Raw genomic sequence first — 57,671 nt, forward strand, 5'->3', positions numbered from 1 at the left:
GGTTTGGTACCTTTTAATGATTTTACATAACTGGCCATTTGTGCGATCTGCACTGGTGAATAATCATCCTGCCAGCTCTTCATCCCTTTTTCGGGCCAGCCATATTTAATGGTTTTGAAGATGTCTTTGATACTGCCTCCATGGATCCAGAACTCATCAGTCAGGTTGGGACCTACTGAACCACCGCCGTCTGCCTGGTGACAGGCTGCACATACCGTGGTAAACACTTTTTTACCTGCTTCCAGCGAAGCTGCATCTGACAGGTAAGTTACGGTATTCTCATCTACTTTATTGGCAGATTTTTTCAGGTATTCTTCTTTTTCTGCAGCGGCAGCTGTCATAGCTATCTGCAATTCTTCCTGTGGTAAGGGAGCACTATGTGCTACGTGATAACGGTAGATATAGATACCCGCAAAAATGATACAGAGATAAAATCCATATAACCACCATGGCGGTAAACGGTTATCCAGTTCGCGGATACCATCGTAGTCGTGACCGAGGTCAATATTGGCTTCTTCGTGAATGGGGCGGAGGCTATTGAATTTATCCCACCAGGCACTCCAGCTGAATGATGGTTTGGGAGTTTCTCCTGCGAGAACAGCTGCTGCTTTTTCTTTTGCCAGCAATAACTTTAAATTATACAGCAGTGTGAACAGGATGATCAATTCAATAAGGATTACAGAAATCAAAGCATAAAAAGCGGTAGCAGACAAACCGCCGAAATTATCTGCTACAGGTGCAGCAACGGCCGCGGTAGCAGCCGCATCCTGTGCAAACATAGGTGTACTGATCAGGCAGAGGGCCAGCAGGCTGAGTAATTTACCCGGACCGCCCGCTGCATTTTTGGCGTCTTTGTAGCGCTGCAGGTATAACTGTGCAGCACCCATCACCACATTGGCCAGTAAGGCAATGATCAGTAAAAGACCAATGATGATGAATATCAGTACCTGCGCCATGGGTTTAGACATTTCGGAAGGTACCGGTGGACCGGCGGCAAATGCGCCGGATGGGAAAGCGAAAAGCAATACCATCATCGTGGCCAGCAGATACCCGCTATATCTTTTTACAGAAGATCGTTTCATATCAGATGTTTTAAACATAATTCAGGTTAGTTAATTTTCTAAAGGGATACGGCTGATCTCATCGATCATTTTTTTATCTGCCTTCCATACCCACAATAACATCAGCATAAAAAAAACAAAGAAGATCGAAAAAGAACTGAGCGCATAAATATCAACGCCGGTGATCTTTTCTAAGTAGTTGATGAATTTCATAATAGTTTTTTTGTGAATGGTGAATGGGCAATTGTGAATGATTCTTTTATTGACAATTCACAATTGCCTATTCATGATTTCTATTTTACTTCTGCCAATGGTTTTGCCTGTGCTTTAATATCCGTTCCTACCCGCTGCAGGTAAGCGATCAGTGCAATGATCTCTTTGTTGGCGGTGGTATTGATCTTATCCAGTTTCAGGTTAATACGGATCAGGTTGGCCTGCGACATCAGGTCGGCATTAGCCACTTTATCATATCCTTCGGGATAAGGCACCCCCAGTGTTTGCATGGCCCTGATCTTGGCAGGTGTAATTGCTGTGTCTATCGGATCATCCAGCAACCAGCTGTAAGAAGGCATGATAGAACCGGGACTCATACTCTGCGGTTCCAGCATGTGGTTATAATGCCAGCTATCGGGGTATTTACCGCCGATACGCGCCAGGTCCGGACCCGTACGTTTACTTCCCCACTGGAATGGGTGATCGTAGACAAACTCACCGGCTTTGCTGTACTCGCCATAACGGGCCACTTCATCGCGGAAGGGGCGTACCATTTGTGAGTGACATAAATAACAGCCCTCTCTCACATAAATATCTCTTCCCTGCAACTCAAGCGGAGTATACGGTTTTACGGCCGCAATGGTGGGAATATTACTTTTAATGAGGAAAGTAGGTACTATCTCCAGAATACCGCCAAGGGCTACCAGCACCAGACTGAATACGAGCATTTGTATAGGTCTTGCTTCAATCCATCTGTGCCAGTATTCTTTACCATGTGTTTTTACTTCTTTAGACAGTGCAGGTGCTTCTGCTGCTTCGTTGGCCACAAGACTACCCGCTTTCACGGTTTTTACAATATTGTATACCATGATAAATACACCAACCAGGTACAACAGTCCACCAATACTACGGGTAACATACAGCGGAATAATATGGGTAACAGTTTCGAGGAACTGGAATTTCAGGGTTCCGTCGTCGGTAAACTGTTTCCACATCATAGCCTGTGTAAAACCGGCCCAGTACATCGGGATGGCATAGAGTACAATACCGATGGTGCCGATCCAGAAATGCGTGGTGGCTAATTTTTTAGAATAGAGCGGAGTATTGAATATTTTAGGAATGATCCAGTACAGGACCCCGAAAGTTAAAAAACCATTCCAGCCAAGGGCACCCACGTGTACGTGTGCGATGGTCCAGTCGGTAAAATGTGAGATGGCATTCACATTTTTCAGACTCAATAAAGGCCCTTCGAAGGTAGACATACCATAACAGGTAATGGCTACTACCATGAACTTAAGAATAGGATCTTCTCTTACTTTATCCCAGGCACCACGAAGGGTGAACAGACCATTCAGCATACCACCCCATGACGGGGCAATCAGCATGATACTGAAAACAGTACCCAGGCTCTGTGCCCAATCGGGCAGGGCTGTGTACAGCAGGTGGTGCGGTCCGGCCCAGATATAAATAAAGATCAATGCCCAGAAGTGGATAATAGATAAACGGTAACTGTATACCGGGCGGTTAGCCGCTTTTGGCAGGAAGTAATACATCACACCGAGGTAAGGCGTAGTAAGGAAGAAGGCAACGGCATTGTGTCCGTACCACCACTGTACCAGTGCATCCTGTACACCTGCATACCAGCTGTAACTTTTCATCATAGAGAAGGGGATCTCGAAAGAGTTTACGATATGCAGCATGGCAACTGTAACCCAGGTAGCGATAAAGAACCAGATAGCCACATAGAGATGGCTCTCTCTCCTTTTCAGAATCGTACCAAACATATTGATACCGAATACTACCCAGATCAGGGTAATGGCAATATCCACGGGCCATTCCAGTTCTGCGTACTCTTTACCTGTGGTAAAACCGGCTAACAGGGTAACCGCTGCAGCCACAATGATGAGCTGCCAGCCCCAGAAATGGATCTTACTAAGGGCATCGCTGAACATACGCGCTTTACACAAACGCTGCAGCGAATAATACACACCCATGAAGATGCCGTTTCCTACAAAGGCAAAAATGACCGCATTGGTGTGCACAGGACGAACCCGGCCAAAAGTAGTAATGGGCAGGCCAAAATTGGCCGCTGGCAGATAAATCTGCACAGCAATCAATAAACCGGCCAGCATACCTACTACCCCCCATAAAATGGTGGCATACGCAAACATTTTAACGGTCTTGTTGTCGTAATAGAATTTTTCTACTTGCATTATATCAATTTGAGGTTTGGAGTTTATAGTTAGGGTAAGGATCAGTTGTTCAGCGTTTCTTCAGCTAGCATGTCACGCTCTCTTTTTCCTCCGGGCTTGTCTTCGAACAGGATCCGAACAGCCGGGGCAATCTCATCATCATACTGGCCATCCTTCACGCTCCAGATAAAGGCAAAAAGGAACAGGGAGGCTACCGAAATACTGGCAATTAATAGTAGGATGATGACACTCATGAGCAGAGAATTAACTGTTGTAAAAATAAAAGGGACCCACCTACCGGATCATGATATACATCAATACGGAATATGACTTTTATCATATCCGATCCGGTTTGTTTAACTACTTCAGTTTCTCCCTGAAACCGAAATAATTACTCAGTCCATAAGTTACCAATAATATACTGATACTGCTGCTGGGCATGAGAATAGCGGCGATCATGGGCGATAAAACCCCCGTAACCGCAAAAAACAGTCCCACCAGGTTGTACAATACCGAGATCACAAATGCAGCCATTACCACCTTCTTGTTGGCTTTACCCAGTCTGATAAAGCGATCCAGTTTGGGTAATTGGTCTGCCGCCAGGATGGCATCGCTGGCAGGCGTGAAATTATTGTTGCTTTCAGATACAGCTATGCCGATATCTGCCTGTTGCAGGGCTCCGGCATCATTTAAGCCGTCTCCCACCATCATTACTTTTTTACCCTGTGCCTGTAGGGTACGGATAGCTTCCAGTTTATCCATGGGCTGCTGGTTAAACAACAAAATAGCTTCATAGCCCAGCAACTGCCGCAGGTAAGCCTGTTCACCGGCATTATCGCCGCTGAGTACTGCCAGCTGGTATTTTTTTCCCAGCCGTTGCAGCATACCCGGCACTTCTTCCCGGTAATGGTTCCTGAATTTGAACCGGCCCCAGACTTCTTCTTCAATAGCAATGTATACCTGTGATGCATCGTTGGTCATCTGTTCTTTTTGGGTCACAAACGAAGCGGAACCAAGGGTTATCAGATCGCCATCTACAATACCTTCAATACCCTTTCCGGCTATTTCGCGGAAACCACTCACTTTATGCCGGGTCAGGTTACCGGCCCAGGCGGCAATGGCTTTACTGAAAGGGTGGGTAGACTGTGCCGCCAATGCCCCGATGGCTTTTACCTGTTTTTCCTGCAGAGGTTCGCCCTCATAGAGAATATCCTGGTAAAGACCTGTGGTGAGGGTTCCTGTTTTATCAAAAACGATGCAATCGGCACTGGCAATGTCTTCGATCACCTGCGCATTGCGCAGGTAAAGATGGTTACGCCCTAAACGGCGGAGTATATTGGCGTTGGTGAAAGTATTGCTGAGTAATAAGGCGCAGGGACAGGCAACGATCAGTACGGCGGTAACCGCTGTCCATATTTTAGCCGGATCATGAAAGTACCACCAGGTTGCAGCAGCAGCGGCAATAGTGAACAGGATGATGGTAAAATAACGGCTGAGCAGGTGTACAAATGAGCGCTCTTCATCGGGTTTACCGGATTCTTCGTTACGGTTCCAGAGTTTGGTGAGATAACTCTGCGCCACTTCCTTGATCACCAGGATCTCAATATTACCACCGGTCTGTTTACCGCCGGCATACACGATTTCGCCCATCTCTTTGGCTACCGGCAAACTTTCGCCGGTTACAAAACTGTAATCGATCAGCGCCTTACCTCTCGTAATAATACCATCTGCAGGAATCAGTTCTTCATTATGTATCAGCAGGGTATCATTCAACCGGATATCGGGCAGCGCGGCCGTTTCCTGTTTTTCGTCGGTGATCCGTGTAACGGCAATAGGGAAATAAGAAGTATAATCTCTTTCAAAACTCAGTTGCTGGTAAGTCTTATCCTGTAATACCCTGCCGGCCAGCATAAAAAATACAATGCCGCTCATCGAATCAAAATAGCCTCCACCTGTGGCTGTCAGCACTTCATATACACTACGGCCAAATGTTACCCAAACGGCCAGTACAATAGGGGCATCGATATTGAGGAACCGGTGTTTCAGGCTTTTCCAGGCACTGGTATAAAATTCAGAGGCACTGTAAAAAAATACGGGCAGGGACAGAAACAGGTTAGCAAAACGGAATACAGTGAGCAGGTTTCTTTCCCTGGCATCGATACCAAGATATTCCGGAAAACTCATGAGCATGATATTGGCAAAACAGAATCCTGCTACACCCAGCTTGTATAATTTGGAAGAATCGATCGTTGTTTTCTTAGATCCCATATCGTTAAAACTGATATAGGGTTCGTAACCAATACTGGTCAGCAATTCCGCTACTTTGCGCAGTGGAAATGAATGGTGATCGAAAACGATATCCACTTCTTTTTTAATGAAATTAACTTTGCTGCTCAGTACCCCCGTTTCGAGACGGTGCAGGTTTTCGAGCAGCCAGAGGCAGCTGCTGCAATGCATCTGGGGAACATAAAAAGTAATATGGCTCTGGGTTTCATCCCTGAAATGAATGAGCGAAGCGGCAATCTTAGCGTCGTCGAGAAAGGCGAATTTATCTTCTCTTACTTTAATTTTCCGCGTAGTACCAGGGTTGTTGCTGATAGTATAATAATCGCACATACCATTCTGGTTCAGGATCTCGTACACCATCTGGCAGCCGCTGCAGCAAAAGTCTTTGTCGTGTGCGTGAAAAGTCTCCTCATTGCAGTCTTCGCCGCAATGGTAGCACCTGGGTTTGGCAGGAGAGGCTGTGAGTTTACTCATATCTATTCTGCCGATTGTGGTTTGCTACTGATAGAAGGATATAACAGACTCTGTTCGATATAGATCCATTGATGAATTTCTCTTTCCAGGAGGAACAGTTCATTCACACAGGCCTTCCACTCTTTACACCAGCCGGGCTGAACCACATAGTTATTCAGTTGCTGGCGGAGTTTGAGTAACAAGTTAATAATAACCTGCTGTGTCTGGTGTATATTCTCGGGAATTTTTGGTGGGATCACATAACCCGGTCCCGCATTTTTAATGGCTGGAAAAATGATACCGGTTTCTTTGAGGAAAAGGTGCTCTACCTCGTCCTGCAGTTTGGCAAACAGCAACTGAACCAGCTCATATACCGGTTCCGGTGTTACTTTATTCGATTCCTGTGAAAAATAATCGGCGATTTTGCGGCAAGATAACCTGATCTCGCGCTGGCATTCCTTTTCTACGAGGTTGCATAGACCTGGTGGATCTAATGTTTCCTGCAACTTCGTATCCCATTGTTTCATCAACATGTCCCTTCCATTTGACTGCAAGATACCCAGCTGCATTAGGGGGATATATGATGATACTCAATCAAAAACATGATTTTTATCATGTTTTTGATACATGAAATTAAAATTAATGTATACGATCAGTCCTGCAGATTGGCGGCCCTGATTAATTCCTTCGGTTTCATGATCTTGATCTTCTTGCCATCCAGCTCTACCATGCCATCTTTTTTGAATTCAGAGAGCAGGCGGATGGCCGATTCTGTGGCCGTACCAACCAGGTTGGCTATTTCTTCGCGTGAGAGGCGAACATTGAGGGTAATACCATCTTCCTCAAAACCATAGGTTTCTTTAATGAACAGCAGGGTTTCGGCCAGTCGTTCGCGGATGGGTTTCTGGGCCAGGTGGGTCAGTTTGATTTCGGCTCTGTGCAGCTCATCACTCAGAAGTTTCATCATTTCAAAAGCCAATCCCGGATCCAGTTTCAGTACACTTACAAACAGGTCTTTGGGTATGAAACAGATCTGGGTATCTTCCAGTGCCACTGCGCTCGCACTGTACCTGTCGCCACTTAAAAGGGCGCGGTATCCCAGTACATCACCGGCTTTGAGCAGGCGGATGATCTGTTCCTTACCATCATCGCCCTGGTGAGAGAGTTTTACCTTACCATCGTTGATACAATACACCCCAAACGGATAGGATCCTTCATTGAAAAGGATCTGCCCTCTTTTGTACACATTACAAATCTTCTGCTCATTGATCTGATTTACATACTCCTCTTTTGCCTTGCAAAAAACAGAGTTGAACCTTTGTGAACAGGATTGACAGGTGCTATGATCGTTCATTGGTTAATAGTACAATTCGCACAAATTTAGAATTTATCTGTTATAAAAGGTTTTTTCCTTGAATTTGTGGATTGATTTTCAGCTTTCTGCCCAAATAACAGGGGCTGCAATAGTGTTAGTTTTATCGCAACTGCTTATTTATCACCCTTCACAGCCTATTTTTACAAGTATTATGCCTTATTTTAACTGGAACGATAGTATTAATTTTTTTAACAAACTGAGTATCCGCAGACTGTGGAATGCCGCAAAAGTGTACAGCAGTTACCAGCTAACCAAACTTACCGGCAAACCCATCCAGTGGGGGTATCCTATTTCCATCTCTTTTGAACCTACTACTTCCTGTAATCTGCGCTGCCCCGAATGCCCAAGCGGCTTACGGGCATTTACCCGTCCTACGGGCATGCTGGAGAACAGTTTTTTCAAACAAACCATCGACGATATTTACAAAGATCTGCTTTACCTGATCTTTTATTTCCAGGGCGAGCCATACCTGAATCCGGATTTCCTTAGCATGGTGAAGTATGCGCATGACAAGGGGATCTATACAGCCACTTCTACCAATGCTCATTACCTGACAGATGAAAAAGCAAAACAAACCGTTGAAAGCGGGCTTGACCGGCTGATCATTTCCATAGATGGAACCACCCAGGATGTATACCAGCAGTACCGCGTTGGCGGCAAGCTGGATAAAGTGCTGGAAGGAGCCCGCAATATTGTAAAGTGGAAAAAAGAGCTGAACAGTAAAACACCTTTCGTCTTCTTCCAGTTCCTGGTAGTAAAACCCAATGAACACCAGATAGAAGAGATCAAACGCCTGGGCAAAGAGATCGGGGTAGACCAGGTGCGGTTTAAAACCGCACAGGTATACGATTACGAGAACGATCCCCACCAGCTGATCCCCACTATCCAGAAATACAGCCGTTATAAAAAAGATGCCAGCGGAAAAATGAACGTGAAAAGCGGTCTCAGTAACCATTGCTGGAAGCTCTGGCATGCCAATGTGATTACCTGGGATGGACTGGTGGTACCCTGCTGTTTTGATAAAGATGCCACCCACCAGCTGGGTAATCTGCAGACACAAAGCTTTAAAGAAACCTGGCATAACGATAATTACCGCCAGTTCCGCCGCGAACTGCTTACCAGCCGCAAGAACATAGATATCTGTGCCAATTGCAGCGAGGGACTGACGGTATGGGAGTCGTGAGTCGTCAGTCGTGAGGCGTGAGTAAGGAAAGTTTATCCATTTCTTCCTACTCACTGCTGATCACTCACGGTTCACGTCTGACGACTCACGATTCATGCGATACCCTTATTTTTACAAAACGATGGGCATAGAAAAAGATATACAGCAGCAGCAGTTCCGGAATGATTACCAGAAGGCTACGGTAAATATTATCTTTTCTGCAGGATGGTTACAGGAGAAGATCAAGACTTTTCTGGATGCGGAAGATATTACCCCGCAGCAATACAATATCCTGCGGATCCTCCGTGGAAACAAGGAACCGCTTAGTACCCTTCAGATCCGCGAAAGGATGCTTGATAAGATGAGCGATACCAGCCGTATCGTAGAAAGACTGCAGAAAAAAGCCCTTGTAGAAAAGAAGACCTGCCCAACAGACAAGCGCCTGGTTGATGTGGTAATCTCCAAAAAAGGACTGGCTTTGCTCGATAAACTGGATAAAAGGAACGGCGAGCTGGATAGTATGCTACATAACCTGAGCAGCGAGGAAGCCCAGACACTGAACCAGTTACTCGATAAAATGCGTGACACCCCCAGGCAAACCCTGTGAATTACCCGTAACTTCCTGTTAAATCATCCACAATCGCTTCAAAGAGCATGAGGCGGTTTATCTTCGTGAGATGAAGATTCTCTTTCGCCTCATCCTCCTTTTGACAGCCTTCTGTTATTTACCCGGCAGTAATGCGCAAACCGGTTCGCCCAATTATGAATTCAGGGGGGTATGGATTGCTTCGGTCGTGAATATTGACTGGCCCAGTAAAAAGAACCTGTCTGTAGAAGAACAGAAAGCCGAGTATATCCGCCTTCTTGACCTGCACCAGCGTAACGGCATGAATGTGATTGTGATGCAGGTAAGGCCGGCAGGCGATGTATTATATCCCTCTCCCTTTGAACCCTGGAGCGAATACCTTACCGGGAAACAGGGGTTACCTCCATCTCCGTTCTATGACCCGATGGAATTCATGATCAATGAAACGCATAAACGTGGCATGGAATTTCATGCCTGGCTGAATCCTTACCGTGCGGTGTTTGATATGCTGCGTTCTTCCATCTCGCCTTCCCATCTCACCAAAACACATCCTGAATGGTTTCTGGTGTATGGAGGCAAGAAATATTTCAATCCCGGCTTACCCGAAGTAAGGGCACATCTTGGTAAAGTAGTGCGCGATATGGTTACCCGGTACGATATAGATGGGATTCATATGGACGATTATTTTTACCCCTATCGCATCGCCGGTAAAGAATTTCCCGATCAAAAAGATTACCTGAAATATGGCAAGGGCCTTAGCAAAGACAGCTGGAGAAGGAGTAACTGCGATAGTGCGATCCTACAGATCCACGATATCATCCGCAGCGTAAAACCAAGGGTGAAATTCGGGGTAAGCCCTTTCGGAATCTGGCGCAACAAAAGCCAGGATGCCATAGGTAGTGAGACCCGAGGCGGGCAAACCAATTACGATGACCTGTATGCAGATATCCTGCTTTGGCTGCAGAAAGGATGGATTGATTATGTGGTGCCGCAATTATACTGGGAGCGCGGACATAAGCTGGCCGATTATGGCGTTTTACTGGATTGGTGGAACAAATACACGTATGGCAAACACCTCTATATAGGCCATGGCATTTACCGTGCAGGCACCAATACTGCCTGGAAAAATCCGAATGAAATTCCACAGCAGATCGCGGAACTGAGGAATTATCCAACTACGCAGGGCAGCGTTTATTTCAGCAGCAAAACTTTTGAAAAGAACCCGATGGGCTGGAACGATAGCCTGCGCAATCATTACTACCATTACCCGGCACTAGTACCTGCCATGCCGTGGATCGATAATTCAGCACCTGCGCAACCCCTGGTGCAGCAACAGGACAACAATACGGTGAAACTGGTATACAAGGGGGAAGAAAAGATCAAGGCCTTTGGCGTACTAACCCTGACACAGAATACTGCTGTGAAGTTTGCACTGGCGCAGCTGGTACAGGTAGTAGTGGCCGATAAAATAGCGGTAGTTGACCTGTCAAAAATCCCCGATACAAAGAACAAACGTATATTCTTTGTATCAGTGGATATCGATAATAATGTGAGTCCGATGACAGAATTGGTAAAGTAGTTATACCCATTTCCCGAAGCGTTGTTCCACGGCTACAAATCGATGATCAAAGATCTGTTTCAGCTGGGCTTTTACCATTACTAACCAGGCAAGATCTCCGAGAAACCAGAGGGGTAGTTTGTAGTGCACAATATCCGTCATTTCTACGCCTCCTTCGATCTCCCTGAAATGATGCTGGTGATGCCAGAGGCTGTAGGGACCAAAACGCTGTTCATCCACAAAATATTTTTTGTCTGATACATGGGTTATCTCCGTCATCCAGTACAGGGGAATACCAAGAATAGGTTTTACGGTGTATTCAATGATCTGCCCGGGGTACATTTTTTCGCCATGGTGTTTGGAAATGATATGAAACCCAAGGTTGGGCGGTGTAATATCTTTCAGGTTATCCGGGCGGCTGAAAAACTCCCAGGCCTGGTCTAAACTGATCGGGATTTTTTGTACGGTTTTGATGGAGTAGACTTTTGACATGTAGTAACAACAACTTCACCACCAAAAAGTTCGACTCACCCCGACATCGCTTCGCTCGTCGACCCTCTCTACTGCGTAGAGAGGGTGGTATTCTCCCCTTCCCCTCCCTGCAAAGCAGAGAGGGGTGACGAGCGAAGCGATGTCGGGGTGAGTTGATTATCTTTACGCTATGGCCGCTACCCAACAACAGAAAGAACAATTCGAAAAAATCTATACCAACCTGAACGAACAGCAAAAACGTGCTGTAGATACCATTGAAGGTCCGGTAATGGTAATTGCCGGACCGGGTACGGGTAAAACCCAGATTCTGAGTGCCCGCATCGGTAAAATACTGTTAGACACAGATACACAGGCCGAGAATATTCTCTGTTTAACCTATACCGATGCCGGTGCAGTGGCCATGCGCAAACGCTTGCTGGGATTTATCGGTCCGGATGCATACAAAGTGAATATTTATACCTTTCACGCTTTCTGTAATGATATCATCCAGGAAAACCTGTCTTTGTTCGAGAAAACCGTGCTGGATCCGATTTCGGACCTCGAAAAGATCGATCTGTTCAAACAACTGATCGATGGCTTTCCCAAAAATCATCCGCTGAAACGGTACCGGGGTGATGTGTATTTTGAGATCAACAACCTGCAGCAACTCTTCAGTGCCATGAAGCGGGAGGGGTGGACACCCGCTTTCATCAACCAGAAAATTGATGAATACGTAAACGAATTGCCTACCCGCGATGAATTTATTTACCAGCGCGCTTACAAACAATTCAAAAAAGGTGACCTCAAAGAGAACAAGATCGAAGAAGCCAGGGAAAAAATGGAAAAACTGCGTGCCGCTGTAAACGAGTTTGAACGTTTTCAGAAACTGATGCGCAGCCGCAACCGCTATGATTTTGATGACATGATCAACTGGGTGATCAAAGCTTTTGAAGAGAACAAAATCTTACTGGCCCGTTATCAGGAACAGTTCCTGTATATTCTGGTAGATGAATACCAGGATACCAGCGGTACGCAGAACCGGCTGGTAGAACTGCTGATCAGTTATTGGGAACAGCCCAATGTATTTGTAGTGGGAGATGATGACCAGAGTATTTACCGCTTTCAGGGCGCCAATGTAGAAAACATGGAAGCTTTTGCCCAGAAATATGAAGAAGACCTGTTGGCCGTTGTATTGCAGGAAAACTACCGCTCTACCCAACCCATTCTGGATATTTCAAAAACCCTGATAGACAGGAACGAAGAAAGACTCGTGAAAAAGATCAAGGGCCTTACCAAAAATCTTTCTGCAGCTAACAGCACACTGAGCCAGCTTACGCACAAGCTGGTTATTACCGAATACGAAACACAACGCCAGGAAATGATCCATCTTACCCTGGCGGTAGAAAAACTGCTGGCACAAAAAGTAGAACCGGGTCTGATCAGTATCATTTATAAAGAGAATAAATACGGCGAAGAACTGGCGCAGTATTTTGCACAACGTAATATTCCGGTATACAGCAAACGCAACCTGAATATTCTCGAGATCCCGCTCGCTAAAAAAATCATCCTGTTGCTGGAATACCTGGCCGCAGAACATGATATACCAGATGGAGGAGATGAAATGTTATTCGAGATCCTGCACTTCGACTGGTTTGGCATTGCACCTATAGAAATAGCCAAACTGACTTCTGCGGTAGCCGATAGGAAATTTGGTCAAAATAAAACCTCCCTCCGGAAATTATTATACGAAAAAGTAAATGCCCCGGCCCGAGACCTCTTTAGCGGGGCAGCCCCTGCTGGTATGAAAGCCGCCAGTGATGCCATTGAAAAACTGCTGGCCGATGCGTCGAATGTAACATTGGTGAACCTGGTAGAGAACTGTATCCGTGATGCGGGACTACTGAACCAGATCATGCTGAGCCCTGATAAACACTGGCATTTACAGGTGCTCACCGGTTTATTTGATTTCATCAAGGAAGAAGCCCGCCGTAATCCAAATCTGACGCTGGAGCAACTGGTCAATATTTTTATGCTGATGGAGAAAGAGGGACTGAAACTGCCATTGGTACAGGTAAGCGGCAGCGAAAAAGGAGTAAACCTGTTAACGGCCCATGGTTCAAAAGGGCTCGAATTTGAACATGTATTCCTCGCAGGTTGTAATGCTTCCAGTTGGGAAAAGAAACGCAAACCAGGTGGTGGCTATAGTTTCCCCGATACCATGTTCACTTCGCAACCCAAACAAACGGACGAAGAGGAACTGAGGCGTTTGTTTTATGTGGCGCTGACAAGGGCCAAACAACATCTGCATATATCCTACAGCCGCTTTAAAAATGACGGCAAAGAACTGGAGCCATCCATGTTCATTGCTGAAATACAGGATACGCATCTGTTACCAGTGGAGAAAGTAATACTGGATAAAGAAGTGCTCAGTGAATTTGCCATGATCCAGTTTACGGCGGTACAGGTACCGGAAATAGAAAAGAACGAGGCAGAATTTATCAGCCAGCTCCTCGACAAATTTGTGATGAATGTAACGGCACTGAACAACTACCTGAAATGTCCGTTGCAGTTCTATTTTCAGAACCTGGTCAGGGTGCCTTCGGGCAAATCCGAAGCAACAGAGTTTGGTTCTGCCGTACACCATGCTTTGCATAAACTGTTTGAGAAAATGCAGCAAACGGAACAGTTTCCGGGAAAAGAAGAATTTATTCTCGATTTTAACTGGTACATGAACCGTAACCGGGAAAGTTTTACCAAAGAGCAGTTTGCCCGCAGAATGGAATACGGACAGGAAGTACTCGGCAATTATTACGACCAGTATCACAAGAGCTGGAACAAGGTAGTAGCCGTGGAAAGAACCATTCGCAATATTGTGGTAGAAGGTGTGCCGCTGAAGGGGAAACTGGATAAGCTGGAATTCAATGGCAAAGAAGTGAACATAGTAGACTATAAAACCGGTGATATTGATAAGGCCAAAGACAAACTGAAGCCACCGCACGAGGAAGATCCCCATGGCGGCGATTACTGGCGCCAGGCGGTATTTTACAAGATCCTGGTAGATCATTATGAGCAGAAAAGCTGGAAGGCGGTAAGTACAGAGTTCGATTTTATAGAACCTGACAAAAAGAAACAATACCGGAAAGAAAAGATCGTGATCAGTCCGGAAGACATTACCACCGTAACCCAACAGATCAAAACCGTTTGGCAGAAAATTCAGGACCGTGCTTTTTATACCGGCTGCGGCAAACCCGAATGCCATTGGTGCAATTTTGTAAAAACCAACGAAATGGCCATTGCCCTGCACGATCTTTCTGTGGAAGAACCGGAATAGGAATGAATCTGTTTATTAGTTGAAAGAAACGCAGGAATCCGTTTCTGCCCTCCACAATTCGCTTTCTCTTCACAAAGATTTGATGCGGTAAGCTGCCCGGAGTTCTATATTTGTGCTCACATGAAAAAGGTATCCGGTTTCTTATTGGTAGTAGCCCTGTACATGGTTTTGATATTGCAGTTAAGTTCCTGTGCCAATATCATCCCGCCCGGTGGCGGACCCAGGGATAGTTTACCACCCCGGCTGGTAATGGCCCAACCCAAAGATTCGGCTGTGAATGTGACCAGTAAAAATATCACCCTCACATTTGATGAATATATCACGTTGCAGAGTCCGCAGCAAAGCCTGATCATCTCGCCCAACCCTTCTTCACAGGGTACCCCATTGATTGACTACAAGTTGCGGAACGTGACCATCAAACTGAAAGATAGCCTGGAGCCCAATACTACTTACTCTTTCAATTTCGGGGATGCTATCCGTGATGTGAATGAAAATAATATAGCCCAGAATTTCACCTATGTATTTTCTACCGGAAAAAGCATCGATTACAACAGTTACAGCGGAAAAGTATTACTGGCAGAAAAAGGAAAAGTGGATAGTACCCTGATTGTGCTGCTGCATCGTAACCTGAACGATACAGCCGTGATAAAAGAGAGACCCCGCTATTACACACGCCTCAACGGCAAAGGCGAATTTACTTTCCGCAACCTGCCGCAGGGGCAGTTTGCCGTATATGTTTTACCCGGTGCCGATATTTCCAGGAAATACGATGACAGTACCAAAATGTTCGCCTTTCGCAACGGCCCCATTACTGTAAGTGCCAATACGCCCGGTGACACTTTATATGCTTTTGAAGAAGCCAAACGCACCGAATTCAAATCGCCCGAAACTGCTAAAATAACTGCCGCTGTACGGGATGATAAACGATTAAAGTACACCCATGATCTGGAGAATGGCCTGCAGGATCTGCTGCGGGGTTTCACCCTCAGCTTCAACCGGAAACTCACCGGTTTCGACAGTACTAAGTTTATACTTGCCGATACGGGCTACCAAAAAATAGAGGGTGCTTCTTTTACACTGGATAGTACCGGAACAAAAGTGACACTCGCCTATCCCTGGAAAGAAGCGAAGTCATTCCGTTTACTCATTGCCAAAAATGCAGTGGCTGATTCGGCAGGAGCGGAACTTCCCAAAGCAGATACCATCCGTTTTATCACCAAACGGGAGTCTGATTACGGCAGTATCCGGATCCGTTTTACCAACCTCGACCTCAGCAAAAAACCCGTATTGCAGTTTGTGCAGGGAGAGAAACTGGTAGAAACGGTTGCACTCACTCAAAATGATTTCCAACGTAAGCGTTATGCACCCGGAAGCTATGAAATGAGGATATTGTATGATACCAATCAGAACGGCAGATGGGATACCGGTAATTATAAAGCCAAACGGCAGCCCGAAACCGTGTTCCTCATTCCCCGCCAGCTGGCCATACGCGCCAACTGGGATAATGAGGTAACCATTACACTCTAGTTACTGTGTGCTGTAACAGTTCCCGTCTCACGAATAATCTTAACTTTGCAGTCTTATCAGCCCCTTACCTGAATTATGCAGCTCCCTTCCTCCTTACTAGAAAACGCAGTGGCCCAGTTTACCAAACTACCCGGTATTGGTAAAAAAACGGCTTTGCGACTGGTGCTGCACCTGCTGAAACAGGACGTGAACGAAGTGCAGCATTTTGGCGAAACCATTGCCCGGATGCGCCGCGATATTAAATTCTGTCAGCGTTGCCATAATGTGAGCGATGGGGATATCTGTTCCATCTGCTCTAATTCCATGCGTAACCAGCGGATGATCTGCGTAGTAGAGAATATCAGGGATGTGATAGCGATAGAGAGTACCCAGCAGCTGAGCGGCACTTACCATGTGCTGGGGGGCATTATTTCTCCATTGGATGGGGTAGGTCCGGATCAGCTCAATATCGAATCGCTGGTGGCCAGGATCACCAAGGAAGAGACCGAAGAACTGGTTTTTGCCCTGAATCCCAATATCCAGGGCGATACCACGATTTACTATATACAGAAAAAAATTGCCCACCTGCCCTGCCGCATTACTACCATTGCCCGGGGTATCGCTTTCGGGGGCGAGCTGGAGTATGCCGATGAAATGACGCTGGCACGCAGCATTGCCAACCGCCTGCCGGTTCAGCAGTACGTTAAATAAGCTTTCTTACAGAACAATTTTAGCATTCAGGCAACCATATTTTTGATCAGCCGTATCGGTTTGTATTGATACAATGAGTAATTTGCTGTTTAAACAACAAATTTTGCCCGTATGCAGAAATGGAAAAAAACAATACTCATTATCGGTGGCTTCGGTTTGCTGGCAGCCCTGGCGGTAGTGTTATATGTATTCCTGAAGCCACACAGAGATGTATCGAATGAAAAAGGTGTTCAATTAACGGCACAGGCATTGTTTGATGCGTTTAAAACCAATGAAGCAGAAGCCAATACGAGATACCTCGACAAAGCCATTGAACTGAGCGGAGAAGTAGCAGATGTAAATACAAACCAGGATGGCCATATTGTCGTAAATGTGAAGACCAACGATCCTTTATTCATGATCAACTGTACGTTTAAAACCAATCCGGGCACATTACAACCCGGGCAAACGATCACTTTTAAAGGCATCTGTACCGGTTATATACCAGATATGAATGTAGTGATCAATGAAGGTGTCTTAGTTAAATAGTAAAAACCCGTTTATGAAATTTGTATTTGTTTTTTTGATAGGCATTCTTTTCTTAGGAACACAGGCGGAAGCACAGAAAGTATTCGGTACCCGCAACGGTAAAATCACTTTTGCATCTCCTACGGATGAAGATGTAAAATCGACCAACAACGAAGTAGCCAGCCGGATAGCAGATAACGGTCAGATCACTTTCAGTGCACTGATTAAAGGATTCAAGTTCAAGTATGCCGAAATGCAGGAGCATTTTAACGACCAGTATCTCGAAAGCAATAAGTTCCCGAGAGCTGATTTCAAAGGCACCATCGTGAACCTGAAAGACGTGAATTTCGGCAAAGACGGTTCCTATAAAGTATCGGTAAAAGGAGATCTTACTATGCACGGTGTAACCAGAAATATCACGGCTGCAGGTACCATCGAGATTAAAGGAGGGAAGCCGCTGGCGAATTGCAAATTTGTGATCCGGATGAAGGATTTTAACGTAGATGCATCCAGTGTTACCGAAACGGTAAACGTTGATGTGAGCTGTCAATACCAATAATTCCACACACATAAACTATCACCTATGATAATCTTTGCCAAAAGGTTACTGGCCATTGTATGCCTTAGCCTGACCATTGTTTCTGCCCGCGCGCAGCAGGTAGATCTTTTCAAATTGCAGGATAGCACCAATGCTGCCGACAATAAAACCCTGGGTAACGAACCGGTTATCAACACTTTTTATTCTACCCGCCTGGTAAACAGCCATACCGTTGAAATTCTAGGGCCGGGCAGTATGGATTTCCGGATCAACCACCGTTTCTCACCCCTGAATATGGGTCTGTACGACATGTTCGGTCTCGACTATGCTTCTATGCGTATGGGCTTTGACTTTGGGCTGTCTAAAAACCTGATGGTGGGCATTGGCCGCTCAACCATATATAAAGAGCTGGATGGTTTTATCAAATACAGGGTCATGCACCAAAGCGCCGGTTCCGGCGCCCCACTGTCCATCACTCTTTTGGGTGCCATGGCCTATCGCAGCATAGATATGGACCCCACACTGAAAGTGACCGGCTCAGACAGAACCTATTATACGGCCCAGGTATTGATAGCGCGTAAATTCAATGCCAATACTTCCCTGCAGGTATCGCCCACTTATACCCGTTATAACCGTTTGATCTACTTAACCGGTGGCGCCAAAGACCTTTTCTCGGTAGGTTTTCTGGCCAGGCAGAAGATCAGCAAGCGTGTAAGCATTAACCTGGAGTATTTTGCCAGCACCAAAAGCTTTAATGGTACACATGATCCTCTATCTGTTGGGGTAGATATCAATACAGGTGGGCACGTATTTCAACTGCATTTTACCAATGCTACCGGCATGAACGAACATAGTTTTATCCATGAAACCACCGGATCCTGGGGCAAGGGAGATATCCGCTGGGGCTTCAACATCTCCCGGATCTTCCACATTGGCAGAAAAAAATAACCGTTTTCCAATCCAATATCTCTTTACTGAAAGCCCGCCGGTAGGTACCCCCCTACAGCGGGCTTTCTCAGTTTTGTATGAGTCCCTCTATAATTTTGCCATAAGCCTCCTACCCTTTATCTTTGCCATCCTTACTACAGGCGGATTTGTTTATTGTTCGGCCTGATTTCCCGCTTCGGCGGAAACAATCGAACTAATAAACGTTTTGAAGTGATCTACACATAACACCTTCCAAAGCGTTTACAGTTCCTTATCAATGATCCCGTAATAGCATCTGTTGATTCTCTTATGGGGCTAAAACATAGTATATGGATATCAGAAAAGAATTGGAAAAACGCATCCTGGTCATCGATGGTGCCATGGGTACCATGATACAACGGCACAAACTGACAGAAGAAGATTACCGCGGAGAGCGGTTTAAAGACTGGCATTCAGATGTAAAGGGCAATAACGACCTGCTTTGTATTACGCAGCCCGAGATCATCAAAGGCATTCATAAATTATACCTGGCAGCCGGGGCCGATATCATTGAAACCAACACTTTCAGCAGCACCGTTATTGCCATGGCTGATTATGATATGCAGTCGCTGGCCTATGAACTCAATGTAGCTGCCGCCAAATGTGCCAGAGATGCCGTAAAGGAATTTATGGCAGAAAACCCGGGTACCACACCCAAATTTGTAGCCGGTGCCATCGGGCCATTGAACAAAACCCTGAGTCTTTCCCCCGACGTAAATAATCCCGGTTACCGCGCCGTTACCTTTGATGAAGTAGTTGCAGCTTACTACGAACAGATCAAAGGCCTGGTAGATGGTGGGGTAGACATACTGCTGATTGAAACCATTTTTGATACCCTCAATGCCAAAGGTGCCATTTTCGCGGCCAAAAAATATTTCCGCGATCAGCAACGCAAAGAGTTACCCATCATGATCAGCGGTACCATTACCGATGCATCGGGCAGAACACTCAGCGGACAAACTCTTGAAGCTTTCTACACATCCGTAATGCATGCGCGGCCTTTAAGCGTAGGCCTGAACTGTGCGCTGGGTGCGGCTGAGATGAGAAGTCATATTGAAGAGCTTTCACAGATTGCCGCCTGTTATACATCTGCCTACCCCAACGCCGGTTTACCCAATGCCATGGGCGAGTACGATGAACAACCGCATGAAACCGCTCATTTTATTGAAGAATGGGCCAAAGAAGGTTTTGTGAATATTGTTGGGGGCTGTTGCGGTACCACACCAGACCATATCAAACATATAGCGGATCATGTACGGAAAATTGCACCAAGGGCTTTGCCGGTGCTGGAAGAGAGTTTATAACGAATCAACCCACTGTTTGCTTTGTAGCCGGCAGTAAAAAAATAGTATGAGCACAACCATCAAACCTTACTTACGTTTATCCGGCCTGGAACCCCTGGTGATCAGACCCGAAACCAATTTTGTGAATGTTGGTGAACGTACCAATGTTACCGGCTCTAAAAAATTTGCCAGACTGGTACGCGAAGGGCAGTATGAAGAAGCTTTGTCGGTAGCCCGTCAGCAGGTAGAGAACGGTGCACAGATCCTGGATGTAAATATGGACGATGCCATGCTGGATGGAGTGAGTGCCATGACCACTTACCTTAACCTCCTGCAAAGCGAACCGGATATCGCCCGCATTCCCATCATGATCGACAGTTCCAAATTCGAGATCATTGAAGCAGGGTTGAAATGTGTTCAGGGAAGGTGTATTGTGAACTCCATCTCGATGAAAGAGGGAGAAGAAAAATTTATTGAACAGGCGTTTATCTGCAAAGCCTATGGTGCTGCGGTAATTGTGATGGCATTTGATGAAATCGGTCAGGCCGATACCAAACAACGCAAAGTAGAGATCTGCCACCGGGCCTATAAGATCCTTACCGAGCAAGTAGGCTATGATCCGCAGGATATCATTTTTGACCCCAACATTTTTGCGATCGCTACCGGTATCGAAGAACACAATAATTATGCGGTTGATTTTATCGAAGCCACCCGCGAAATCAAACAACTGATGCCACTCACAAAAGTGAGTGGTGGGGTATCAAACGTATCTTTCTCTTTCCGCGGTAACGATCATGTAAGGGAAGCTATCCACTCCGTATTCCTGTTCCACGCTATTAAAGCGGGCATGGACATGGGTATTGTAAATGCCGGGCAGCTGGTAGTGTACGATGAAATCGAGCCCACGCTGAAACAGTTATGCGAAGATGTGATCCTGAACCGCAACAACGATAATAACGAAGCCACTGAAAAACTGATCGTATTTGCCGAAACGGTGAAAGCGAAGGGTAAAGTGGAAGTAAAAGACGAAGCCTGGAGAAATGAACCCGTAGAAAAACGACTGGCGCATTCTCTCATTAACGGTATCACCGATTATATTGAAGCAGATACAGAAGAAGCCCGCCAGAAATACCCCACCCCGCTGGAAGTGATCGAAGGACCACTGATGGATGGAATGGGAATTGTTGGTGACCTCTTCGGTGCCGGAAAAATGTTTCTGCCGCAGGTAGTAAAGAGTGCCCGTGTGATGAAGAAAAGTGTAGCGGTACTTACTCCCTATATTGAAGCAGAGAAAGAAGAAAGAAAACAGGCACACCTTGCCGCCGGAACCACCAACAGCGAAGCTGCCGGTGCTGCCAAAATATTACTGGCTACCGTAAAAGGGGATGTGCATGATATCGGTAAAAATATTGTAGGTGTAGTATTGGGTTGTAACGGTTACGATATCATTGATATGGGTGTGATGGTACCTGCTGATAAAATCCTCGAAACTGCACAAAGGGAAAAAGCAGATATCATTGGTCTGAGTGGTCTTATCACTCCGTCACTCGATGAGATGGTTCATATTGCCAAAGAAATGAAACGCCGGGGTATGACACAACCCCTGCTCATTGGTGGTGCCACTACTTCGCGTATCCATACTGCCGTTAAAATTGCACCAGAATACCAGGAAGGCGTAGTGCATGTACTGGATGCATCCAGAAGTGTAACCGTTGCCGGTTCCCTGCTGAGCAAAGAACAAAAACCAGATTTTCTCCAGGGTATAAAAGAAGAATATATCAAACTGAAAGAAGGATTTGATAATAAGAAGGTTGTAAAAACCTATCTTCCCTATAGCCAGGCACTACAGAATAAAGTGGCAGTTGACTGGAAAAACCATACTACACAAACCCCTGCGTTTACAGGTACCAAAGTGTTTGAGGCGTACGACCTGAATAGTCTCCGCCCATTCATAGACTGGAAACCTTTCTTTATTGCCTGGGAAATGCATGGCAACTTCCCCGATATTTTAACCGACAGTGTAGTTGGTAAAGAAGCTACCAAACTGTATAACGATGCCAATGCACTGATCGATCAGCTCATTGCAGAAAAATGGTTGACCGCCAAAGGAACCATCGGTTTCTGGGAAGCCAGCAGCGTAGAGGATGATGTGGAAGTAAGCTCACCGGATGGTCCCGTGCAACTTTCCTTCCTGCGCCAGCAGATCAAAAAAGCAGCCGATCAGCCTAATTTATCACTGGCCGATTTTATTGCGCCTAAAACCAGCGGTAAAAAAGATTTTATCGGCGCCTTTGCCGTAACCCTGCATGGCATAGAAGAACATATCAAAAAATTTGAAGCCAACCACGACGACTATAACAAGATCATGTTACAGGCATTGGCCGACAGGTTTGCGGAAGCGTTTGCAGAAGCCTTACACCTGCAGGTAAGAAAAGAATACTGGGGCTACGATAAAGACGAACAGCTGAGCAACGAAGACCTGATTAAAGAACAATACATGGGTATCAGGCCGGCACCGGGCTACCCTGCCTGTCCTGACCATACAGAAAAATACAAACTCTTTGATCTGCTCAAAGCAACCGATACCATTGGGGTACAGCTTACCGAAAGCCTGGCCATGTACCCGGCATCTTCTGTTTGCGGCTGGTATTTCTCTAATCCCAAAAGCCAGTATTTCGGCGTTGGAAAGATCCAGCGCGACCAGCTGGAAGATTATGCCAAACGTAAGCATATGCCGTTGGTAGAAGCAGAAAGATGGTTGAGTCCCGTATTGGAATAAACAAACAATTACATCCTTTTATAAACCCTTTTCACTGTGAACCAGCAGCGGAATGGGTTTTTGCTGTCGGCAACCTATGGCCGGTTATGTGCCGCCAGCTATTATCTTTGTGGTCTGAAAACTTGTAACCGTGAATCCACTGAGAGCTTTTGTTGTTATTCTACTGAGTTTACCCATTTTTGTCAACGCACAGAACAAGAAAACCGGACGTAAAGGCGAATTATATTTTTCCTGGGGATATAACAAGGAATGGTACACCAACTCCAACGTAAAAGTGAACCAAGCTGCGCTGAACAGCCAGTATGCATTGAAAAATGTAAAATCACACGATAATCCGGGTTGGGACAAAGGTATTTTCAACACACCGATCAGTATTCCACAATACAATTACCGATTGGGTTATTTCTTTAACCGCAAAAAAGGATTGGCTTTCGAGATCAATTTCGATCATACCAAACACCTGATACAGGATGGACAAACCATCCGGATAGCAGGCACACTCAATGGCCGTCAGGTAGACTCCTCCATCAACTTTTCTGAAGGCAATGGTTTTTATTATTACCTGAACAATGGCGCCAATTTTTTATTGTTCAATATTGTAAAAAGATGGAACTGGCAGCAAAGTAAAACCGGCAATTTTAAAATTGATGCACTGGGTAAGGCAGGTATTGGTCCCCTGATTCCGCATGTGCAGAACAGTCTTTTCGGTAAAGCCAATGATCCCGGTTTTCAGATCGGCGGTTGGAATATGGGAGTAGAAGCCGCTGTTCGCGCTACTTTTCACAAACGTGTTTACCTGGAGTTTGCCAATAAACTGGACTATGCCCGATATTCCAATCTGAAAGTGTACCAGGGAACGGCCAAACAGGCTTTTGGCACGTATGAGCTGATCCTGAGTCTGGGGGTAACCATTGATGCAGGAAAGCGAATTACAGAATAAAACTTACCGGCTTTCCAGCAACCACCATAATCTTTTCCGGGGTTTTACCTTGAAGTTTTTGGCGATATAGGCACCGATATACTGCATAGCTTCATCAATATCATCTGTTAACAGGATCAAATCTTTATCTTTGGCCGAGATGGTTCCCTTTTCTACCATTGTATCAATAGCTTCCATCAATGGCATAAAATACTCCTTGCCATATAACACGATCGGAAAATCCGTGATTACGCGGGTCTGGATCAGGGTAATGGTTTCAAACATCTCGTCCATGGTACCATAGCCGCCGGGCAGAATCACAAATGCATAGGAATACTTTACCAGCAACACTTTCCGGATAAAGAAATAATCGAAAGTGATCCACTTCTGCATGTAAGGATTGGGATGCTGCTCAAAAGGAAGTTTGATATTACAGCCTACCGATTCGCCTCCACTCTCAAAAGCACCCCGGTTGGCGGCTTCCATAATACCGGGGCCACCACCCGTCATGGTAGTAAACCCCATGGCAGCAATCCGCTTGCCAAATTCGCGGGCCGCTTCATAATAGGTATGCCCCTCCTTAAACCGGGCCGACCCAAATACGGTAATACAGGGCCCCAGGAAATGCAGGTTACGGAAGCCATAAATCATTTGCCGGAACACACTCCAGGCAAAGAAAAATTCATTGATCCGCGGTTTGGGCCCATCCAGGTATACAGATTCTTTTGCCGGTATGATCCGTTCAGATTTATCCATGATCTATGCTTATATTCATCAATAATTCAAATTAGCATACATTTTGCTATAGTAAAGATAACGCTGTCTAACTGCTTTATACTTATGCGAACAATAATCACCTGCCTGCTTTTCCTGCTTGCCACACAAACGGCATCGGCCCAGCAAAAGATCGTTCTTGAAAATCTTCGCCTTTACAACCTGAACGGTCCAATACTACGTTACCTGCAAAGCCCTGAAATCAAGCAAACCATTGCCACCGAACTGAACCAGTTACTTGGGCAAAAAATGAATAGGCAGCTCACCAATACCAGCGACCTGCCTATTGAACTGCTTGATTTTAATTTTGTTGTGCCGGCAATCAAACCTGTTTTTGCTGATCCGGACCCCCATCTGCTTCATCTGTATCTTGATTTCATTGAAGCCGAACCTTTCTTTTTTTTCAGGTATGACAAAGAAAATGAGATTGACAGCCTTACACAAAAAAGGGTAAAAACAGTTTTCATACTGAAAGCATATATATATAGCTCAGACCAGAAACTAATACGAACAGAAATGCTGAACGTATTGATCAGTGCGGCCGAAACACCGGGCATGGGCAACCTGTATAACCTGGGTATCCGGTTCTCAGACCTCACGGTAACCTCAAAAACTTTTACCGAACTATTCAAAAAAAGTACCTCGTTGCTTCTGGATACAGCCAACAATCTTGCTGCTATTGAAGTAAAACTGCAACCGGCGTATCTGGCCGATAACTATCTCCTTCCTAAAACTCTTAACCGTTCAAGAACTTTTGTCAGCACCCAAAAAAACATCAGTTCTTACCTGCTGGGAAAGCAGACAGAAATGATCCGTATGGGTGAACCTTTGTATGAAGAGATTCTGCTGAGAGGGAAAAAAGCACAAAAATACCCCGACCAGATTACCGCAGCTATCAAAGCCACTCAAAACTTTTCAAGGTCTGATTATGTATTTCTCCGCCAGGAAGGAAGAGATGTGTTAAGAGATAAGAATTACCTGATCAAACTTTGTACCCAGGTAGACCCAACTGATATTCCCGAGGACCGGAACCTGCTCTTCACCCGTTTTCTCCCTGGTAATTTTCATTACCTGCTACAGGAAAAAGATACAGTAGCGCAGTTTTCTATTCTGAAAGAGGTTACAGAAAATGCCAATAAAATCTATCCCAATACCATTACCAATGGCTACGATAGTACCGGCTTTTCTACTTTGCCGGCTTTGGGCAGCCGCATGACAGAATGGGTAGTGGTGTATCGCTATGTAATCAGCGGTTCGTTGACGGGCACACCCTTCCGGATCAAATGCAGTGGTTTCGATAACAGCCTGCGCGAGTTCTTCATCGCCGATCAACTGGTCTGTATTGCACAGGGAAAATTTAACCCGGAAAAATTTGTGCTTTTTGATGCATCTTTATCACCCGAAAAACTGAACCAGTTATTCCTGATCGGTTTTAATCGTTTTCTGGAATAACACAAATTCTATACATGCGTATCATTTCCTATAATGTAAACGGCATCCGCGCCGCTATTAAAAAAGGTTTCGCCGAATGGCTGCAGACAAACCCTGCTGATATTATCTGCCTGCAGGAAACCAAAGCCAGCAAAGAAGATGTGGACCTGAAAGAACTGGAAGCACTGGGTTACCAGTCGTACTGGTTCTCTGCACAAAAAAAAGGATACAGTGGCGTTGCCATTTTTACAAAGATCAAACCTGACAATATAGAATACGGGCATGCCAAAGAACAAAGCGATTTTGAAGGCAGGGTGATCCGTGCCGATTTTGGCGATATTACCCTGATCAACGCGTATTATCCATCCGGCACCAGCGGTGATGAAAGGCAGACATACAAATATCATTGGCTGGATGAGTTTTTTGATTACCTGCAGGATCTGCGTAAAACAAGAAAAAAACTGATCGTAGTAGGCGATTATAATATTGCCCACACAGAAATAGATATACATGATCCGAAAGGAAATAAAAAATCCTCTGGATTTTTACCAGAGGAAAGGGCATGGATGGATAAATTTCTGCAGCACGACTGGGTAGACAGTTTCCGCGAACTGAACCCCGGTGTTACAGGCGCTTATTCCTGGTGGAGCCAGCGTTTCCCCTCGGTACGTTTGCAGAATAAGGGATGGCGGATTGATTATATCTGTGTAACCAAATCCCTGCAACCGCAACTGAAAGAGGCCAGAATCTACCCCGATGTAAAACACAGCGACCACTGCCCCATCTACGCAGAAATCAGTATTTAATTAAAAATGAAAAATTAACAATTAAAAATTAACATTTCAGATCAATCACTACTACGTCAATTATTAATTTTTAATTGCTAATTGTTAATTACCGAAGATGTTTATTTACAACGTAACCACCAAAGTCAGCTGGTCCATACACGAAGCCTGGGTGTTATGGATGCGGGAGAAACATATTCCTGCCATCATGGAAAAAGGGTGTTTTACGGAGTACCGTTTTGCACGTTTACTGGAAACAGATGATACCGAAGGACTTACCTATACCACGCAGTATTATGCCCCCAGCAAAGAAGCGTATGAACGTTATATAGCCGAACATGCAAACGCTTTGCGAAAAGATGCATTGGATAACTGGGGCGACCAGTTCATTGGTTTTCGTTCGTTAATGGAACTTGTGAATTGAGTGTGGATAGTTTACCGAATTCATTTTGGCAATCACAAATCTTTGTTATATTCCGCTAAAACCCGCTCGGGCATTGAATTTCAGACGATTCGCCCCGAAATCCTTGCTGCACAAGGCTTTCAGAGAATATAGTTAAATACGCAATCTATTATATATCAAACCGGATTCAGCTGAAATCCTTTATACATAGGGGTTTTGAAGAAAACAACCATGATAAAAAAAATAATAAAATTTTTTGTTGATTAACAAAAGCGAATAAATTTGTTGCTGTTATTAAACATTAAAAACACATCTATGAACAAAGCTGAATTAATTGCTCAGATCGCTGAAGATGCAGGCGTAACCAAAACACAGGCTAACGCTGCCCTGGATTCTTTTGTAGGCGCTGTAACCAAAACCCTGAAAAAAGGTGACAAAGTTACGCTGGTAGGTTTTGGTACTTTTTCCGTGTCTAAGCGTGCTGCACGTACAGGCCGTAACCCACAAACCGGTGCTGCGATCAAGATCAAAGCTAAAAAAGTTGCTAAATTCAAAGCAGGTAAAGAATTAAGCGCCAAGCTCTAATTATTGCCCAAACAAATTGAAACCCTGCCTGAACCGCGGGGTTTTTTTATGCTTTTGCCTTCCGCCAGGAGCCTCCCTGCAGCTGAATTACCGGCTATTTGAGGCTATTTCAAATGAACTCCCCAAAATCCCCGGGTTTTTCTATTTTTGCAGCCTTACATCATTCATTCAAAAAAACCATACCATGGGAAGAGGTGACAAAAAAACCGCAAAAGGTAAAAGATTCCAGGGCTCATTCGGCAAAAGCCGCCCTGCAAAAGCAACCAAACAAAAAAAGCCTGTAGTAGCCAAAGCCTCCTAAGCTTAACTGCACCGATATTTTGGAAACAATAATCGGGAAATGCACAACCGCAAACTGCGATACCGGCATTTCCCGATTCCAAAATTTTTACACTGGCTATTTTTTCTTAGCCGCTATTTCTCCGATCGCCATCACCAGTTTATCCAGGTCCTGCAAACGGGTATATACATGCGGGGTAATACGTACACAGGATACATTCTCCCACACAATGCCCACCGTGTGAATTTTATAGGTATTGAACAAAGCACTGTCTAATTCGCCCGGCGTCATCCCATCTATCGAAACACCGCAGATCGCACAGGCATATTCCGGTTTAAAAGAAGTATGGATCTTTACTTTAGGAATATCCACCACTTTAGAAGCCCAGTAATTTTTCAGATAGCGGATCCTTTCCTCTTTGCGTTTACTGCCAATCGCATTCTGAAAATTCACCGCTTCGCCAATACCCTGTTCTATCGGAAAACTCCTGGTACCAAGGGTTTCAAACTTCCGGATATCTTCGCTCCGGGGTTTATCATTACAAACCAATGGCCAGATCTTACTGATCTTTTCTTTTTTAATCCATAACATACCACTACCAATCGGCGCACTCAGAAACTTGTGCAAACTGGTACCGAAATAATCACAACCCAGTTCAGGAATCTTGAAATCGAGCAGTCCGAACGAATGCGCCCCATCTACAATCACTTCCAGGTTGTGCTTTTTGGCCATGGCGCAGATCTTTTTCACCGGCATGATCTGTCCGATCCAGTTAATCACATGTGTGATATGGATGATCTTTGTTTTGGAGGTGATCGCTTTTTCATAGGCACTCACGATCTCCTCATCATTCTCTATCGGAAATTTAAAATTCAGCTGGGTGTACACAATGCCTTCGCGTTCGGCCCGTTGTTTCCAGGCATTGATCATATTCGGATAATCCTGTTTGGTACCGATCACTTCATCGCCCGCTTTCAGATCCAGCCCAAAGATCACCGTATTCAGCGCCTCGGTGGCATTCCGGTTAACCGCAATTTCCTCCGGTGAACAACCGGCCAGTATGGCCAGTTTATGGCGCAGCGGTTCGCGGCCCTGGTCCAGAATCCGCCACATATAATAAGAAGGTCCTTCATTGGAAAGTTTATTGTAGCGCTCTACCGCTTCCTGCACCACCCTTGGTGAAGGACTAACGCCTCCATTGTTCAGGATGATCAGGTTGGAGTTAACAGTATAGGCCTGCTGAATTACCATCCAGTAATCCTCATCCTGAGCGGCCACCTCGGGTGTTAACCCCTCAATCCGCTGAGAGGCAGCTTCCCAGGAAGCGGCATGTGCCTGGTTAAATAAACTGTTGGCCGAGAACGCACCGGCCAGTAAACCAACCTTTTGTATAAACTTTCTTCTGGGTTCCATGGGCAATGATTGAACGAGAAAGTTAACGATTTATACGTTTATTCCTGTCTTATCTTTGCAGCAGAAATCAGCAATATGAGGATGAAAGGATGGCTATTAATGCTTTGTATTTTGCTCACCGCATGCAGCACGTCGCTGTTTGCGCAATGCTCTATCTGTACCAAAACGGCGTCTCAATTGGGCGAGGGACCCGCTTCTGCCCTTAACTCGGCCATTATTTATCTGGCCGCTGCTCCTTTTATGGTGATGGGGTATATTGGCTGGCGCTGGTGGAAAAACGAAAAAGCAATAGAGAAAACAGAATCCTGATACATCCCGGATCAGCTAAAAATCTTCTCATTCATTACCCGGCAGATACGCTTTGATGAACTGGTAGAGATTAGTATCCTCCGCTCTTTCCAATTGCTGCTTCAGTACCGATTTGTCTACGTCTTTCATTCTTCTTTGCTGTATGAGATGATAGGCTTTCTCAGCCAATAGCCAATATCTTTTATCATGGGTCTGCACCAACTGCTGGTGTGCCCGGATCTGCTGAAATAATTCTCCTACCCCTTCTTTGTTAGAAGCCACGGTTTTCACGATTGCAATCTCGTGTGTGGTTCTGTGAAATGCCGGCGCCAGCATCAGGCGTAAATTTTTTACAAAACTATCTGCATCTGGCCGGTCGGCCTTGTTCACTACAAAAATATCGGCGATCTCCATTAAACCGGCTTTCATCGTCTGCACTTCATCGCCCGCTTCGGGCACCACTACCACTACGGTGGTATCGGCGAGTCCGGCAATTTCTATTTCACTCTGTCCTACGCCCACGGTTTCAATGATTACCTGATCAAAGCCTGCCGCTTTTACCAGATCAGCGATTTCGATGATGCGGGGATGTAAGCCACCCAAACTGCCCCGGGTAGCCAATGAACGGATGAATACAGAAGGATGGTTGTACCATTCGCTCATCCGGATCCTGTCGCCCAGCAGGGCACCCAGGTTAAAAGGTGAAGAAGGATCCACACATAATACCGCCACTTTCTGGTTCTGTGCCACTATCTCACCGATCAGTGCATCTACTAACGTGCTTTTACCGGCTCCCGGCGGACCGGTGATGCCCGTCAGTTTTGCGTGGGTACTGGCAGGTAATTGCTGCAGCAGCCACTCGTATCCAGCCACTTCATTTTCAACCAGTGAAATGGCACGGGCAAGTGATTTGGTATGGCCCTGCAATAAGTCCTGTAATAATTCTTCCCACATGATTGCTAAAGTAACCCGGAAGAACGAATTTAGACGCATGACAGCACCCCTGTTGAAAAATAAATGGGCCGTACAATGGGTATCGGTCATGCTGGTTCTACTGATGGTTGGCTTGCTGCTCAGTCGTGCGCTGGTATCTCTCTCTTCGGTATTGATAGTAGTTCCTTTCTTTTTTCACAGGCAAATAGATCAAAGAACCCGCGTTCTACTGGTGGCGGTGCTGCTGATCCTGCTGCCTGTGATCATATCGGGCTTCTGGAGCGAAAACCATGCGCTGTGGTGGAACAGCGTGGTGGTAAAAATTCCCCTGGTAACCATGTTACTCGGAATCGGATCGGTGTATTTTTCTGCTGAAAGAAAAACGAAACTGATCTATCTATATCTCTTATTTATCAGTCTGGGTTGCATCTGGAGTTTTTCATATTATCTTCTGGACCCCACTACCATACAAGCAGCCTATCTGCAGGCCAAAACATTACCCACTCCCGCCGATAATGATCATATCCGTTTTAGCTGGATGGTAGTAATCGCGGTGATTTTAGGCTTTTATAGTTGGCGAACTACTCAAACAAAAACTACCCGTTACCTGCTGGCAGCCTGTCTGGTTTTGCTGGTTGTTTACCTGCATGTACTGGCTGCTAAAACAGGGCTGGTTTGTTTGTATGCCGGAAGTGGGATGTATATTATCTATCTCATCATCGTACAGAAAAAATGGAAACCGGGTTTGCTGTTGCTGGCTGTTTGTGCAGTAGCGGCTTTTGCCTGTTACCAAACCATGCCCACCCTGCGTAACCGGGTGCAATATGTACTGTATGATTTTTCGAATTATTCCAGCGGCAAAATTTTGCCGGGGTACTCGGATGCTTCACGTTGGTTATCGATAAAAGCCGGTTACCAGCTTACGGCTCAACACCCATTCGCAGGCGTAGGTTTTGGCGATATGCTTTCTGCAATTGATCAATGGCATCAGTTGAACCACCCCTCCAGCCTGGCTTATGAACGTTTTTTGCCCGCCAACGAGTGGCTGGTATACGGCACCGGCAGTGGCTTGCCGGGGGTATTGTGTTTTACGGCAGGGTTTGTGTTGTTGCTGTACAGAACTACGTCAAGAAATATTTTTTCAGTCATCGTAACCACCATCAGCCTCATTCCTTTTTTGTTTGATGATACCCTGGAAGGACAAACAGGTATCCTGATATTGGCTTTTATTGCTTTCTTTGGGCAGCAGAAACTATCATCTATCCATGTATAACCAACTCTCTGTTGTGATTATCTGCCGCAATGAAGCGGCCATCATCGGCAAAACCATTGCTGCTGCCAGAACCTGTACCGATGATATTGTGGTGGTGGATAGTGGCAGTACCGATGGCACACAGGCAATGGTTACTGCTTTGGGTGCGAGACTGATTGAAACCAGTTGGGAAGGGTATGGCCCCAACAAAAACAAAGGAGTGGCTGCCGCCAGACACGACTGGATCTTATCCATTGATGCCGATGAGATCCCGGATGCAACGCTGCAGCAGGAATTGCAGCAGTTATCATTTACAGATATTGCTGTTGTCTATAATATCCGTTTCCGTGTTTTTCTGGGTGATCAAATGATCCGTTTTGGCGAATGGAGTAACGATCGCCATATCCGTTTATACAACCGCCGCCATGGTGGCTGGAACGACGCTGCGGTGCATGAAGGATTGGTATTCCCTGCAGAAACAAAAACAGTTACATTAAAAGGATATATTCATCATTACACCTCCCGGAACATAGCCGATTTTGCCACCAAAACGGTGAGCTATGCCATGTTGAACGCGCAGAAATATCACCAGCAGGGCAAACGGGCCGGATGGCTTAAATGCAGGCTGGCACCGGCTTTCTCTTTTGTTAAAAATTATCTTTTCCGGCTGGGATTTTTAGATGGAGAAGCCGGTTACACCGTTGCCAAAATGAATGCCTGGTACACCTGGTTAAAATATGCAAGGTTGCGGGAGTTGAACCGGGAGCGTAAAAATTAGCAGCAACAATTCTTTGTTCTGGATTCTATGTTCTCTGTTTTGGATTTTTTGTTCGATATTCTTTGTTCGATATTCGGTGTTCGTTATTCCCAATCCTCCTACTTTTGTTGAATGACGAATTTCATTCCGATATTCCCACTGGGCATTGTGGTATTTCCCGGTGAAAAACTGAACCTCCATATTTTTGAAGAACGTTACCGGCAGTTGATTTCAGAATCTTATGCCGGGGGCAGACCCTTTGGCATTCCCTGTGTACTGAACAATGGTGTATCCGAAATGGGAACATTGGTGGAAGTAACCAAAATTGTAAAAGTGTATGAAGATGGTAAGATGGATATTCATACCAGGGGCTTACAGGTGTTCCGGATCCTGGAGCTGATAGAATCGGTACCAGACAAATTATACAGCGGTGCGATTGTAAACTATCCCGAAAACGCGGAAAGGATACAAAGCGAGCTGGTACAGAAAGTGCTGAAAGGCATCCGGGATCTGCACCGTTTGCTGAACGTAAGCAAGGACTTCGGCAAACCTGATACCGAACTTACCAGCTACGATCTGGCCCATCACGCCGGGCTCTCGCTGGAAGAGGAGTATGAATTGCTGGGCCTGCTGCACGAACTGCAAAGACTCGAATACCTGAAACGTCATCTCAACAAAGTACTACCTGTTATGGCCGGCATGGAACTACTCAAAGAAAAGATTCACCTGAATGGCCATTTTAAAGAATTGAAAGGCTTTACTTTTGATAAGTGAGGAAGTGAGTAGTCGGTAGTGAGCAGGAAGTAAAAGCCATTTCCAAAAACTCACTACTGACTACTCACCACTCACGATTCAAGATTGACCATTCACCATTGACCATTCCCCATGCAAACCACCCTTTGTTTCGATTTTGGCAATACCCGTTTAAAATGCGCTGTTTTTCACGACAGGGATTTTAAAGAGGAGTTTGTACTGGAAAATGCAGGTGCCGATGCCTTGCTGCAACTGCTCAACCGGTTCCGGCCGGATAAAACCATTCTGTCATCGGTCATCAATCATCCGCCGGAGATAGAGGAGTTACTGGCTACCCATAGCCGGTTTCACAAACTGGGGCATACCAGCAAACTGCCTTTTACCACGCCGGTGGGCAAACCCGAGACCATTGGGGCCGACAGGTTGGCCATTTGTGCGGCTTCGGTAGATCTTTTTCCCCAACACCATAACCTGGCTATTGGGCTGGGTACCTGTATCACCTATAATTATATCAACCAGGCCCATGAATTTCTGGGGGGAAGTATCTCTCCGGGCATGAATATGCGGTTCCGGGCCATGCACGAGCAAACGGCTTTATTGCCCCTGGTACAGGCCGAATCTACCTTCCCGCTGGTGGGTTACGACACCAAAACCAACCTTTTAAGCGGTGTGATACTCGGAATGGCTAAGGAAATTGACGGAATAATTGACGCTTATGCCTTGAAATACAGCAACTTTAACGTGCTGTTAACCGGGGGTGATATGGGTTTTTTTGTACCGCACCTAAAAAACAAGATATTTGCCGACCCTAACTTAATCTACAAAGGCCTGTATGCGATCAGTGAGTTCAACAACCGCTAGGATTTTCCTGGCATTTTTACCGGTTTTTTTTCTGCTTGGTTCCTCTGCGCAACAGAACTCCCCTTTTTCAAGGTATGGTCTGGGTGAACTGTATTCCAACCAGCATGTGATCAGTCGCGCCATGGGTGGTCTTTCTGCCGCTTATGCCGATGGATTGAACAATAACGTAGGACAGGCCGTTAACTTCAACAACCCGGCTACTTACGGTTCTTTCTACATGACTACTTTTGATGTGGGTCTGACCATCGATACCCGCACATTGATCAGTAACAATCCTACCGGTAAGTTTTCCTCAAAAAACTTTACGCCTTCCTATATTTCTGTAGGTCTTCCCTTAAAAAAAACAAAGGGCTGGGGTATGGCATTCGGTTTAAAACCGCTCAGCACCATCAACTATTCCATCGAAAACCGCAGTGTTATGGCGGGAACGGGAGATAGCCTTCTGACCGTATATGACGGGCAGGGCGGTCTGAACCAGTTTTTTGTAGGTATTGGTAAAAAGATTGGCAATTTCAGTATCGGTTTCAATACCGGCTACAATTTTGGTAAAAGAGAAATTAATACACGTAAAGCTTTCCTGAACGATACCGTAGCCCATTACCAGGGACTTTCCTCCAGCAAAACCAGTTATAGCGGTATTTTTCTGCATGGTGGATTGCAGTACGAGTTTTCGGTTGGCAAAAAAGTATTCGCCGAAACCAAGACCACCAATAATTACCTGCTCAGAATGGGTGTAACCGGAACGTTGCAGCAGCAATTATCTGCTTCGCAGGATCAGATCAAACAAACTTATACGCCTACTACCAGTGGTGATTTTAAAATTGATTCAGTTTCTGAAGTATATAATATCAAGGGAAAGATTACCCTGCCGTCTACCTATGCCGCCGGACTTACCCTGCACAAAACCGTTACCAACCCGAGAGGTGTTTTTGAACTCTGGTCTATCGGCGCAGAATACACAGCTACCCAGTGGACCAAATACCGTTTTTATGGACAGCCCGATCAGTTGGCAGATAGCTGGCAGTTGAAACTGGGTGTGCAGTTCAGCCCCGATCCTTTATCGGGCCGTGGTTACTGGAACAATGTGAACTACCGTGCCGGTTTCTTTACAGGTAAAGATTATATCAATGCAGATGGGAATGGTTTAAAGCAAACCGGTTTCTCTCTGGGTGCAGGTTTACCGATCAAAAAATGGAGAGCGTATGATAACCAGTTCACTTTTCTGAATACAGCTCTACAGTTTGGTAAAAGAGGAACGGCTGTTAATAATGTCACAGAAAGTTATTTCCAGTTTACTTTTGGTATGAGTTTAAGCGATCTTTGGTTTATCAAACGCAGGTATGACTAAACTGATCTCACATAAAATATTTTTTACAGCAGCCATTCTATCCGGCTGCTTTTTTTTGTGGGGTTGCGAAAATGATGTGAATGAAGTGCGGGAGCTGGGGCGGAAAAAAGAGAATATCGAAGAGGGCAAAAATATCAGCAGTTACCTGAGTATGGACGGTAAAATGCGGGCACATCTTACGGCCCCTTTAATGCTGCGCATTCAGGGAGATACCGGACGGAGAACAGAATTTCCCCGATCCTTACACGTGGATTTTTATAACGATAGTACTGCACAGATCGAAAGTCAACTGAGTGCGCTCTATGGCAATTACCTCGAAAACCAGAACAAAGTATTTCTCCGCGACAGCGTAGTAGCGTTTAATGTGAAGGGCGATACCCTGTTCTGCAAAGAAATGTACTGGGACCAGAACCTGCAGAAATTCTATACCGACAAGGAAGTAACCATCAGCCAGCGTTATCCCAAAAAGCGATTCTCGGGTGTAGGTATGACCTGCAACCAGGACCTCACTAATCTTACCTTATTCAAAATTCAGCCCGGTAGTTTTGCCATGATCGCAGATAGTCTGGCGAATGGGACGGATACGACGCGGAAATAAAAAGGTACACAACCTGCTCCTCTATATTTAATACCTTGCAGTTCTAAATAATAGTCACATGGAATACAGAAGAATGGGCCGAAGCGGTCTGCAGTTAAGCGTACTGAGTTTTGGCAGCTGGGTTACTTTTCACAAACAGATCAGCGATAACAGTGCCGATGAACTGATGGGCATTGCCTACGATAACGGTATCAACTTTTTTGATAACGCGGAAGGGTATGCTCTCGGCGAAAGTGAGAAAATGATGGGGCGGGTACTGAAAGCCAAAAAATGGGACAGAACCTCCTATACCCTTTCTTCCAAAGTATTTTTTGGCTGGCGCGGGGCAGATAACAAACCCAACCAGACCGGTTTAAGCCGCAAACACCTGGTAGAAGCCTGTCACGAAGCACTTGGCAGACTGCAAACCGATTATCTCGATCTCTATTTCTGCCACCGTCCTGATACACAAGTGCCCATTGAAGAAGTGGTGTGGACCATGCACAACCTGATACAACAAGGCAAAATATTATACTGGGGTACCAGCCAATGGAGTGGTGCCGAGATCATGGAAGCCCATCGCGTAGCGCAACAATACAACCTGATAGGCCCTACGGTAGAACAACCACAGTACAATATGTTTGAGCGGTTTAAAGTAGAGCAGGATTACCTGCCGGTATACCAGAACGTAGGACTGGGAACCACGATCTGGAGTCCGCTGGCGGCTGGTTTTTTAACCGGCAAATACAATAACGGCATCCCCGAAGATTCGCGCCTGGCCATTGAAGGTTTTGGCTGGCTCAAAGACCGCTGGATCCAGGATGTAAAACTGGAGAAAGTAAAAAAACTGACCCATCTGGCCAATGAGCTGGGTGTATCGCTGGCTTCGCTGGCCATCGCCTGGACCATCAAAAACCCCCATGTAACCACCGCCATCCTGGGTGCTACCAAAAAAGAGCAGTTATTCGAAAACCTGAAAGCCCTCGAGAGCCTGCAAGTTCTTTCTTTGGAAGTTATGGATAAGATAGAAGCTATTTTACAAAATAAGCCCGTGCTGGATCTCGCTTAGGCTTGGTTAGGTATATAGAGTATATATAGTAAATAAAGTATATAGAGTATATAAGTGGTGGGGGCGATAGGCACTCATCCGCTTTATTTACCCTGTATACTTTATTTACTTTATATACCTATTTACTTTATATACTTTCCGAAAAAATAATTACCAGCACCTTCCAACCTTTCCCAAACCTCCAACTCTTATTCCCAGACAACCATTGGAACAGGCTAACACCATACAAACGGCTGTTGTGAGAAAAGCCTGTAAGGGCGATACAGAAGCGCAGGCCTGGCTATACCGGCAGTATAGTAAGGGTATGTTCAATATCTGTACCCGCATGACAGGTAACCGCAACGATGCAGAAGATGTTCTGCAGGATGCTTTTATACTGGCATTCCGTAACCTGGGTCAGTTAAAAGATCCGCTGCAGTTTGGCGGCTGGTTAAAGCGGATTGTGGTGAATGAGTGTATCCGTTACAGCAAGAAAAATTTCTACTGGAACGAATGGGAGGATGAAAGAAACAATATGATGGTGGAGGAAGCAACCGAGTGGTGGAAAACCGTGAGTTTCGAGATCATTCACCAGGAAATCAAAGGTTTGCCGGATGGCTGCCGGCAGGTATTCAACCTCTTTGTGGTGGAAGATTTCAGCCACAAAGACATTGCCGAACAGTTGGGCATCTCAGAATCAACAAGTAAAAGTCAATACCACCGGGCGAGACAGTTATTAAAAGAACGCATCACCCGTCAATTACAGGCACATGGATGAACTGAAAAAATATCTACGGCAACACGCCGATCAGCTGGATCTGGACGAACCCCGTTTACAGGTTTGGGAACAGATCAAACAGCAATCGGCCAGCGCACCCAAAACTACTGTAGTAGTAATGGTTACCCGCTGGGCAGTAGCTGCCTGTGTACTGCTGTTGGCCGGTATCGGCGGCTGGTGGTTATTGCAGGAGAAACATACCACAACAGAACTGGCCAGTCAGCAAAAACCAGTTACAGAAAAAGCAGCAACGATTACCAAAGCGCCTGTAACACAAACAGAGAATACAGCAACAGACGTTCTGACCCAGGTAAAGGCTCCTGTTAAAAAAGAAACAGCTGTGGCGGAACCCCAAAAAAGAAGACAACCTACAGCTGATATGATTGCCCTGCAGCACATGGAGAACAGTTTTACCCAGGTAATTAACCTGCAGCGTGAGCGGGTAAGCAGCATCCCTATGTACGCAGAATCGCCGGCTTATTTTAATGATTTTGCCATACAGATCAGGCAAATGGAGAAAGATGAAAAACAGATCAAATCAGACATTGCAAGGCGCGGCATGACTGATGGATTACTGGATCAGCTTATCAATCTCTACCAGCAGAAATTAACCATTCTCAAACAATTACAAATGGAAATGACCAAGACCAACAACCGCTACAAACAAAACCGCGTGCCTGTTGACTCTGCCAAAACCTATTTCCTGAAAATCTAAATGCATCTTATCATGAACAAAATGAAAAAGAATATTTTTTTACTGACGGCTGTCCTGTCAGGAGTTCTCTCACAGGCAACGGCCCAACAGGTGGTTACCAGTACCCCGCCCACCCCATCGGTCAATCAGGTGCGCGTGGCACCAGAAGCAAGAGAAGTCAGGGTGATCAATGGAGAAAATATGAGGGCTACCAAAAACTACAAAGACGAAGACCTCAAATCCAAAGAAGTAAGTAAAGAGGTATCAGTACCCAAGGGGGGAGAAATCTATATTGAGAATGCATCCCGTAATATCATCATCAAAACCTGGGACCAGCCCAAGGTAAAAGTAACCACCACGGTTTACTATGATGGCGAAAGCAAATTGTCGGATGAAGAATGGCTCGAAAAAGTGAATCTCTCTTTAAAAACACTGGGTAGTTCTGTGAAAGTGAAATCCGGTAGTATCGGTGGCAGTACATTTTATTCTTCCGGATCGGGTGGTTTTACCTACTATGGCCCGGGCGGCTCCGGAAGCGGTGTGGCCGTATTCAATGGCAACGGCCAGAACGTGGGCACCAAAGCCAATACCAAAAGAATCGTAACAGTGACCATTCCTACAGGCAGTAAGTTAGATCTGGAAAGCAAATATGCCGATGTATCTGTACCGGCGGGTATTACCGATGCCAGTATCGATATCACCAACGGTAACCTGGAAGCAGAGAACCTGGGCAAACTCGTTCTCCGTTCCAAATATTCCAATGTGAATGTGGGCGATGTGAAGAATGCAGAGATCGAATTTACCAACGGCCGTTTCAGTGCCAAAAACATCAACGACCTGGATATTGACAGCAAATATTCTAGCATCGAAATGGCTTCGGTAGATAAAGTAGTGATGCGCAGCACCAACGATGAATATGAACTGGAAGAAGCCGGCGATATCCGCGGCCGCAAATCCTATGGTAATCTCCGCATTACCAAACTGAATAACGCGATAGATATAGAAGGCAGCAATGCTGATATCAAGATCCGGAAAGTAGGCACAGCACTTAGCCAGATCAAGATCGATGATAAATATGCTGATATCCGCATCCCGCTGCGCGATGTAAAAAACTACAGCGTTGATTTTACCGGCGGCTACAGTTCGGTATATGGCAATTTTGAAAAGAAAGTGTCGCAACCCACTGCTGCTGCGGAAAAAGCGGAGAACAAGACCACTAAAGAAGCGCTGTCGGCAGAAGAAAAAAGTGTATTGAAAGCAACCACGATAACAGGAATAGTAACCGGCCCCGGCCCCAGAATGCTGACCGGATGGAGAGACGATAACAGCCCCAATCTGTTTACCGCCACCGTTGGCGATGGTAAAGGACTGAAAATTGTGATGAAATGCCAGAATTGTACGGTGGACTTTAAATAATCCTCTTTGAATATCGAATATCGAACAGGGAATATCGAATGTCGATCGGAGTAATACTTCGGTGTTTCCCGCCAGGGCGGGATTCGATATTCGATATTCCCAAGATCTCACACAGCCGATTTTCTCATGTTGTACCTATCGGTGACCATGCCCCGTTTTTACGGGGCATTTTTGGGGGAGGGCGTGAGTCGTCAGTCGCGAATCGTGCGTGTAGAATAGTGTCCCACTCACCCCTGACGACTGCCGACTCACGACTGCCGATTCACGACTCACGAATTTTATGTAATTTTCCTCCATGACTGAGCTCTATACCTTTATCTGGATCGTTGTTACACTGCTCCTGATCGGTTTTTTTGCCGGTTATGAGATCGCATTTGTATCGGCCAACCGGTTAAGTATTGAACTGAAGAAAAAGCAGGGCAAAAAAAGCGGCATCATCCTCTCCAATTTCATGGAGCATCCCGCCCGTTTTATCGGCACCTGCCTGATCGGTTTAAATATCTTTCTCGTTATATATGGATTGTTGGTTCATGAACTGATGTCGAAAACCATCTGGACCGCCCTCTGGACCAAACTGCAATTTCAGAACGAGTATGTGAAACTGGGATTTGATACCCTGATGTCATCGCTGGTGGTACTGGTGTTCGGAGAGTTCATACCCAAAGCGGTTTTCCGCGCCAGGGGTGATATCTTATTGAGTTTTTTTGCAAGGGTGGCCAATTTCTTTCATGGCCTCTTTCTGCCACTGACCAATTTTTTTGTTGATGTATCGCAGTGGATCCTGAAATATATGTTCAATGTACGGGTGAACGACCGGAACGATGCCTTCACCAAAGTAGACCTCGAACATTTTTTTCAGCAAACCAAAGAACAGGATGAGGAAAGCCAGGAACTGAATACCGAACTGTTCGAGAATGCATTGAGTTTACCGATGGTAAAAATCAGGCAGTGCCTGGTGCCGCGCACCGAGATAGAAGCGATCGATATCAATACCTCTGTAGAAGAAGCCAAGAAAACCTTTATCAGCACACAGCTGAGTAAACTGGTGGTGTATGATGATAATATTGATTCGATACTCGGTTATATACACCAGCTGGATCTCTTTAAAAAACCCGCCACTATCCGCGAAGTACTGCATCCCATTATGGCAGTGCCTGAGAGTATGAGTGCTACGGACCTGATCAGCAAATTCACCAAAGACAGAAAAAGTATTGCCTGGGTGGTGGATGAGTTTGGCGGCACTGCAGGTATTGTGACCATGGAAGATGTGCTGGAGGAAATTTTTGGCGAGATCCAGGATGAGTATGATACCGAAGAACTGGTAGAGAAACAACTGGCCGAAGATGAGTTTATTTTAAGCGGCCGTATGGAACTGGACTACCTGAATGAGAAATACGATATGAAATTCCCCGCCAGCGATTCTGAAACACTGAGCGGTTATATCATCAACGAACACGAGACCATTCCCAAACAGAAAGAGACCATCATCATCGGCGATTACCGCTTCGATATCCTGAATGTGAGCGATACGCGGATCGAATCTGTGAAAATGAAGATCCTGCGCTAACTCCATCTGCCGCAGCCAGATCTGTGGTAAAACCATACGATGAAAAAAGCCTATCTCTCCATCGGTTACCAGAACAGGCAAAAGCTTGCAGCCGAAATAACAGTTATCAGAGAACTGTTGTCTGCCCACCAGATAGAACTCTTTGTTTTTGTAGACCAGTACCAATTTGCCCCGGAAGAAGAACAGCAAATGATGCAACAGGCTTTCCGGGATATTTCCGGCTCAGACCTGCTGCTGGCCGAAGTATCAGAAAAAGCCATCGGGGTGGGTATTGAGATCGGTTATGCTGCTGCTTTAGGCAAACCCATCATTTACCTGCGCCAGACCCAGGCCGAACATTCTACCACCGCTGCGGGCACAGCCGGATATTCGGTCATCTATCCCGGCGCAGCCGAAATAGCCGGCCTGCTGGCACCCATACTGGCCAAACTGGAACAGCAGTGAGGAAGCACAGCGGCAAAACCCGATCGGCCGCCATCCTCCTTCTCCCAAAACCCCTGTTTTTTATGTTCTCCATACCCGTAACTTTGGCGGCTGACAACAGTCAAAGAACGCAATGGCAATATTTAACAGAAACCGGGGTTCAGAAAAAAGTGAGATGACCTTTATCGATCATCTCGAAGAATTAAGGGTCCATATCATCCGTTCCGTACTGGCTATCCTGGTAATGGCCGTCGTGATTTTTATTTACCGCAACTGGGTATTTGATAATGTGATCTACGGGCCGCTGAATCCTGATTTTATCAGCTACCGTAAACTCTGCCAGTTCAGTCAATGGGCACATATGGGCGATGCGCTCTGTATGCCTGCTGTAAAAGTGAACATGATCAGTAATACATTCGGTGGTCAGTTTCTGAGCAGTATTTCCATGGCCCTGATCGGTGGTATCATTGCAGCTTTCCCCTTTATTTTCTGGGAGTTCTGGCGTTTTGTAAAACCTGCCCTCAAAGAAAAAGAACTGAAGAATACCCGTTTTGTGATCTTCTGGGTGAGTTTCTTTTTCTTCACCGGAGCCGCTTTCGGTTATTTTCTGCTGGGTCCGTTTACGTTTAACTTCCTCGGCGGTTTCCAGCTGGGTACACAGGGTTTTATTACCACCATGCCAACGCTGGCAGATTATATAGACAATCTTACCAATATCATACTGGGTTGCGGACTGGCATTTGAATTACCGGTTCTCGCTTTCATACTCACCAAAATCGGCCTGATTACACCGGCTTTCCTTCGCCAGACACGAAAATACGCGCTGGTAGTGATCCTGATCCTGGCAGCATTTATCACCCCCAGTCCCGACTGGATGAGCCAGATGATCGTATTTATTCCGTTATGGTTACTCTATGAACTGAGTATCCTCGTTTCTGCCCGCGCCAAAAGGGAGCAGGATAAGACGGAAGATGAGGAGTGGGATTAAGGGTGAAAAGTTAAAAGTTAATAGTTAAAAGTTAATAGTTGTTATTACCACTAATGACTATTAACTTTTAACTATTAACTGCCTCTCCTCCCCCATTCGTACTTTTTTTTAAGCCCTTTACGCTCAATCTGTTACCTTAGTCACCCTAATTTACAAACATGCATTTCGTATTCGACCCTTCTAAACCCATTGCCATTGGTTGCGATCACGCCGGTTTTGAATATAAAACGGCCCTCGTAAACTGGTTAACCCAAAAAGGATTTCAGGTAAAAGATTTTGGTACTAATTCTGCCGATTCGGTTGATTACCCCGATTTTGCCCATCCCACAGCCTCCAGCGTAGAGAAGGGAGAATGCTCATTCGGCATCCTGCTCTGCGGAAGTGCCAACGGCGTGGCCATCAGTGCCAATAAACACCAGCAGATCCGTGCCGGTCTTTGCTGGCAGAACGATGTGGCCGTACTGGTTCGTAAACACAACGATGCCAATATGATCTGTATCCCCGCCCGTTTTGTATCGCTGGCGCTGGCAGAACAGATGCTGGAAATATTCATGACCACTGAATTTGAAGGTGGCCGCCATGCTACCCGCGTGGGTAAAATTGCTTGCTCTTAACTCAAAACTATACCCAACAACGATGAAAAAACTACTATTGCTCTGCCTGCCATTTGCCGCTACCCTGGTTATGGCACAGAAAGGGGATGATGCGTCTGCCAAATATGCGGCATTGATCACCCAACAGGGATTAAAAGAAAAACTGACCATCCTGGCCAGCGATGAAATGGAAGGTCGTGAAACAGCTTCTCCCGGTCAGCGGAAAGCAGCTGCTTACATAGAAGACTTTTTCAAAAAAATAGGTCTGAAACCCGGTAACGGCGATAGCTACCAGCAATTATACCCTGTTTACCAGGAGGTACTCAACGAAAAGGATCTACGTGTGAATGGCAGATCTTTTGAGTGGGATAAGGATTTCATGTTCAGCATGCAAACCGTCTCTACCGGTAGCTGGACCTATAACGGTGTGGTATTTGCCGGTTACGGTATGGTAGATTCTGCCAACAAAGTAAACGATTATGCCGGCCTGGATGTAAAGGGCAAATTGGTACTGGTACTCGATGGCGGCACTACAGCAGCCCCCGCCGGTGGTGGACGTGGTTTTGGCGGACCCACTATGGCCAAAATGAATGCGGCCCGCAGAAACGGCGCAGCAGGTATACTGATCATTTCTGCTGATTTCCCACGCGCTAATCCTACTTCTGTAAAGGGACGTATGAGCATCACATTGCCAACGGCTTCAGCCAATGCTAGCAATTTCCTGGTAGCTACGGTTTCTGAAGAAGTGGCTTCTGCTTTACTTGGAAGAACGGCCCGGATTTCGCAGTCTGATCTGAAAACAACTGCTAAAGGAAACTATGTTTCTGAAGTAGTGATTCATACGGCTAAAAAAGTAGAGACGCTGGAAAGCAGCAATGTGATTGGTGTTTTACCCGGAACCGATAAAAAAGCAGAATATGTGTTTCTGACCGGACATTACGACCACCTCGGCAAACAGGGTAATGTTATCTATTATGGTGCAGACGATGATGGTTCCGGCACCGTTGGCGTAATGCAGATGGCCGAAGCTTTTGCAGCTGCTGCCAAAAAAGGCAACAAACCCCGCAGAACCATGATCTTCATGACCGTTAGTGGTGAAGAGAAAGGGTTATTGGGCTCTGCCTACTATGCCGATCATCCTACAGTAGATATGTCCAAAGTGTCTGTTGATCTGAACACAGATATGATTGGCCGTGGCGATGCTTCGCGTAAAGGAGATACCCTGAATTATATCTATGTGATCGGTCACGATAAATTAAGTTCTGACCTGGCACCGATCAATGAAAGCGTAAATAAACAATATGTGAATATTGCGCTGGATTATAAATACGATGATCCCAATGATCAGAACAGGATCTACTACCGCAGCGACCATTATAACTTTGCCAAAAAAGGCGTTCCTATCCTGTTTTTCTACGATGGAATGCTGGGTGCAGATTATCACAGACCTACCGATACAGTAGACAAGATCCAGTTCGGCATCATGGAACAACGTACCAAACTGGTGTTTCATACTGCCTGGGTAATCGCCAACCGCGACGAAATGCTGAAAAGAGATATCCCGTTAACCATGCCGGCGAGATAAGTATCTCCCGTCAACATACCCTACTAAAGAAGCCGCATCAGATCGATGCGGCTTCTTTATTGATACAATACTGTATTGTGAAAGCCGGGTTCCGGAAAACGAAGTAGCTTATTTCGCTTTTTTCAATAACATCAGGATCTCTCCCTGCGGTTGTTTTACCGTGATGCGGAGTTTGTCTTCCTGAAAATCAGCTTTCAGTATATCTTCCTTTTTGTTTTTATCGATGGTAGTGATCAGCGAGTTCTGCTCATCCACCGTATAAGTAGCTTCTTCTTCCTGTGCAGAACCTGCACCCATTTTAGCCGTGCCATCTGCATTAAAAACAAAGCCCATGGTAGCGAACATGGCCATCTGCGATTTCATGGTTGCGGTAATAGTGGCCAGCTGCGACTGATCGGGGATCTGACTTTTCATCATTTCACCAATGGCGAGTGAATCTTTATCAATACTATAGTAGAACAGGCCCGTCATCTCTACGGCAGAGATGGTCCATTTACCTACTACATTCGATTTGGTTACTTTGGTTTGTGCGTTAACCTGTGAAAGAACAAGAAAACAAAATGCCAGCAGAATAATTTTTTTCATGAAAAGTTGAATTCGTGATTAATAAAGGAAGATAAGCAGGAAAGCGGTTACAGCAAGAAGACAGGTGTTGTTTATTTGTTATTGTCCTGAAGTTTACGGAGAAATGATTGTTCTGCGACAGGCACTTTTGCGTCTTGGCGAGAAAATTTGCACGCAAAGGCGCAAAGACGCAGTTAAGTGCTGAAGAATCTCTTTTCTCTCTTGTCCTTCTCGTAGTGAAACCTTCCGTAGCTAAGGCCATTTTGCAGATAGGCGGGATGTTTCAATAAAAGCCGAAAAACAAAAGGAAGTGCACTGTGCTAGAAACTGTGTCTTGGTGCCTTTGTGTGAGATTTTTTGCTCACCAAAGCACCAAGGCACGGTTTTACAGAGTCTTTAAAAAATATATCAGCATTACCAACCCAACAGGTAAGCGAAGATCAGAGGCACTACAATGGTAGCATCGCTTTCCACAATGAATTTGGGTGTATGTATATCCAGTTTACCCCAGGTGATTTTTTCATTAGGCACTGCCCCTGAGTAAGACCCGTAAGAAGTAGTTGAATCACTGATCTGGCAGAAATAACTCCAGAAAGGAACATCATGCCATTCCAGGTCCTGGTACATCATCGGCACCACACAGATCGGGAAATCGCCGGCAATACCACCGCCGATCTGGAAAAAGCCTACGCCCTTACCACCGCTGTTAGCACGGTACCACTCAGTTAACCAGACCATGTACTCGATCCCGCTTTTCATGGTACTGGCTTTCAGTTCATTTTTGATCACATAGGAGGCAAAAATGTTACCCATGGTACTGTCTTCCCAACCCGGCACCACAATGGGCAGGTTTTTTTCAGCGGCGGCCAGCATCCAGCTGTTTTTGGGATCGATCTCATAATACTGCTCCAGTACACCGCTGTTCAGCATTTTGTACATAAACTCATGCGGAAAATAGCGTTCGCCCTTGGCATCTGCATCGGACCAGATCTTGTGAATATGCTGCTGCAGCCTGCGGAAAGCTTCTTCTTCAGGGATACAGGTATCGGTAACACGGTTATAGTGGTTCTCTAGCAGATCCCATTCTTCCTGCGGACTCAGATCGCGGTAGTTGGGGACGCGCTTATAATGGCTATGCGCCACCAGGTTCATGATATCTTCCTCCAGATTGGCCCCCGTACAACTGATAATGGCCACTTTATCCTGGCGGATCATTTCGGCGAGGCTGATGCCCAGTTCTGCGGTACTCATGGCACCGGCGAGGCTTACCAGCATTTTGCCCCCCTCCAGGAGGTGGGTCTCATATCCTTTGGCGGCATCGATCAATGCGGCGGCATTAAAGTGCCGGTAATGGTGTTGTATAAACTGCGAAACTGGTCCTTTGCTCATCATGCTTGTTTTAGGGGGCAAAAGTAATTTTTTTATCGCGTTATTATCCAATGGTCATATTCATTTTGATTAAATCTGAATTCTTTGATTATTAGCAGTATTTTTACGATTTAAGATTATTTTAATGTTTGAAACACCTTAAAATCCTTTGCGATAACACTTTACATAGTATTAATTACCGCAACTCACCCGTAAGCATTCATGGATAAAGCGTATTTTAATGAGTATTACCACCTTGAGCGTAAAAACTGGTGGTTTACTGTACGAAGAAAAATTTTATCTGAGCGAATTGAACATGTATTGGGCAGGCCCAGAAATATTACATCACTGAATGTTGGCGCAGCTACCGGAACAACATCAGATATGCTAACCCGTTTCGGGCATGTAACTTCTATAGAATATGATGCAGACTGCTGTAGTTTTGCCCAAACCTACATGACAACCCCGATGTTGCAGGGATCTATTACAGAACTACCCTTTGAACAGGAAAGTTTCGATCTTGTTTGTGCCTTTGATGTAATAGAACATGTGGAAGATGACCATACAGCCGTTGAAGAACTGATCCGCGTCTGCAAGCCCGGTGGGCATATTATGATTACTGTACCGGCATACGCGTTTTTATGGGGACCGCACGATATCATTAACCAACACTACCGCAGATATACCCTGAAAGAACTTTTACAGCTTTTGACAAACCAGCAAGGAAAGATTGTATATAAAACCTATTTTAATGCAATCCTGTTTGCGCCCATTGCTGCATTCAGGTTAGTGGGTTCTCTTGGAAGCCAGTTCATGAAAAAGAAAGAACCGAATGGCGTGTCTGATCACCAGGTTTTTGGCACTGCCGGGGTATTTAATTCTTTACTGGCCGGACTGTTCCATATTGATTATTATCTCCTGAAGGCAGGATTACGTTTTCCGGCAGGGGTTTCCATCATGGTTATTTTTAAAAAAGCATAACTGCAATGAACCCAACCATTCAATCACTTCTATACAGACAGGTACCGATCGGAAAATCCCGGCGGGTAGCACTGGTCCATATTATCTGGTTTACATTGGCGCTGGTGGCATTAGTGGCAGAAATGGCAAGAGGACTGGGTGCTATTGATAATTACCTGATATTCCGGGGGGTATTTTATCATGTGCTGGAACAGAAAAATCTGTTTGTGTATTATCCCAGCGAATATGTATCCTTTAATAATTACGGACCTGCTTTTTCTCTGGTGATTGCTCCATTTGCAGTGTTACCCATTTACCTCGGATGTTTTTTATGGGGGGTAGCCAATGCGGCAGCTTTGTTTTTTGCGATCAGGATGCTGCCGGTTAAAAAAGAGCATACCACAATTCTCTACTGGATTATCTGCATTGAAATGATGACTTCATTACATAACATGCAGTTTAACCCGTTGCTGACGGCTTTTTTTATCTTCGCATTTGTATATACACGTAATGGTAAAGACTGGCTGGCAACATTATTCATTGCCATAGCCATTCTAACTAAAATATATGGTGTTGCTGCATTGGTCTTCTTTTTGTTCTCAAAAAACAAATGGCAATTCATTATCTCTCTGCTGCTTTGGTTACTGTTACTGGTAATACTTCCCATGTCTTTTTCCAGCGCAGATTATATTCTCAACACGTATCAGGATTGGTATTACCAGATCATCAAAAGAAATCAACAGAATATTCAAACTTCTTTGATAGCAGGCCCGCAGGATATTTCTGTACCAGGTATGATAAGGAGGATCTTCCACTATTATCAATTTCCTGATCTTGCATTAATTGCTGTGGCAGGTATGTTCGTGGCATTGCCACTGCTAAAACGTAAACTGTTAACAGATGTATCTTTCCAGCTTCGTTACCTGGCACTGGCACTGATCTCCATAGTGATCTTCAGCTCTGCAGCCGAAAGCCCCACCTTTGTGATTGCGGTTACAGGATGCGCCATCTGGTTAATTCTTAAGAAGCAACCATATAAGTTATCCGTTAAATGGTTGGTAGTGCTGCTGTTTCTACTCACTATTCTGTCGCCAACAGATTTAATTCCGCAGTATATCCGACAGCATTTTATCATAGCCTATTCTTTAAAAGCCTTACCCTGTTTTTTGATCTGGTGCTGTTTGGTATATGAAGTATGGCAAGCAAAACCATCAAAACTACTGCCTGTATGAAAAAAAAGGTCGCGTTTTTGATTCCTGTCTGTAACGAAGAGAATAATATTCCGGTTTTATTAAGTTCTCTGAGAAACGAAATGCAGCATAGTGGGTATGTGTATTCGTTCAATTTTGTAGACGACGGAAGCTCAGATAACACACTGGCAGTTTTGAAAGAAATTGCCGCCAGCCATACAGATGTTTTTTATATCAGCTTGTCCAGAAATTTCGGTCACCAGAATGCCCTGAAGGCCGGTATTGATCAGGTAGAAGCGGACTGCACTATTATGATGGATGCAGATCTGCAACATCCACCCTCCTTTGTTCCCCAGTTGCTGGCAAAATGGGAAGAGGGTAATGATATCGTTTATACCATCAGGAAAGATCATAGAGAGATTGCCATGATGAAAAGAAAAACATCCAGTCTTTTCTATCAGGTAATCAACAATCTGTCAGATATAGAACTGGAAGAAGGAACTGCTGATTTCAGGTTGTTAGACAGAAAAGTAATGAACGTGTTAAGAAACCTGAACGAATCAGATATTTTTCTGCGAGGATTGGTTAAATGGATGGGTTTTACACAATCCGGCATAGAATATACACCCGGAATTCGTACAGAAGGCAAAACAAAGTATACCATTAAACGAATGATCCGTTTTGCGCTGCAGGGCATCACTTCATTCAGTATCAAACCACTGTATATTGCTGTTTATTTAGGGTTCCTGTTTTCATTGGTGGCATTATTGTATTTGCCGTATGTTTTTTATAGTTATTATTTCGGGCATACCATTTCCGGCTGGGCTTCCCTGATCGCTACCATTGCTTTTTTTGCCGGCATTCAACTCATGATTCTTGGTATCATCGGAATTTATATCGGCAAACTGTTCATGCAAAGCAAACAAAGGCCCCACTATATCGTAAAAGAATCAAATCTTTCTGCATGAAAAACCGTTTCGTGTTGCTGAGTTTTGATGTGGAAGAATTTGATATGCCGCTGGAATACAATTTCCCCATCAGCGCCGAGGAACAGATGCGGGTAGGCAAAGAAGGATTGGATGCCATTACACCCGTATTAACAGATCCTGCTGTAGCAACTACTTTATTTACCACTGCTAATTTTGCCATGCATTATCCCAATGCGGTTCGTACACTGGCCCAACAGCATGAGATTGCCTCGCATACCTTTTACCATTCTGAGTTCAGGGATGAAGACCTGTTAAGCTCCAGACAAAAACTGGAAGAGATCAGCGGTAAAATAGTTACCGGTTTACGAATGCCCCGTATGCGCAAAGTGGCTATGGAAGAAGTAAAGAAAGCGGGTTATCACTATGATTCTTCTATAAATCCCACCTGGTTACCGGGCAGGTATAATAACATGCATCTTCCGAGAACCCTGTACAAAGACCAGGGCATGTTACGGATCCCCGCCTCCGTATCGCCGGGTTTACGGGTGCCGCTGTTCTGGCTTAGTTTTAAAAATCTTCCTTACCCCGTATTTAAAATGCTGGCGCTGCAAACCCTGCGTAAAGACGGATATCTCTGTCTCTATTTTCATCCCTGGGAGTTTACGGATATAGAAAATTATGATTTGCCGGGATTTACCAAAAAACATCACGGGTTTCCCCTGCTGCAACGCCTGCAGCAATTGATCTCAGATCTAAAAAAAGAAGGAGAGTTTATTTCGATGAACCGTTTTGTAAAACAGCAAACCCCGCAATAGCGGGGTCTACTGATTTTACAACCTAACCTATGCTTATTTTCCTGATGCTTTGTATTTGCTTACAGCGCCGTATAAGGAAACTTCGAGGATCTGCTTTTTAGTACCCTCTTCCAGTGACACATAATAAGACTTATCACCATCTCTGTCAAACTCGATCGCCTCGGTTACCTGGTATGAAGCGTAGTCTTTTTTAATTTTCTGAATAGCATTCAAAGGCAGTTTTTTCAGGTCTACCTTACGGCTCAGACCAATCAGTTCTCCTTCGCCATCAAAAAACGCTTCTACGTTTTCTTCTGCCATGGTAAAAGCGGCTCTGATAAAGTTTTCTTTGGCGCTCCATACCACATTCTGCGCACCGGCAAATCTGGCTTCAAAACTGCTTTTTACTTTGTAATCTACTTTAAACACATCCGCTGCAAAAGCGCTGGTTCCGGCTGCCACTACCATCAGGGCCGCGATAAATAATTTTTTCATGAATCTTTGTTTTTCGGTTTTTTAAATATTGGTAATTGTCATTTTCATATTGACATGTCAAAAATATATCCTGTCATTACCGGTCAATCATGGATTGTGACGAATAACTCTACCGGATCAGTGGATTAGTATGAACGGTATTTCTACCCATAGCTGTTAGCCGGAATACAGGCGCTACAAATCAATACCCGCCTGCATTTGCGCCTATTTCTTAATAAAATCACAAAAGCCGTTATCAACGGGTTAATTTTGAAAAGTGGTCAGAAAAACAGCAACTTTACCCCCACATTCACTCATTCTCTCATACACTCATTCACTCATTAACAAATGAACTACCTCGCCCACGCATACCTCTCCTTCAATAACCCGGGTATACTGGTGGGTAATATGATCAGTGATTTTGTGAAGGGAAAAAAGCAATATGACTATCCCGGTACTGTACAGAAAGGGATCCGGCTGCACCGGGCCATTGACAGTTTTACCGACCAGCACCCGGCTACGCGGGAGGCCAAACAATTATTCAAACCCGCAGTAGGCCCATATGCCGGTGCTTTTATAGATGTGGTGTACGATCACTTTCTGGCGGCCGATGAAACAGAACTGGCAGAACCGGATCTGCAGCTTTTTGCCAATGGCGTATATGCGCAACTGGCTGAACAACAATCTTTGTTACCCGAAAAATTTGCCGGCATGCTGCCTTATATGACCAGCCAGAACTGGTTATATCATTACCGGTCGGAATACGGCATTGAAAAAAGTTTCGGCGGACTGGTACGAAGAGCTTCATACCTCGATGATGCATCGGCCGCATTTGGGGTGTTCAGGAAAGAATATGCGGCTTTACAGGATTATTACCGGGCTTTTTTTCCGGAAGTGAAAACATTTGCTTCTTCATATTTGACAGATTTGCTATCTCAATAGCATTTATCTTTGGCAAAATCCATTTACATGAAAGTATGCTTCAGCCTGGCATGTCTGCTTTTTTTGACCACTTTGCAGGCACAAACAAAACCTACAGACCTGGACAAATCGCCAATGGATATGAGCTATTGGCCCACCAATTACCCTTTACTGAAAATGAGTGGCAAGGCCGGCGCTTCTCCGGTAGCACGGGTATTGTATGGCCGCCCATTAAAGAATGGCCGGAATATTTTTGGCAGTATTCTTAAATACAATGAACTCTGGCGCCTCGGTGCCAATGAAGCAACCGAGATCGAATTCTTCAGCAATGTGAAGATAGCCGGTAAAAACGTGGCCAAAGGCAGGTACACTTTGTACTGTATTCCAACGGAAGAAAAATGGACCATCATCCTCAATAAGGATAATTACAGCTGGGGTAGTTATACTTACGACAGTAAAAAAGATGTTTTACGCGTAGATATTGATGTAGAGAAGAATTCCGACAATGTAGAAGCTTTTACCATTTATTTTGAAGACGCTAAAAACAGCGCCAACCTGATTTTTCTGTGGGACGACCTGAAAGCAAGTTTACCCATCATTGCATTACCCAAGTAACCCCAATTATTGTTGTACAGAACAACATAACACTTCAATACATTTTATATGAAACTTGCCACCAAATACATACATGCCGGTACAGAACCGGATCCATCTACAGGGGCCATCATGACACCTATTTACCAGACTTCTACCTATGTACAGGAAGCACCTGGTGTAAACAAGGGTTTTGAATATGCCCGAAGCCAGAACCCGACCCGTAAAGCACTGGAAGATGCCTATGCACAGATAGAGAACGGAAATTTTGGTCTTGCATTCAGCAGCGGCGTAGCGGCTACTGATGCAGTAATCAAACTTTTATCACCGGGCGATGAAGTGATTTGTGCCAATGACATGTATGGCGGCACTTACCGTTTATTCACGAAAATATTTGCCAAATACGGTATCCGGTTTACGTATGTGGATACCACTGATGTAAGTAATATCCGCAAAGCCATTTCAGCCAATACCAAACTGATCTGGATCGAAACACCTACCAACCCCTTGATGAATATCACTGATATCGCAGCCGTTTCTGTGATAGCCAAAGAAGCCAACGCTATTCTTTGTGTTGATAATACATTTGCTTCTCCTTATTTACAAAACCCGCTGGATCTGGGTGCAGACATTGTAATGCACTCTGCCACCAAATACCTCGGCGGTCATAGTGATGTGATCCAGGGTTGCCTGATGATGAAAGATGCAGACCTGCGGGAACAGTTATACTTTATCCAGAAAAGCTGCGGCGCTGTTCCCGGACCGATGGATTGTTTCCTCGTGCTACGTGGTATCAAAACCCTGCATGTACGGATGCAACGCCATTGCGAGAACGGTGAAAAGATCGCACATTTTCTGCGCAACCATCCCAAAGTGGGCAGGGTGTACTGGTGCGGTTTTGAAGACCATCACAATCATGCCATCGCTAAAAAGCAAATGCGTGGTTTTGGCGGTATGATGAGTTTTACCCTGAAAGACGACAGCGTGGAAAATGCCAAACGGGTGCTGTCTTCTACCAAAGTATTTGCATTGGCCGAGAGCCTGGGTGGCGTTGAATCGCTGATCAACCATCCGGCATCTATGACCCATGCTTCTATTCCAAGAGAAGAAAGAATTAAAAACGGTTTAACAGACAGCCTCATCCGCTTAAGCGTAGGTATTGAAGACGCCGAAGACCTGATCGCAGACCTGAACCAGGCAATAGGTTGATTGGGTGCTTTTATTAAGTGGAATTATAGCTGCTTATTGAAATAATCTCTGTGAACCTCTGTTACTCAGTGATCTCTGTGTTGAAAAAATAGATACTGAATAATAAAATACGTTTGTATTTCTCAACACAGAGAACTCAGAGCTTAGGAGTTTCACTGAGGGGAACAGTTATTGTCACCCAACTGTATTAAACAAAGTGCTGTAACAAAACTAATATGACAAAAACAGCTGTTGCCAAAGCGATCATCGGTTTTATTGCCCTCTTCGGTTGTTACCATGCAGCCGAATACATGATGCTTTTCAGAAACAGTCCGGCCGGATTTCTGGCAGTCAGCCTTTTATTTTTTCCACTGGCCTGGTTACTGGCCAGATGGCAGGGCTTACCCGGTTTAGCTGCCTGGGGAATGGTGTTTCAGAAAAAAGCCTGGGAACAACTGGGAACCGGATTGGCGGTGGGCATCATCGTATATACCTTGTACACTTTCAGTAGTTTTCTGCTCGATATTGAACGCATCAAAGAGATTCCACCTGCGGGTGTTTTTGTGTCACAGTTTTTTCTCTTTGCGTTGGGTACTTTTTTCTCGTCACTCACAGAAGATGTATTAACGCGGGGCTATCTCTATCGGTTCTTCAACGGTAAAATGAATCCTTATTTACTGATCCTTTTCTCTTCACTGGTGTATTTACTGAATCATATTTACCGTTTAACAGAAGGTCCCGCCTTCTGGTCCTATATTCTCATTATCGGCTTCTTTTTGATGCTGGCCATGGTAAGAACGGGTAATATCTGGTTAACGCTGGGGCTACACTGGGCAGGTAATATCATTTATCACAGCACACATAGTGTAATGCATACCGTGAATGGCCAGGGAAAATTTCCGGGATCCCTTTTGTATGTTTTGTTTTTATTGTTGCTCATCCCGGTTACCTGGTACATTACAAAGAAAGAACCCAAGACTGCGTAAAATACCCATTACATCCAATCACATAAACGGGTGATTCTGCTGAAAATCAATTGTGACAAGGATTTCAGCATGTCTTCATTTATCCTTTCCTTCTGCTGTTCATCCCCTTAAATGAACCGCTTATTCATTCCGGAAAAATTATTCCGTTGTTCTGTGTGATTTTTGTTTCCGGAAAAATCATCAGCATGAAAAAAATAGGTTTCTTTTTACTGTCTGCTAGCCTGTTATTCAGTGCCTGTACCAAATCTATCCGTGGCAGTGGCAGCACCGTTACGGAAACAAGAAATATTGCTGCTATTACCAGTGTTCAGCTCGAAGGTAGTGCCGAGGTAGAGATCATGCAGGGTAATGTGCAGTCCGTTACGGTAAGTGGATACGAAAATCTCGTTCCCATTTTTGTAACGCAGGTAAACAATGGGAACCTCATATTGCGTTTTGAAGATCCTTATTATAATGTGCGCAGGAATAATATTAAAGTAACGATTGTAATACCCGACATCCAGGCAGTAAGAAGCAATGGTTCAGGACAGATCAGCATCAGTAACTTCCTCAATAAAATAAATTTCAACGCCTCCATCAACGGCTCTGGTAATATTACGATGAACAATTCCTCCTTCACCAAAATGGTATTAGATGTAAACGGATCAGGTAATATCAAAGCTTACGGTTGTACTGCGATCGATACAGAAGCTGAGATTCACGGCTCCGGCAATATTGAGATTACCTGCGTCAATAAAATCAGTGCCCATATCTACGGCTCAGGTAATATCGATTATTGGGGAAATCCGGTAGCTACCGATGTACAGATCAGCGGCAGTGGCAGGGTTAGAAAAAGATAAGTATTACGTGGTGAGAAAAGAAAGCCTCCTGCGCTGCGGGAGGTTTTTCTGTATATAAGGGTTACTATTGCTTGCACTGTTTTGGTTATTTTCACGCATGCATTCGAAACCGTTACCCACCGGCCGTTCTTTACAAGCCTTTTTTGATGAGAAAGTGAAGTTGTATAACCAACCTGCTTTCATCAAAGACGACCCGGTTTGCATTCCGCATTTATTTTCCAGAAAAGAAGATATTGAAATAGCCGGTTTGTTTGCGGCGGTATTTGCCTGGGGTAACCGCACCACCATCATCAACAAATCCAGGGAGCTGATGCAGTTGATGGATATGTCGCCACATGATTTCTGCCTGCATCACAGCGATCAGGATCTGCAAAAACTGACCGCTTTTAAACACCGCACATTTACGGCAACAGACCTCCTGTACTTTATCGAATTCCTGCATTATCATTATACCCATCACTCAAGCCTGGAAAACGCATTTGTGCCCGGCAAAAAACCAGAAGGGGGTGTTGAATGGGCGCTGACACATTTCCATAACTATTTTTTCTCGCTGGAACAGGTACCCAACCGCACCCGAAAACATATTGCCACACCTTACAAAGGTTCTACCTGCAAAAGATTGAATATGTACCTGCGCTGGATGGTTCGGCAGGACCGGCAGGGGGTCGATTTTGGCATCTGGAAAAAACTCCGGCCGGCAGACCTGATCTGCCCCATTGACTTGCACGTAGCCCGGGTGGCCAAACGTTTTGGCTTGCTGGATAGAAAACAGATTGACTGGCAAGCCGCTGTGGAACTAACCACTTACCTGCGAACACTGGATGCTGCGGATCCGGTAAAGTATGATTTTGCCCTGTTTGGGCTCGGCGTAATAGAAAAATACTAAATCAGATACACAATAAAGGTGAATGATAAGAGCCCGCTCCTTCCTCGCTGGTTTCAGTATGCCTTTTTCCCAGAGAAACCGGGTTGCTCCAAAAAAAGAACAAAAGGCTGATGGCAAGCAATACCAGAGCTGCCAGTACAGGATGAACGGGCTTTATATATGAAAGGCTGGATAAACGCATAATGAACAGATAATATAAAGAGTGGCTGCCATCCAAAAGGTTGGAAAAGCGGGGTTGATTTTTAATCCCCCTCTTCCAGTTGAAACAGTTCTTCTACTGTTACCCCGAATAAGCTGGCCATCTTCAGGGCCAGGGCAGTAGAGGGAACATATTTGCCCGATTCCATGGTATTGATGGTTTGCCGGCTTACGCTTATCTTTTTGGCAAGATCATCCTGCGTAAGGTTATGAATGGCACGTTGGATCTTGATCTTGTTTTTCATGGGTTGCTTTTATTATACTGATACAATACATACCGGAACCGTAACACAAAAATGATCAGTACCGTAAACAGGTTAATGGTCATGATGGTGAAAAACAGGCCTCCGT

The 57,671-nt window shown here is 45.2% G+C and carries 59 protein-coding genes (2 of these 59 running past the window's edge); 43 read left to right on the forward strand and 16 right to left on the reverse strand.

Translation table 11 applies throughout. The features are described from left to right. From AC1RNB_RS04510 to AC1RNB_RS04540, 7 genes are all read right to left on the reverse strand, one after another. A protein-coding gene (locus AC1RNB_RS04510) for a cbb3-type cytochrome c oxidase N-terminal domain-containing protein (RefSeq protein ID WP_493081078.1) crosses the window boundary here: on the reverse strand, positions 1-1,082 show its 5' portion. It extends 103 nt beyond the left edge of the window; only the first 1,082 of its 1,185 coding nucleotides appear in the window; it begins with the start codon at positions 1,080-1,082; its stop codon lies beyond the left edge, outside the window. 30 nt (positions 1,083-1,112) lie between these two features. Further along, positions 1,113-1,274 (reverse strand): CcoQ/FixQ family Cbb3-type cytochrome c oxidase assembly chaperone, encoded by a 162-nt coding sequence (locus AC1RNB_RS04515; protein WP_493081080.1) that lies wholly within the window; start codon positions 1,272-1,274, stop codon positions 1,113-1,115. 80 nt (positions 1,275-1,354) lie between these two features. Then, positions 1,355-3,487, reverse strand: coding sequence for a cytochrome-c oxidase, cbb3-type subunit I (gene ccoN, locus AC1RNB_RS04520; protein ID WP_493081082.1), 2,133 nt, complete (start codon positions 3,485-3,487; stop codon positions 1,355-1,357). Positions 3,488-3,528: 41 nt separating this feature from the next. Next, complete coding sequence (ccoS, locus tag AC1RNB_RS04525) at positions 3,529-3,720, reverse strand: cbb3-type cytochrome oxidase assembly protein CcoS (RefSeq protein WP_493081083.1); 192 nt, start codon at positions 3,718-3,720, stop codon at positions 3,529-3,531. 106 nt (positions 3,721-3,826) lie between these two features. Then, positions 3,827-6,226, reverse strand: a complete 2,400-nt coding sequence (locus AC1RNB_RS04530) for a heavy metal translocating P-type ATPase (protein ID WP_493081084.1) — start codon at positions 6,224-6,226, stop codon at positions 3,827-3,829. A gap of 2 nt (positions 6,227-6,228) precedes the next feature. Beyond that, entirely contained in the window at positions 6,229-6,738 is a 510-nt protein-coding gene (locus tag AC1RNB_RS04535) for a hypothetical protein (protein WP_493081085.1), read from the reverse strand. 119 nt (positions 6,739-6,857) lie between these two features. Then, positions 6,858-7,559: a Crp/Fnr family transcriptional regulator gene (locus tag AC1RNB_RS04540; RefSeq protein ID WP_493081087.1), complete on the reverse strand. Its 702-nt coding sequence runs from the start codon at positions 7,557-7,559 to the stop codon at positions 6,858-6,860. 172 nt (positions 7,560-7,731) lie between these two features. On the opposite strand from AC1RNB_RS04540, the gene AC1RNB_RS04545 reads away from it, so the two are divergent. From AC1RNB_RS04545 to AC1RNB_RS04555, 3 genes are all read left to right on the forward strand, one after another. Further along, positions 7,732-8,763: a radical SAM/SPASM domain-containing protein gene (locus AC1RNB_RS04545; RefSeq protein WP_493081089.1), complete on the forward strand. Its 1,032-nt coding sequence runs from the start codon at positions 7,732-7,734 to the stop codon at positions 8,761-8,763. 94 nt (positions 8,764-8,857) lie between these two features. Continuing rightward, positions 8,858-9,349: a MarR family winged helix-turn-helix transcriptional regulator gene (locus AC1RNB_RS04550; RefSeq protein ID WP_493081091.1), complete on the forward strand. Its 492-nt coding sequence runs from the start codon at positions 8,858-8,860 to the stop codon at positions 9,347-9,349. 70 nt (positions 9,350-9,419) lie between these two features. After that, positions 9,420-10,907, forward strand: coding sequence for a glycoside hydrolase family 10-like protein (locus tag AC1RNB_RS04555; protein WP_493081092.1), 1,488 nt, complete (start codon positions 9,420-9,422; stop codon positions 10,905-10,907). On the opposite strand, the gene AC1RNB_RS04560 is transcribed toward AC1RNB_RS04555, so the two are convergent. Next, positions 10,908-11,378, reverse strand: coding sequence for an SRPBCC family protein (locus AC1RNB_RS04560; protein ID WP_493081094.1), 471 nt, complete (start codon positions 11,376-11,378; stop codon positions 10,908-10,910). It abuts the gene before it with no gap. 169 nt (positions 11,379-11,547) lie between these two features. Between AC1RNB_RS04560 and AC1RNB_RS04565 the strand changes: the two genes are divergently transcribed. From AC1RNB_RS04565 to AC1RNB_RS04605, 9 genes are all read left to right on the forward strand, one after another. Then, positions 11,548-14,688 (forward strand): ATP-dependent helicase, encoded by a 3,141-nt coding sequence (locus tag AC1RNB_RS04565; RefSeq protein WP_493081096.1) that lies wholly within the window; start codon positions 11,548-11,550, stop codon positions 14,686-14,688. A gap of 120 nt (positions 14,689-14,808) precedes the next feature. After that, positions 14,809-16,215 (forward strand): Ig-like domain-containing domain, encoded by a 1,407-nt coding sequence (locus AC1RNB_RS04570; RefSeq protein ID WP_493081098.1) that lies wholly within the window; start codon positions 14,809-14,811, stop codon positions 16,213-16,215. Between the two features lie 75 nt (positions 16,216-16,290). After that, a complete protein-coding gene (gene recR, locus AC1RNB_RS04575; RefSeq protein WP_493081100.1) occupies positions 16,291-16,905 on the forward strand; it encodes a recombination mediator RecR in 615 nt (204 codons plus the stop codon). 111 nt (positions 16,906-17,016) lie between these two features. Beyond that, complete coding sequence (locus AC1RNB_RS04580; RefSeq protein ID WP_493081102.1) at positions 17,017-17,433, forward strand: OB-fold protein; 417 nt, start codon at positions 17,017-17,019, stop codon at positions 17,431-17,433. A gap of 13 nt (positions 17,434-17,446) precedes the next feature. Beyond that, entirely contained in the window at positions 17,447-17,971 is a 525-nt protein-coding gene (locus tag AC1RNB_RS04585; protein WP_493081104.1) for a YceI family protein, read from the forward strand. A gap of 24 nt (positions 17,972-17,995) precedes the next feature. Then, entirely contained in the window at positions 17,996-18,898 is a 903-nt protein-coding gene (locus tag AC1RNB_RS04590) for a DUF5777 family beta-barrel protein (RefSeq protein ID WP_493081105.1), read from the forward strand. 308 nt (positions 18,899-19,206) lie between these two features. Further along, entirely contained in the window at positions 19,207-20,220 is a 1,014-nt protein-coding gene (locus AC1RNB_RS04595; protein ID WP_493081107.1) for a homocysteine S-methyltransferase family protein, read from the forward strand. A 46-nt stretch (positions 20,221-20,266) separates the two neighbouring features. Next, on the forward strand, positions 20,267-22,978 hold the full coding sequence (metH, locus tag AC1RNB_RS04600) for a methionine synthase (protein ID WP_493081108.1): 2,712 nt from the start codon (positions 20,267-20,269) through the stop codon (positions 22,976-22,978). 130 nt (positions 22,979-23,108) lie between these two features. After that, positions 23,109-23,918 carry a hypothetical protein gene (locus AC1RNB_RS04605; protein ID WP_493081110.1) on the forward strand — a complete coding sequence of 270 codons (810 nt, stop codon included), beginning with the start codon at positions 23,109-23,111 and terminating at the stop codon, positions 23,916-23,918. A gap of 3 nt (positions 23,919-23,921) precedes the next feature. On the opposite strand, the gene AC1RNB_RS04610 is transcribed toward AC1RNB_RS04605, so the two are convergent. After that, entirely contained in the window at positions 23,922-24,653 is a 732-nt protein-coding gene (locus AC1RNB_RS04610) for an LOG family protein (RefSeq protein ID WP_493081112.1), read from the reverse strand. Positions 24,654-24,737: 84 nt separating this feature from the next. Here AC1RNB_RS04610 and AC1RNB_RS04615 point away from each other — a divergent pair, with 84 nt between their 5' ends. The 5 genes from AC1RNB_RS04615 (at position 24,738) to AC1RNB_RS04635 (ending at position 28,176) form a co-directional block, all read left to right on the forward strand. Then, on the forward strand, positions 24,738-26,123 hold the full coding sequence (locus tag AC1RNB_RS04615) for a hypothetical protein (protein ID WP_493081113.1): 1,386 nt from the start codon (positions 24,738-24,740) through the stop codon (positions 26,121-26,123). A 14-nt stretch (positions 26,124-26,137) separates the two neighbouring features. Beyond that, on the forward strand, positions 26,138-26,908 hold the full coding sequence (locus tag AC1RNB_RS04620; RefSeq protein ID WP_493081114.1) for an exodeoxyribonuclease III: 771 nt from the start codon (positions 26,138-26,140) through the stop codon (positions 26,906-26,908). A 97-nt stretch (positions 26,909-27,005) separates the two neighbouring features. Next, positions 27,006-27,311: a DUF4286 family protein gene (locus AC1RNB_RS04625; protein WP_493081116.1), complete on the forward strand. Its 306-nt coding sequence runs from the start codon at positions 27,006-27,008 to the stop codon at positions 27,309-27,311. A 294-nt stretch (positions 27,312-27,605) separates the two neighbouring features. Beyond that, a complete protein-coding gene (locus AC1RNB_RS04630) occupies positions 27,606-27,875 on the forward strand; it encodes an HU family DNA-binding protein (RefSeq protein ID WP_161816834.1) in 270 nt (89 codons plus the stop codon). 184 nt (positions 27,876-28,059) lie between these two features. Further along, the gene (locus AC1RNB_RS04635; RefSeq protein WP_493081118.1) at positions 28,060-28,176 is read left to right on the forward strand and encodes a 30S ribosomal protein THX; all 117 of its coding nucleotides are present in this window, start codon (positions 28,060-28,062) and stop codon (positions 28,174-28,176) included. A gap of 96 nt (positions 28,177-28,272) precedes the next feature. Here the strand turns inward: AC1RNB_RS04635 and AC1RNB_RS04640 are convergent, their stop codons facing one another. Then, complete coding sequence (locus AC1RNB_RS04640) at positions 28,273-29,568, reverse strand: aminotransferase class V-fold PLP-dependent enzyme (protein WP_493081120.1); 1,296 nt, start codon at positions 29,566-29,568, stop codon at positions 28,273-28,275. 75 nt (positions 29,569-29,643) lie between these two features. On the opposite strand from AC1RNB_RS04640, the gene AC1RNB_RS04645 reads away from it, so the two are divergent. After that, the gene (locus AC1RNB_RS04645) at positions 29,644-29,877 is read left to right on the forward strand and encodes a hypothetical protein (protein WP_493081121.1); all 234 of its coding nucleotides are present in this window, start codon (positions 29,644-29,646) and stop codon (positions 29,875-29,877) included. 27 nt (positions 29,878-29,904) lie between these two features. Here AC1RNB_RS04645 and meaB read toward each other — a convergent pair whose 3' ends face one another. Next, positions 29,905-30,810, reverse strand: coding sequence for a methylmalonyl Co-A mutase-associated GTPase MeaB (gene meaB, locus AC1RNB_RS04650; RefSeq protein WP_493081123.1), 906 nt, complete (start codon positions 30,808-30,810; stop codon positions 29,905-29,907). Between meaB and AC1RNB_RS04655 the strand changes: the two genes are divergently transcribed. From AC1RNB_RS04655 to AC1RNB_RS04725, 15 genes are all read left to right on the forward strand, one after another. Next, entirely contained in the window at positions 30,809-32,062 is a 1,254-nt protein-coding gene (locus AC1RNB_RS04655; RefSeq protein WP_493081125.1) for an O-antigen ligase family protein, read from the forward strand. The two genes, meaB and AC1RNB_RS04655, sit on opposite strands and share 2 nt — an antisense overlap. Next, positions 32,055-32,819, forward strand: a complete 765-nt coding sequence (locus AC1RNB_RS04660; protein ID WP_493081127.1) for a glycosyltransferase family 2 protein — start codon at positions 32,055-32,057, stop codon at positions 32,817-32,819. The genes AC1RNB_RS04655 and AC1RNB_RS04660 overlap by 8 nt, the downstream gene beginning before the upstream one ends. Positions 32,820-32,930: 111 nt before the next feature. Then, on the forward strand, positions 32,931-33,572 hold the full coding sequence (locus tag AC1RNB_RS04665; RefSeq protein ID WP_493081129.1) for an LON peptidase substrate-binding domain-containing protein: 642 nt from the start codon (positions 32,931-32,933) through the stop codon (positions 33,570-33,572). A 111-nt stretch (positions 33,573-33,683) separates the two neighbouring features. After that, complete coding sequence (locus AC1RNB_RS04670) at positions 33,684-34,412, forward strand: type III pantothenate kinase (RefSeq protein WP_493081131.1); 729 nt, start codon at positions 33,684-33,686, stop codon at positions 34,410-34,412. Continuing rightward, positions 34,384-35,760 carry a BamG family beta-barrel-assembly machinery protein gene (gene bamG / locus AC1RNB_RS04675; RefSeq protein ID WP_493081132.1) on the forward strand — a complete coding sequence of 459 codons (1,377 nt, stop codon included), beginning with the start codon at positions 34,384-34,386 and terminating at the stop codon, positions 35,758-35,760. The genes AC1RNB_RS04670 and bamG overlap by 29 nt, the downstream gene beginning before the upstream one ends. Beyond that, entirely contained in the window at positions 35,753-36,358 is a 606-nt protein-coding gene (gene lptC, locus AC1RNB_RS04680) for an LPS export ABC transporter periplasmic protein LptC (RefSeq protein WP_493081134.1), read from the forward strand. The genes bamG and lptC overlap by 8 nt, the downstream gene beginning before the upstream one ends. A gap of 58 nt (positions 36,359-36,416) precedes the next feature. Next, on the forward strand, positions 36,417-37,406 hold the full coding sequence (locus tag AC1RNB_RS04685; protein WP_493081136.1) for a potassium channel beta subunit family protein: 990 nt from the start codon (positions 36,417-36,419) through the stop codon (positions 37,404-37,406). A 238-nt stretch (positions 37,407-37,644) separates the two neighbouring features. Next, positions 37,645-38,163 carry an RNA polymerase sigma factor gene (locus AC1RNB_RS04690; protein WP_493081138.1) on the forward strand — a complete coding sequence of 173 codons (519 nt, stop codon included), beginning with the start codon at positions 37,645-37,647 and terminating at the stop codon, positions 38,161-38,163. After that, positions 38,156-38,878, forward strand: a complete 723-nt coding sequence (locus AC1RNB_RS04695; protein WP_493081140.1) for a hypothetical protein — start codon at positions 38,156-38,158, stop codon at positions 38,876-38,878. Before AC1RNB_RS04690 ends, AC1RNB_RS04695 begins: the two co-directional genes overlap by 8 nt. A gap of 12 nt (positions 38,879-38,890) precedes the next feature. Then, positions 38,891-40,273 carry a DUF4097 family beta strand repeat-containing protein gene (locus AC1RNB_RS04700; RefSeq protein WP_493081141.1) on the forward strand — a complete coding sequence of 461 codons (1,383 nt, stop codon included), beginning with the start codon at positions 38,891-38,893 and terminating at the stop codon, positions 40,271-40,273. A 295-nt stretch (positions 40,274-40,568) separates the two neighbouring features. Next, positions 40,569-41,840 (forward strand): hemolysin family protein, encoded by a 1,272-nt coding sequence (locus AC1RNB_RS04705; RefSeq protein ID WP_493081143.1) that lies wholly within the window; start codon positions 40,569-40,571, stop codon positions 41,838-41,840. A 39-nt stretch (positions 41,841-41,879) separates the two neighbouring features. Beyond that, entirely contained in the window at positions 41,880-42,284 is a 405-nt protein-coding gene (locus AC1RNB_RS04710; RefSeq protein WP_493081145.1) for a nucleoside 2-deoxyribosyltransferase, read from the forward strand. A gap of 154 nt (positions 42,285-42,438) precedes the next feature. Beyond that, positions 42,439-43,251 carry a twin-arginine translocase subunit TatC gene (gene tatC, locus AC1RNB_RS04715; protein ID WP_493081147.1) on the forward strand — a complete coding sequence of 271 codons (813 nt, stop codon included), beginning with the start codon at positions 42,439-42,441 and terminating at the stop codon, positions 43,249-43,251. A 158-nt stretch (positions 43,252-43,409) separates the two neighbouring features. Continuing rightward, a complete protein-coding gene (rpiB, locus tag AC1RNB_RS04720) occupies positions 43,410-43,865 on the forward strand; it encodes a ribose 5-phosphate isomerase B (protein WP_493081149.1) in 456 nt (151 codons plus the stop codon). Between the two features lie 22 nt (positions 43,866-43,887). After that, positions 43,888-45,429: a M28 family peptidase gene (locus tag AC1RNB_RS04725; RefSeq protein ID WP_493081151.1), complete on the forward strand. Its 1,542-nt coding sequence runs from the start codon at positions 43,888-43,890 to the stop codon at positions 45,427-45,429. Between the two features lie 108 nt (positions 45,430-45,537). On the opposite strand, the gene AC1RNB_RS04730 is transcribed toward AC1RNB_RS04725, so the two are convergent. Together AC1RNB_RS04730 and AC1RNB_RS04735 are read right to left on the reverse strand one after the other, a co-directional pair. Beyond that, positions 45,538-46,014, reverse strand: coding sequence for a hypothetical protein (locus AC1RNB_RS04730; protein ID WP_493081153.1), 477 nt, complete (start codon positions 46,012-46,014; stop codon positions 45,538-45,540). A gap of 393 nt (positions 46,015-46,407) precedes the next feature. Then, positions 46,408-47,382 carry a deoxyhypusine synthase family protein gene (locus AC1RNB_RS04735; RefSeq protein ID WP_493081155.1) on the reverse strand — a complete coding sequence of 325 codons (975 nt, stop codon included), beginning with the start codon at positions 47,380-47,382 and terminating at the stop codon, positions 46,408-46,410. A 201-nt stretch (positions 47,383-47,583) separates the two neighbouring features. On the opposite strand from AC1RNB_RS04735, the gene AC1RNB_RS04740 reads away from it, so the two are divergent. Genes AC1RNB_RS04740 through AC1RNB_RS04755 form a run of 4 tightly spaced genes read left to right on the forward strand, consistent with a single transcriptional unit; the run spans position 47,584 to position 51,255 of the window. Continuing rightward, positions 47,584-48,342 carry a class I SAM-dependent methyltransferase gene (locus AC1RNB_RS04740; protein ID WP_493081157.1) on the forward strand — a complete coding sequence of 253 codons (759 nt, stop codon included), beginning with the start codon at positions 47,584-47,586 and terminating at the stop codon, positions 48,340-48,342. A 5-nt stretch (positions 48,343-48,347) separates the two neighbouring features. Continuing rightward, the gene (locus tag AC1RNB_RS04745) at positions 48,348-49,553 is read left to right on the forward strand and encodes a glycosyltransferase family 87 protein (protein ID WP_493081158.1); all 1,206 of its coding nucleotides are present in this window, start codon (positions 48,348-48,350) and stop codon (positions 49,551-49,553) included. Beyond that, complete coding sequence (locus AC1RNB_RS04750; protein WP_493081160.1) at positions 49,550-50,479, forward strand: glycosyltransferase family 2 protein; 930 nt, start codon at positions 49,550-49,552, stop codon at positions 50,477-50,479. Before AC1RNB_RS04745 ends, AC1RNB_RS04750 begins: the two co-directional genes overlap by 4 nt. Next, positions 50,476-51,255, forward strand: coding sequence for a polysaccharide deacetylase family protein (locus tag AC1RNB_RS04755; RefSeq protein ID WP_493081162.1), 780 nt, complete (start codon positions 50,476-50,478; stop codon positions 51,253-51,255). The genes AC1RNB_RS04750 and AC1RNB_RS04755 overlap by 4 nt, the downstream gene beginning before the upstream one ends. A gap of 33 nt (positions 51,256-51,288) precedes the next feature. Here AC1RNB_RS04755 and AC1RNB_RS04760 read toward each other — a convergent pair whose 3' ends face one another. Next, complete coding sequence (locus AC1RNB_RS04760; protein ID WP_493081163.1) at positions 51,289-51,729, reverse strand: hypothetical protein; 441 nt, start codon at positions 51,727-51,729, stop codon at positions 51,289-51,291. A 327-nt stretch (positions 51,730-52,056) separates the two neighbouring features. Between AC1RNB_RS04760 and AC1RNB_RS04765 the strand changes: the two genes are divergently transcribed. The 6 genes from AC1RNB_RS04765 (at position 52,057) to AC1RNB_RS04790 (ending at position 57,122) form a co-directional block, all read left to right on the forward strand. Further along, a complete protein-coding gene (locus tag AC1RNB_RS04765) occupies positions 52,057-52,650 on the forward strand; it encodes an acyl carrier protein phosphodiesterase (protein ID WP_493081165.1) in 594 nt (197 codons plus the stop codon). A gap of 27 nt (positions 52,651-52,677) precedes the next feature. Then, a complete protein-coding gene (locus AC1RNB_RS04770) occupies positions 52,678-53,244 on the forward strand; it encodes a DUF2911 domain-containing protein (RefSeq protein WP_493081167.1) in 567 nt (188 codons plus the stop codon). Positions 53,245-53,292: 48 nt separating this feature from the next. Continuing rightward, positions 53,293-54,432: a cystathionine gamma-synthase gene (locus tag AC1RNB_RS04775; protein ID WP_493081169.1), complete on the forward strand. Its 1,140-nt coding sequence runs from the start codon at positions 53,293-53,295 to the stop codon at positions 54,430-54,432. Between the two features lie 215 nt (positions 54,433-54,647). Continuing rightward, positions 54,648-55,397 (forward strand): CPBP family intramembrane glutamic endopeptidase, encoded by a 750-nt coding sequence (locus tag AC1RNB_RS04780; RefSeq protein WP_493081171.1) that lies wholly within the window; start codon positions 54,648-54,650, stop codon positions 55,395-55,397. Positions 55,398-55,582: 185 nt separating this feature from the next. Beyond that, entirely contained in the window at positions 55,583-56,236 is a 654-nt protein-coding gene (locus tag AC1RNB_RS04785; protein WP_493081172.1) for a head GIN domain-containing protein, read from the forward strand. Positions 56,237-56,333: 97 nt separating this feature from the next. After that, the gene (locus AC1RNB_RS04790) at positions 56,334-57,122 is read left to right on the forward strand and encodes a TIGR02757 family protein (protein WP_493081174.1); all 789 of its coding nucleotides are present in this window, start codon (positions 56,334-56,336) and stop codon (positions 57,120-57,122) included. A gap of 242 nt (positions 57,123-57,364) precedes the next feature. Here AC1RNB_RS04790 and AC1RNB_RS04795 read toward each other — a convergent pair whose 3' ends face one another. Then, positions 57,365-57,565: a helix-turn-helix transcriptional regulator gene (locus AC1RNB_RS04795; protein WP_493081175.1), complete on the reverse strand. Its 201-nt coding sequence runs from the start codon at positions 57,563-57,565 to the stop codon at positions 57,365-57,367. Further along, positions 57,562-57,671: the end of a hypothetical protein gene (locus tag AC1RNB_RS04800; RefSeq protein WP_493081177.1), read on the reverse strand. The gene runs 331 nt beyond the window's last position; only the last 110 of its 441 coding nucleotides appear in the window; its start codon lies beyond the right edge, outside the window; the stop codon is at positions 57,562-57,564. The genes AC1RNB_RS04795 and AC1RNB_RS04800 overlap by 4 nt, the downstream gene beginning before the upstream one ends.

It is taken from the genome of Sediminibacterium sp. GW821-FHT12F12 (assembly GCF_058806635.1).

Bases quoted from the DNA above. Each gene is read 5' to 3' on its own strand.
- AC1RNB_RS04515 (WP_493081080.1), bottom strand. From the start codon at position 1,274: ATGAAATTCATCAACTACTTAGAAAAGATCACCGGCGTTGATATTTAT.
- ccoN (WP_493081082.1), bottom strand. From the start codon at position 3,487: ATGCAAGTAGAAAAATTCTATTACGACAACAAGACCGTTAAAATGTTT.
- ccoS (WP_493081083.1), bottom strand. From the start codon at position 3,720: ATGAGTGTCATCATCCTACTATTAATTGCCAGTATTTCGGTAGCCTCC.
- AC1RNB_RS04530 (WP_493081084.1), bottom strand. From the start codon at position 6,226: ATGAGTAAACTCACAGCCTCTCCTGCCAAACCCAGGTGCTACCATTGC.
- AC1RNB_RS04535 (WP_493081085.1), bottom strand. From the start codon at position 6,738: ATGTTGATGAAACAATGGGATACGAAGTTGCAGGAAACATTAGATCCA.
- AC1RNB_RS04540 (WP_493081087.1), bottom strand. From the start codon at position 7,559: ATGAACGATCATAGCACCTGTCAATCCTGTTCACAAAGGTTCAACTCT.
- AC1RNB_RS04545 (WP_493081089.1), top strand. From the start codon at position 7,732: ATGCCTTATTTTAACTGGAACGATAGTATTAATTTTTTTAACAAACTG.
- AC1RNB_RS04550 (WP_493081091.1), top strand. From the start codon at position 8,858: ATGCGATACCCTTATTTTTACAAAACGATGGGCATAGAAAAAGATATA.
- AC1RNB_RS04555 (WP_493081092.1), top strand. From the start codon at position 9,420: ATGAAGATTCTCTTTCGCCTCATCCTCCTTTTGACAGCCTTCTGTTAT.
- AC1RNB_RS04560 (WP_493081094.1), bottom strand. From the start codon at position 11,378: ATGTCAAAAGTCTACTCCATCAAAACCGTACAAAAAATCCCGATCAGT.
- AC1RNB_RS04565 (WP_493081096.1), top strand. From the start codon at position 11,548: ATGGCCGCTACCCAACAACAGAAAGAACAATTCGAAAAAATCTATACC.
- AC1RNB_RS04570 (WP_493081098.1), top strand. From the start codon at position 14,809: ATGAAAAAGGTATCCGGTTTCTTATTGGTAGTAGCCCTGTACATGGTT.
- recR (WP_493081100.1), top strand. From the start codon at position 16,291: ATGCAGCTCCCTTCCTCCTTACTAGAAAACGCAGTGGCCCAGTTTACC.
- AC1RNB_RS04580 (WP_493081102.1), top strand. From the start codon at position 17,017: ATGCAGAAATGGAAAAAAACAATACTCATTATCGGTGGCTTCGGTTTG.
- AC1RNB_RS04585 (WP_493081104.1), top strand. From the start codon at position 17,447: ATGAAATTTGTATTTGTTTTTTTGATAGGCATTCTTTTCTTAGGAACA.
- AC1RNB_RS04590 (WP_493081105.1), top strand. From the start codon at position 17,996: ATGATAATCTTTGCCAAAAGGTTACTGGCCATTGTATGCCTTAGCCTG.
- AC1RNB_RS04595 (WP_493081107.1), top strand. From the start codon at position 19,207: ATGGATATCAGAAAAGAATTGGAAAAACGCATCCTGGTCATCGATGGT.
- metH (WP_493081108.1), top strand. From the start codon at position 20,267: ATGAGCACAACCATCAAACCTTACTTACGTTTATCCGGCCTGGAACCC.
- AC1RNB_RS04610 (WP_493081112.1), bottom strand. From the start codon at position 24,653: ATGGATAAATCTGAACGGATCATACCGGCAAAAGAATCTGTATACCTG.
- AC1RNB_RS04615 (WP_493081113.1), top strand. From the start codon at position 24,738: ATGCGAACAATAATCACCTGCCTGCTTTTCCTGCTTGCCACACAAACG.
- AC1RNB_RS04620 (WP_493081114.1), top strand. From the start codon at position 26,138: ATGCGTATCATTTCCTATAATGTAAACGGCATCCGCGCCGCTATTAAA.
- AC1RNB_RS04625 (WP_493081116.1), top strand. From the start codon at position 27,006: ATGTTTATTTACAACGTAACCACCAAAGTCAGCTGGTCCATACACGAA.
- AC1RNB_RS04630 (WP_161816834.1), top strand. From the start codon at position 27,606: ATGAACAAAGCTGAATTAATTGCTCAGATCGCTGAAGATGCAGGCGTA.
- AC1RNB_RS04635 (WP_493081118.1), top strand. From the start codon at position 28,060: ATGGGAAGAGGTGACAAAAAAACCGCAAAAGGTAAAAGATTCCAGGGC.
- AC1RNB_RS04640 (WP_493081120.1), bottom strand. From the start codon at position 29,568: ATGGAACCCAGAAGAAAGTTTATACAAAAGGTTGGTTTACTGGCCGGT.
- AC1RNB_RS04645 (WP_493081121.1), top strand. From the start codon at position 29,644: ATGAGGATGAAAGGATGGCTATTAATGCTTTGTATTTTGCTCACCGCA.
- AC1RNB_RS04655 (WP_493081125.1), top strand. From the start codon at position 30,809: ATGATTGCTAAAGTAACCCGGAAGAACGAATTTAGACGCATGACAGCA.
- meaB (WP_493081123.1), bottom strand. From the start codon at position 30,810: ATGTGGGAAGAATTATTACAGGACTTATTGCAGGGCCATACCAAATCA.
- AC1RNB_RS04660 (WP_493081127.1), top strand. From the start codon at position 32,055: ATGTATAACCAACTCTCTGTTGTGATTATCTGCCGCAATGAAGCGGCC.
- AC1RNB_RS04665 (WP_493081129.1), top strand. From the start codon at position 32,931: ATGACGAATTTCATTCCGATATTCCCACTGGGCATTGTGGTATTTCCC.
- AC1RNB_RS04670 (WP_493081131.1), top strand. From the start codon at position 33,684: ATGCAAACCACCCTTTGTTTCGATTTTGGCAATACCCGTTTAAAATGC.
- bamG (WP_493081132.1), top strand. From the start codon at position 34,384: ATGCGATCAGTGAGTTCAACAACCGCTAGGATTTTCCTGGCATTTTTA.
- lptC (WP_493081134.1), top strand. From the start codon at position 35,753: ATGACTAAACTGATCTCACATAAAATATTTTTTACAGCAGCCATTCTA.
- AC1RNB_RS04685 (WP_493081136.1), top strand. From the start codon at position 36,417: ATGGAATACAGAAGAATGGGCCGAAGCGGTCTGCAGTTAAGCGTACTG.
- AC1RNB_RS04695 (WP_493081140.1), top strand. From the start codon at position 38,156: ATGGATGAACTGAAAAAATATCTACGGCAACACGCCGATCAGCTGGAT.
- AC1RNB_RS04700 (WP_493081141.1), top strand. From the start codon at position 38,891: ATGAACAAAATGAAAAAGAATATTTTTTTACTGACGGCTGTCCTGTCA.
- AC1RNB_RS04705 (WP_493081143.1), top strand. From the start codon at position 40,569: ATGACTGAGCTCTATACCTTTATCTGGATCGTTGTTACACTGCTCCTG.
- AC1RNB_RS04710 (WP_493081145.1), top strand. From the start codon at position 41,880: ATGAAAAAAGCCTATCTCTCCATCGGTTACCAGAACAGGCAAAAGCTT.
- tatC (WP_493081147.1), top strand. From the start codon at position 42,439: ATGACCTTTATCGATCATCTCGAAGAATTAAGGGTCCATATCATCCGT.
- rpiB (WP_493081149.1), top strand. From the start codon at position 43,410: ATGCATTTCGTATTCGACCCTTCTAAACCCATTGCCATTGGTTGCGAT.
- AC1RNB_RS04725 (WP_493081151.1), top strand. From the start codon at position 43,888: ATGAAAAAACTACTATTGCTCTGCCTGCCATTTGCCGCTACCCTGGTT.
- AC1RNB_RS04730 (WP_493081153.1), bottom strand. From the start codon at position 46,014: ATGAAAAAAATTATTCTGCTGGCATTTTGTTTTCTTGTTCTTTCACAG.
- AC1RNB_RS04735 (WP_493081155.1), bottom strand. From the start codon at position 47,382: ATGAGCAAAGGACCAGTTTCGCAGTTTATACAACACCATTACCGGCAC.
- AC1RNB_RS04740 (WP_493081157.1), top strand. From the start codon at position 47,584: ATGGATAAAGCGTATTTTAATGAGTATTACCACCTTGAGCGTAAAAAC.
- AC1RNB_RS04745 (WP_493081158.1), top strand. From the start codon at position 48,348: ATGAACCCAACCATTCAATCACTTCTATACAGACAGGTACCGATCGGA.
- AC1RNB_RS04750 (WP_493081160.1), top strand. From the start codon at position 49,550: ATGAAAAAAAAGGTCGCGTTTTTGATTCCTGTCTGTAACGAAGAGAAT.
- AC1RNB_RS04755 (WP_493081162.1), top strand. From the start codon at position 50,476: ATGAAAAACCGTTTCGTGTTGCTGAGTTTTGATGTGGAAGAATTTGAT.
- AC1RNB_RS04760 (WP_493081163.1), bottom strand. From the start codon at position 51,729: ATGAAAAAATTATTTATCGCGGCCCTGATGGTAGTGGCAGCCGGAACC.
- AC1RNB_RS04765 (WP_493081165.1), top strand. From the start codon at position 52,057: ATGAACTACCTCGCCCACGCATACCTCTCCTTCAATAACCCGGGTATA.
- AC1RNB_RS04770 (WP_493081167.1), top strand. From the start codon at position 52,678: ATGAAAGTATGCTTCAGCCTGGCATGTCTGCTTTTTTTGACCACTTTG.
- AC1RNB_RS04775 (WP_493081169.1), top strand. From the start codon at position 53,293: ATGAAACTTGCCACCAAATACATACATGCCGGTACAGAACCGGATCCA.
- AC1RNB_RS04780 (WP_493081171.1), top strand. From the start codon at position 54,648: ATGACAAAAACAGCTGTTGCCAAAGCGATCATCGGTTTTATTGCCCTC.
- AC1RNB_RS04785 (WP_493081172.1), top strand. From the start codon at position 55,583: ATGAAAAAAATAGGTTTCTTTTTACTGTCTGCTAGCCTGTTATTCAGT.
- AC1RNB_RS04790 (WP_493081174.1), top strand. From the start codon at position 56,334: ATGCATTCGAAACCGTTACCCACCGGCCGTTCTTTACAAGCCTTTTTT.
- AC1RNB_RS04795 (WP_493081175.1), bottom strand. From the start codon at position 57,565: ATGAAAAACAAGATCAAGATCCAACGTGCCATTCATAACCTTACGCAG.